Raw genomic sequence first — 57671 nt, forward strand, 5'->3', positions numbered from 1 at the left:
TGGGCACAGGGCGCCCTCGCCGTCGTCCTCGTCGTGCTGGCCCTGCCCGGCCGCCGCCGCGACATCGACGACGACCTCCCCGAGGAACCGGTCGTTCCGGAGCAGGCCATGGCCGGCGAGGGCCGCCGCGCCCGCCGGCTGCGCGCCCAGGCCGAGGCCGAGGCCGAGGCCGAGGAGACCGGCCGGACGGACGAGTTCCCGGCCGTCGCGCGGGAGGAGCCCCCGGAGTCCGTCCCGCAGCAGCAGCCCTACGCCGCACCGGCCCCGCCGGAGGAGCACCCGGCGGCCTGGGGGACCGACACCCCGGGCTACGCGGGCCCCGAGTACGGCGCGTACGGCGGCGAGCAGTACCAGGAAGCCGGCGGGCAGTACCCGGCGGGCGGTTACGACGGCCAGTACCCGGCGGACCAGTACCAGGCGGATCCGTACCAGGGCGGTCCGTACGACGCGTACGCGTACGGGGCCACCGCCCCCGACGGCTCGTACGACCCGGCGTACGGCCGGCCCTACGACCAGACGTACCAGCAGGGCTACGACCCCGCGTACGACCCGGCGCGACCGCACGGCCCGCACGGCCCGCACGACAACGGCAGTGAGCGCACCGACGGGAGCCAGCAGTGAACCGCACCACCCTTTCCCTGATCGGCGTCGCCACCGCGCTCGCCGCCGTCACCGGGTTCGCCGCGGTGTCCGCCCCGGAACCCACCGGCACGGGCACCGCCGAGGCCGCCGCCGAACTGCCCGTGGAGCGCACCAGCCTGCTGTGCCCGGCGCCCAGCACCTCCGACCTCGCCGAGACGGCGTACGCGTCCTTCACGCCCGTCGTCGAGGGCACCGCGGACAAGGGCAAGGCCGAACTGCGGTCCGTGGCACCGGAGTCCGGCGACGGCGACGACAAGTCCGGGGCGGACAAGCCGGTGCTGGAGCCGAAGGAACCGGGCACGCCCGCCGAGGGCGACAGCACGGGCGGCGAGTCGCCGGCGCTGATCGGCACCGCCGAGGGCGGCTTCGCGCCCGGCTGGACCGTCCAGGAGACCACGGAGGTCGCCGCCGGCAGCGGACGCGGCCTCCAGGGCGTCAACTGCTCCGCCCCGGACACCGAGTTCTGGTTCCCGGGCGCGAGCACCTCCGCCGGCCGCACCGACTACGTGCATCTGACGAATCCCGACGACTCCGCCGCCGTCGTCGACATCGAGCTGTACGGCAAGGACGGCGACCTGGAGTCCGCGGTCGGCGAGGGCATCACGGTCGCTCCGGGCGCCAGCGAGCCGATCCTGCTGTCGACGCTGACCGGTGCCAAGGAGACCGACCTCACGGTGCATGTGAACGTCCGCAGCGGGCGGGTCGGCGCGGCCGTCCAGGCGCTGGACGACGAGATCGGCGGCGACTGGCTGGCCGCGGCCACCGACCCGGCCGGCAGTCTGGTCCTGCCCGGCATTCCCAAGGACGCCACGGCGGTCCGGCTGATCGCCTTCACACCCGAGGACACGGACGCCGACCTGAAGGTGCAGCTCGCCTCGACGTCGGGGCTGATCACCCCCGCCGGACACGAGACGCTGCGCGTCAAGGCGGGTGTGACGACGGCGGTCGACCTCGCCGACCTCACCCGGGGCGAGCCCGGCTCGCTGGTCCTGACGCCGACGGACCGCGCGGTGCCGGTGGTCGCGGCGGTCCAGGTGGTGCGCGGCAAGTCCGGTTCCCAGGAGTCGGCGTTCATCTCGGCCGTGCGTCCGGTGGGCGCGCGGGCGACGGCCGTCGGCAACACCGGCAAGGGCGTCACGCTGTCCCTGGTCGCGCCGGGGGAGACGGCGCAGGTCAAGGTCACCGCGTCGGCCGGCGCGAAGGGCGGCGAGGCGGTGTCGAAGACGTACACGATCAAGTCCGGCACCACCCAGAGCGTCGACCTGCCGGTCCCCGGTGGCCTGAAGGGCACGTACGCGCTGACCGTCGAGCACGACTCGGGCGGTGAGGTCTACGCGTCCCGGACGCTCACTGCGGCCCAGGACGGGGTGCCCGCGTTCACGGTGCAGACCCTGCCGGACGACCGGGGCACGGTGAAGGTGCCGAAGGCGGAGCAGGACCTGTCGGTGCTCCAGAAGTAGCGCGGCGGGGTTCAGTCCTCGCCGTAGCGCGGATCCACGGTCTCCGGCGTCAGCCCGAGCAGCTCGGCGACCTGCTCGACGACGACCTCGTGCACCAGCGCGGCCCGCTCGTCGCGCCCCTTGGTGCGGATCTCCACCGGCCGCCGGTAGACGACCACCCGCGCGGGATGCCCCTCCCGCGCGGGGATCGTGCCGCCGAGCGGCACCGCCTCGTCGTTCCAGACCTGCCCGGGTCCGTCCAGCCTCGGGACCTCCAGGACCAGGAAGTCGATCTCGGCGAGCTGCGGCCAGCGCCGCTCCAGGCGCTCCACGGAGTCCTGCACCAGGTCCGCGAACGCCTCGGCGCGGCTCGCCGCGAGCGGCACCTGCGGCGGGGCGATCGGGCCGCGCATGCCCCGGCCGTGGCGATCACGGCGGCGGGGCCCGGGGCCGGCGGCGCTGGGCGGTACTCGGTTGTCCATCACTGGTGAAGGGTAGTCCTCGCGGGCTGCCCGCGCCCGGCCCCCACGCTGCGCGACGACCGCCCGCGGGCCCGCGGGCGGCATGTCGAGAGATGACCATTCCAGCCAAGGTTGGGCTCGATTCCGTATCTCTCCGAGACCGGCGATCACGAGGCAATTGATGTTGTTTGTGTGGAGTGTTGACCGGATTTGACGCGGTCGGACATCCCGAAAAGTGCGGTCCGTGCAGGTCAACGGGGTGTGTCTGCAGGGGTGTGTGGGGTGTTTCACAACCCGACACGGTGGAGTGACCTGGTGGAGAGTCGTCGCGGCCCGCTCAAGAGTGCGGTACCGTCCAACGTCGTGAGCCCTGTACGTCGCTGTTCGCGAACCGCTTGCGGCCGTCCGGCCGTAGCGACGCTGACGTACGTCTACGCCGACTCGACCGCGGTCCTCGGCCCGCTCGCCACCTACGCCGAACCCCACTGCTACGACCTGTGCGCGGAGCACTCCGAGCGCCTCACCGCCCCTCGCGGCTGGGAGGTCGTCCGGCTCCTCGACGGTTCGGCCCCCGCCCGGCCCAGCGGTGACGACCTGGAAGCGCTCGCCAACGCGGTGCGCGAGGCGGCCCGTCCCCAGGAGCGCGCGGCCCAGGCCGGCGGCGGGGGACGCGCGGCGGACCCGATGGAGGTCGCACGCCGCGGCCATCTGCGGGTGCTGCGTTCGCCCGACAACTGAGCGGGGCTTCCTGCGGGTTCGTCCGACCTCCCCAGATGTTTCACCGTGCGGAGCATGTCCGTCGGCGCACACCCATTGACTCGGACTTGTCGCGGACACGACCATTTCCGACGCCCGTGGGAAATCGCTTTCCGCACAGCGGAATCCGGGGAGGCGCTATGTACGTGCAGGAACTGGAACCCGTCGCCGGCTCGCTCGGCCTGTCCGCCCTGGTGGCGGCCCTTCCCCTCGTGATCGTCCTGATCCTGCTCGGCGGCGTCCGGATGAAGGCGCACCTGGCCGGCCTGACGGGCCTCCTCGCGGCCGTCCTGGTCGCCTGGCTCGCCTACGGCATGCCCCTGGGTCAGACGGTCTCCAGCGCGGCCCAGGGAGCCGCCTTCGGTCTCTTTCCCATCCTGTGGATCGTCGTCAACGCCCTGTGGGTGTACCGGATGACCGTCCGCACCCGGCACTTCGACATCCTGCGCCGGTCCTTCGGGCGCCTCTCCGACGACCCGCGCATCCAGGCGCTCGTCGTCGCCTTCTGCTTCGGCGCCCTGCTGGAAGCGCTTGCCGGTTTCGGGGCGCCCGTCGCGATCTGCTCGGTCATGCTCGTCGCGCTCGGCTTCGAACCGGTGCGCGCCGCGGTCGTCGCCCTGGTCGCCAACACCGCGCCCGTGGCCTTCGGCGCCATGGGAACGCCGGTGGTCACACTCGCCCAGGTCACCGGCCTCCCGCTGGAGGACGTGGCCTCCGTGGTGGGGCGCCAGACCCCGCTGCTGGCGCTCGTGGTGCCGCTCGTGCTGGTCGGGCTCGTGGACGGCCGGCGCGGACTGCGCGAGACCTGGGTGCCGGCCATGGCGTGCGGAGTCGCCTTCGCCGTCGCCCAGTTCGCCGCCTCGAACTACGTCTCCGCCCAACTCGCCGACATCGGCGCCGCCCTGGCGGGCGCGGCCGCGCTGGTGGCCGTACCGCAGGCGCGCAGGCCCGCCGCCGAACCCGTCCGTGCGTCCGTGCTGACCGGCACGCGCAGCGAGGAACTGGACGAGGACGACCCGCGCGCCGAGGTCGTACGGGCCTACGCGCCCTACGCCCTGATCGTGGCCGTGTTCTCCATCGCGCAGATCCCCGCCGTCAAGGACTGGCTGGCACAGGCGACGCAGATGTACGACTGGCCCTTCCTGAACGTCGTGAACGCCGACGGCGAGGCGGTCGGCGGCAACGTCTTCAGCTGGCCGATCGTCTCCACCGGCGGCACGCTCGTACTGATCGCGGGCGTGTTCACGGCCGCCGTCATCGGGGTCCACGCGCGCGTGGCGGTCAGGGAATGGGCCGCCACGGTCCACGAGTTGAGGTTCGCGATCCTGACGGTGACGTCCGTGCTCGCCCTCGCCTACGTCATGAACCTCTCCGGACAGGCGGCCACGATCGGCCACTTCGTGGCGGCGGCCGGTGCGGGACTGGCGTTCCTCTCGCCCGTACTGGGGTGGTTCGGCGTCGCCGTGTCCGGCTCGGACACCTCGGCCAACGCCCTCTTCGGCGCCCTGCAGGTGACGGCCGCCCGCGAGTCCGGGCTCTCCCCCGAACTGCTGGCCGCCGCCAACAGTTCGGGCGGTGTCCTCGGCAAGATGATCTCGCCGCAGAACCTCACCATCGCCTGTGCCGCGGTGGGACTCGCGGGCCGCGAGGGGGACCTGCTGCGCAAGGTGCTGCCGTGGAGCCTCGGGCTGCTGCTCGTGATGTGCCTGATCGTCGTCGGCCAGAGTTCGCCGGTGCTCGGCTGGATGCTCCCCTGACCAGGCGCTCCGCCACGCGGCCGCGGCCTTCGCCGACCTGAGGTCACGGCTGGGAGTCCACTTTCCGTCCCCCCGTCGCGATGTCGGTGGGGACGGGTAGTTTGTGGTGACCGATAGGACTCCAGGAGGGTTGGCCGTGACTGCTGATCTGTCGCAGATCGTGAAGGCGTACGACGTGCGCGGTGTGGTCCCGAGCCAGTGGGACGAGTCCCTGGCCGAACTCTTCGGGGCCGCCTTCGCGCGGGTGACGCGCGCCGAAGCGATAGTCGTCGGCCACGACATGAGGCCGTCGTCCCCGGGTCTGTCCCGCGCCTTCGCGCGCGGCGCGGTGGCCCAGGGCGTCGACGTCACCGAGATCGGCCTCTGCTCGACCGACCAGCTGTACTACGCGTCGGGCGCGCTCGACCTGCCCGGCGCGATGTTCACCGCCTCGCACAACCCGGCGCAGTACAACGGCATCAAGCTGTGCCGCGCGGGCGCCGCCCCGGTCGGCCAGGACACCGGTCTGACCGAGATCCGGGAGCTGGTGGAGGGCTGGAGCGACACGGGCGCCCCCGAGCCGGCCCCGGCGCACGGAAAGATCACACAGCGCGAGACGCTGGAGGACTACGCGGCCCATCTGCGGTCCCTGGTCGACCTGACGTCGATCCGCCCCCTGAAGGTCGTCGTCGACGCGGGCAACGGCATGGGCGGCCACACCGTCCCCACGGTCTTCACCGGCCTGCCCCTGGACCTCGTCCCGATGTACTTCGAACTGGACGGCACCTTCCCCAACCACGAGGCCAACCCCCTGGACCCGGCGAACCTCGTCGACCTCCAGCTGCGCGTCCGCGAGGAGGGCGCCGACCTGGGCATCGCCTTCGACGGCGACGCCGACCGCTGCTTCGTCGTCGACGCGAACGGCGACCCGGTCTCCCCGTCGGCGATCACCGCGCTGGTCGCCGCCCGCGAGCTGGCGAGGAACGGCGGCACGGGCACGATCATCCACAACCTGATCACGTCCTGGTCGGTCCCCGAGGTCGTCGCGGAGCACGGCGGCACCCCGGCCCGCACCCGCGTGGGCCACTCCTTCATCAAGGCCGAGATGGCCAGGACGGGCGCGATCTTCGGCGGCGAGCACTCCGCGCACTACTACTTCCGTGACTTCTGGAACGCCGACACGGGCATGCTGGCCGCGCTGCACGTCCTGGCGGCGCTCGGCGGTCAGGACGGCCCGCTGTCCACCCTGGTCGCCCAGTACGACCGCTACGTCGGCTCCGGCGAGATCAACTCCACCGTCGAGGACCAGAACGCCCGCCTCGCGGCGATCAGGACGGCGTACGAGGACCGTGAGGACGTCACCCTGGACGAACTCGACGGCCTCACCGTCACCGCCGCCGACTGGTGGTTCAACGTCCGCCCGTCCAACACGGAACCACTGCTCCGACTGAACGCCGAGGCCCGCGACGAGCCGACGATGACGAAGGTGCGGGACGAGGCACTGGCGATCATCAGAGGGTGACGGGGCCGGACCGGTCACGCGTCGCTCCGTCGTTCGGCGGGGGCGGGGGCGGGAGGGGTGTGGGTCGGTCGGTGCCGGTGGGTGCCGGTGGGTGGGCCGGTTCCCGCCGGGTCGGGTCGGCCCGCCCCGTCACACCGGATCGCCCCGCCGGGGCCGTTCCCTCCGGCGGTCCCGTACGAGGCACCCCGAGGTGGAGACGAGGCGCCGACCACAGCCCGGGCACGGCACGGGAGTGGCCGAAACCGGACACCCGTGCCCCGACCACCGGTCACCGGCCGACTCCGACCCGTCCAACCCCCGGCACCCCACCCCGACCGGCGGTACGCTGACCAGGCACGTCCTCACAACAACACCCACCCGCACCGCCCCCGAAGGGACGCCCACATGCCGCTCGAAGCCGGCCTCCTGGAGATCCTCGCCTGCCCGGCCTGCCACGCCTCCCTCGCGGAGCAGGACACCGAGCTGATCTGCACCGGCCACGACTGCGGTCTGGCCTATCCCGTGCGCGACGGGATCCCCGTCCTCCTCGTCGACGAGGCCCGCCGCCCCGCGTGAACGACGCCGGCGGCCCGTCCCGGACCACGGCCGCCCGCGCAACCGAAAACCCGGCGTTCGGAGGCTGCCGCCCATGCTCGACGAATCGCTGCTCGACTCCCCGGAGGGGCTTGCCGCGGCCGACCAGCGCGGCCTGCTCCGCGGCGCCGCGGAGGCAGGTGCCCGCGTCCGCACGGCCGCCCGGCACGCCGCCGAGGCCGGCGTCGACGACCTCAAACCCGACGGCCGTCCCCGTGCCGTCCTCATCGCGGGCCCCGGCGCCGCCGCGACCCACGCCGCCGACCTGATCGGCTCGCTCGCCGGCCCCGGCAGCCCGGTCACCAGGCTGGCGCCCACCGGCGTCGCCCCCGCGGCCGGCGCCCTGCGCTGGGAGCTGCCCGGCTGGACGGGCTCGGTCGACCTGCTCCTGATCGCGACCCCCGACGGCACCGAACCGGGCCTGTCACTGCTCGCCGACCAGGCCTACCGCCGCGGCTGCACCGTCGCCGCCGTGGCCCCCGCGGGCACCCCGCTGGTCGAGGCCGTCGAGGGAGCCCACGGCCTGTTCGTCCCGCTGGCGACCGCGCCGTACGAGCACGACGAACCCCTCGCCGCGTCCGCGCCCGGCGTCCTGTGGGCGCTGCTCACCCCGCTCCTGGCGCTGCTGGACCGCATCGGCCTGCTCACCGCCCCGCCCGACGCCCTGGAGAAGGTCGCCAACCGCCTCGACCTCGTCGCCGAGCGCTGCGGGCCCGCGATCGCGGCGTACAGCAACGCCGCCAAGACCCTCGCCGCCGAACTCGCCGACGCCCTCCCGATCGTCTGGACGGAAGGACCGTCGGCCGGTCCCGCGGGCCGCAGGTTCGCCGCCGCCCTTGCCGAACTCTCCGGCCACCCCGCCGTCGTGGCCGAACTCCCGGAGGCGCTCGCCACGCACAGCGCCCTGCTCGCCGGCCGGCTGGCCGCCAACGCCGACCCGGACGACTTCTTCCGCGACCGCGTGGAGGAACGACCCGCCCTGCACGCACGCGTGGTGCTCCTGCGGGACCGTCCGATCGGCGGCCTCACCGCCGCCCCCGCCGCCCGCGACCTGGCCCTCAGCCACGACACGCCGATCAGCGAGCTGGAACCCGAGCCCGGCGGCGAACTGGAGACCCTCGCCGAACTGATCGCCATCACGGATTTCGCCGCCGTTTACCTGGCGCTCGCTTCGGAAGCCTGATCTGGCACAGGACACCCCGACCGTCGTACGCGGAGGAGAACCCGCGTCGTACGCAGAGAGAAGCGAGCAGAGAGAAGCGAATGGACCGCCTCGACAACACCATCCGCCCCTACGCCTGGGGTTCCACCACCGCCATCGCGGGACTCCTCGGCGTGGAGCCGTCCGGCGAACCGCAGGCCGAGATGTGGATGGGCGCCCACCCCGGCGCACCGTCGCGCACCGACCGCGGCACTCTGTTCGAGCTCGTCGAGGCCGACCCGGAGCGCGAACTCGGCCCCGAGTCCGTGGGCAGGTTCGGCCCCACACTGCCCTTCCTCCTCAAGGTCCTCGCCGCGGGCGCCCCCCTCTCCCTCCAGGTCCACCCCGACCTGGCGCAGGCGAAGGAGGGTTACGAGGACGAGGAGCGCCGCGGCGTCCCCGTCGACGCCCCGCACCGCAACTACAAGGACGCCAACCACAAGCCGGAACTCATCTGCGCGCTCACCGAGTTCGACGGCCTGTGCGGCTTCCGCGACCCGCTGCGGACCGCCGAACTGCTCGACGGCCTCGGCGTCGACTCCCTCAAGCCGTACGTCGACCTGCTGCACGCCCACCCCGAGGACGCGGCCCTGCGCGAGGTCCTCACCGCCGTCCTCACCGCGGACCCCGACGAGATGGCCCGCACCGTCGCCGAGACCGCCGCCGCCTGCGCCCGCCTCGGCGGTGAGTACGCCCCGTACGCCGGCCTCGCCCACCACTACCCCGGCGACCCCGGCGTCATCGCCGCACTGCTCCTCAACCACGTCCGCCTGCAGCCCGGCGAGGCCCTGTACCTCGGGGCCGGCGTCCCGCACGCCTACCTCGACGGCCTCGGCGTCGAGATCATGGCCAACTCCGACAACGTCCTGCGCGCCGGCCTGACCCCGAAGCACATCGACGTCCCCGAACTCCTGCGCATCGTCCGCTTCGAGGCCGGCGACCCCGGCGTCCTGCGCCCGGAGGCGGCACCGGACGGCGAGGAGGTCTACGAGACCCCCATCGACGAGTTCCGCCTCTCCCGCCACGTCCTCGCGGCCGGCGGCGCCGCCCGCGACCTCACCCGCGCCACCCCGCAGATACTGCTCTGCACGGCCGGCACCGTGCAGGCCGGCGAGCACGAACTGACACCCGGTCGATCCGTCTTCGTACCGGCGGGCGAAAAGGCCGAAGTGTCCGGCGCCGGCACGCTTTTCCGGGCCACGGTCGTCGCCTGACGGACCGGCGCGGGCCCCTTCCGCGGCGACGACGGCGACCTCGCGCGCCGTCGTCGCGGCGGACTGCAACAATGGCCCACCGCAAGGCCAGGGCAAAGCCCGGGACGGCGTACGAAGCCCGTGCGCACCGGCCCCGGATCGGCGTACGAAGGGACAACGCGAACAACATGAGCGCGTCAGGCGGAACCAAGGCGATCGTGGCGGCACTTCTCGCCAACCTCTCGATCGCGGTAGCTAAGTTCGTGGCGTTCCTCTTCAGCGGCTCGTCCTCGATGCTCGCCGAGTCCGTGCACTCCGTCGCCGACTCCGGCAACCAGGGCCTGCTCCTCCTCGGCGGCAAGAAGGCCCAGCGCGAGGCCACCCCGCAACACCCCTTCGGCTACGGCCGCGAGCGCTACATCTACGCCTTCCTCGTCTCGATCGTCCTCTTCTCCGTCGGCGGCATGTTCGCCATCTACGAGGGCTACGAGAAGATCAAGCACCCGCATGAGATCGAGCACTGGTACTGGCCGGTGGGCGTCCTGGTCTTCGCGATCATCGCCGAGACCTTCTCCTTCCGGACGGCCATCAAGGAATCCAACGTCCTGCGCGGCAAGAAGTCCTGGAAGGAGTTCGTCCGCCACGCCAAGGCGCCCGAGCTGCCGGTCGTGCTGCTGGAGGACCTCGGCGCGCTCGTCGGTCTGATCCTCGCCCTCGGCGGCGTCGGCCTGGCGCTGCTCACCGGCGACGGCGTCTGGGACGGCATCGGCACCCTCTGCATCGGTGTCCTGCTCATCCTGATCGCCCTCGTCCTGGCCGCCGAGACGAAGTCGCTGCTGCTCGGCGAGGCGGCCGGCGTCGAGGACGTCAAGAAGATCGAGGCCGCCACCGTCGACGGCACCACCGTCACCCGCATCATCCACATGCGCACACTCCACCTCGGCCCCGAGGAACTGCTGGTCGCCGCCAAGATCGCCGTACGCCACGACGACACGGCCACCGAGGTCGCCGCCGCCATCGACGCCGCCGAGTCCCGCATCCGCGAGGCGGTCCCGATCGCCCGCGTCATCTACCTGGAGCCCGACGTCTACAGCGAGACCGAGGCGGCCAAGGGCCCCGACCCCGAGGCGACCCCGGGCGGCCCGACCCCGCCGACCACCGAGCACTGATCACCGCCACCGTCCCGACGGGGCCCGCCGCACGCCCGGCGGGCCCCGTCGTGCGTCATTGGGCCGGCAGCTTCCGGGGGGTCCGCCAGGCCGGCGCCGCCCTGCACTGCCGTACAACCGCGCTAGCGCGGTTGTGCCCCAGCCCCGCGAGGAACGGTCACCCTCGCCCGACGAGGCGGCTGCCGCGCGAGCGCGCCCATCAGCCCGACTCAGCAGCTCGGCATCGTGTGCGTCTCCAGCACCCGGCCCCGCACCGCGAACGCGCACCGTTCCGCCGGGAACGGCCTGAAATCTTCGGAGCGGGCTGGGGAAGGCCGGGCGCCCCGGTGTAGCTTGGGACGGAGTCAGACGTCGCTGCTGATGGCGGTCGGGCGGTCCCCCAGCGGACCGTCCGAGGGAGAGAGGGCCTCCGACGGACTGCGCTGCGCGCACACGGGCATGCCCGTGTGCTGTTCGGGCACGCGTGTGTCCGCCGCCGCGCAGATCAGCCGTACCCACCTCGACCCAACCCGAGGAGCAGCCCCCAATGACGACTGTCGACAGCCGACAGGACTTCAAGGTCGCCGACCTCTCCCTGGCCGAGTTCGGCCGCAAGGAGATCACCCTCGCCGAGCACGAGATGCCGGGCCTGATGGCGATCCGCAAGGAGTACGCCGCGACCCAGCCCCTCAAGGGCGCCCGTGTCACCGGCTCCCTGCACATGACCGTGCAGACCGCCGTCCTCATCGAGACCCTCGTCGCCCTGGGCGCACAGGTCCGCTGGGCGTCCTGCAACATCTTCTCCACCCAGGACCACGCGGCCGCCGCCATCGCCGTCGGCCCGAACGGCACGCCCGACAACCCGCAGGGCGTTCCGGTCTTCGCCTGGAAGGGCGAGACCCTGGAGGAGTACTGGTGGTGCACGGAGCAGGCGCTGACCTGGCCGGGCACCCCCACCGGCGGCCCGAACATGATCCTGGACGACGGCGGTGACGCCACCCTCCTCGTCCACAAGGGCGTCGAGTACGAGAAGGACGGCAAGGTCCCCTCGCCCGACACCGCCGAGTCCGACGAGCACCGCGTCATCCTCGAACTGCTCACCCGCACCGTGAGCGAGACCCCGCAGAAGTGGACCCAGCTGGCGTCCGAGATCCGCGGCGTGACCGAGGAGACCACGACCGGCGTCCACCGCCTGTACGAGATGCACCGCGAGGGCACCCTCCTGTTCCCGGCGATCAACGTCAACGACGCCGTCACCAAGTCGAAGTTCGACAACAAATACGGCTGCCGCCACTCGCTGGTCGACGGCATCAACCGCGCCACCGACACCCTGATCGGCGGCAAGACCGTGGTCATCTGCGGTTACGGCGACGTGGGCAAGGGCTGCGCGGAGTCCCTGCGCGGTCAGGGCGCCCGCGTCATCGTCACCGAGATCGACCCGATCTGCGCCCTCCAGGCGGCGATGGACGGCTACCAGGTCACGACCCTCGACGAGGTCATCGACAAGGCCGACATCTTCGTCACCACGACCGGTAACAAGGACATCATCATGGCCGCGGACATGGCCAAGATGAAGCACCAGGCGATCGTCGGCAACATCGGCCACTTCGACAACGAGATCGACATGGCCGGCCTCGCCAAGGTCCCCGGCATCGTCAAGGACGAGGTCAAGCCCCAGGTGCACACCTGGACCTTCCCCGACGGGAAGAAGATCATCGTCCTGTCCGAGGGCCGCCTGCTGAACCTGGGCAACGCCACCGGTCACCCGTCGTTCGTGATGTCCAACTCCTTCGCGGACCAGACCCTGGCCCAGATCGAGCTGTTCACCAAGCCCGACGAGTACCCGACCGACGTCTACGTGCTGCCCAAGCACCTCGACGAGAAGGTCGCCCGCCTCCACCTCGACGCGCTCGGCGTGAAGCTGACGACGCTCCGCCCCGAGCAGGCCGACTACATCGGCGTCAAGGTCGATGGCCCCTTCAAGCCGGACCACTACCGCTACTGAGTCCGCAGCCGACCCGCTGAGCAGCGCGTCCGTGCACTGACGCCCACCTCAGCGGCAGGTCCTCCGAGGCAGGCCCCCGCACCCCCGTGCCGGGGGCCTGCCCCTTTGGCCGGACCGACCCGTCACACCTCAGGACCCCCATGCCCCGCGGCCGCTATTCGCTCCACGATCCACACGATCACACCCCCTTCGCAGCAGAGCACTTCCACTGCGCCCCCGGCCCCTCCGGCTGGCGCTACGTCTCCCAACTGACCTCCCCCTCGGGCGATCACCGAGGCTCCGTCGACCTCGCCCTCGACGATCTCGGCCGCCCCATCCGCCTCGAACTCCACGCGGCGAGCTGGCAGGTGCGAGGCGCCGCCCTCGACGGCGTCACCTGGGTCCGCACGGACCCCACCGGCGCCCACGCCACCGAAGGAAACGTCCGCGCTCACGCCTTCACCGGCACATCCCCCGCGTTCCTCATCGCCGTCACCCGTCTGCTCCGGCTCACCCCCTCCGACTCCGCCACCCGCCTGCGCCTCGTCGCCTTCACGGAACCGGTCCTCGCTCCGCGCACCGTGGACCAGTCCTGGGCGCTGCTGAAAAGAGAAACACACAGCACTGACAACGGCCCCCTGACCGTGGACGAATACCAGGTCACAGCCTTGGACACGGGCGAACAGCACCTCGTGCACATCGCCGGCGACGTGGTGCTCTCGGCGCCTGGGATCGAGCTGGAGGACCTCGAGTCGCCGCCGTCCGTCACATGAGGAGTCCAAGGGCGGAGCCCCGGCACAGCCGACCGCTCACGATTGCCGGGACTCACGGATCAACAACCCACCAGCCAGGCACTAAAGCCTCAAAAATCCAGTTATCCGGCACAGACGCGTCAGGTAGTCACGCGGGCGGCACGAACCCGGTGGCGGGCCGTTCCGGATCAGCCGGCGGCCCGCCCTTCCGCGTCGCGGGCGGCGTCTGCCGCGCCTGATCCTCACCGGGAGCGGTTGACGGACGCGCTTCTTGGAAAGCGGCGCGTGGCCGATGATCCTGATCGGGAGCTGCCGGCGGGCGCACGTCCCCCCAGCCGTGACCGCCAGGCATCGCACCCGCCGTCGGCTGTACCCCGTACGCGCCCCCGGCCACGCCCACCTCCGAAGCCGCTGGGCTGCCGAATGCGCGCCGGGCTTCCCGTGCCTGCCGCTCCTGCACCACCGCGGCCAGGTACGCGTCCGGCGGAACTCCGTCCGGCACGGGAACCCCGGTCCGACCGGCGAGATCGGCGGACAACCGTTCCGCCATGGCCCAGCCGACCTGCGGGTCGAGCTGACGCATCCGCGTCAGGTACTGGCGCACGGCCAGCCACAGACCGTCCGGAACCGCGGACAGATCAAGCCCCGAGAAGTGCCCGGCCAGCCAGGGCGGCGGCGCGGGCACGGATCCGGACCTGGCGGAGGGCACCCGCTCCCGCACGACAAGCGTGCCCGCGAAGACATCCCCGATCCGGCGCCCCCGCTCCGACACGAGTGAGGCGATGCAGGCCACCACCCCGAACGTGAACAGGATCTCGACCGCGCCGATGGCCCCACGGACCAGCGCATGCCGGAAACGGATCGGCCCGCCGTCGTCACGCACCACACGCAGCCCGAACGCCAGCTTTCCCAAGGACCGCCCATGACTGAGCGTCTCCACGGCGATCGGCCCACCCACCAGAACCAACAGGAACGTGGCTATGGACACCGCGATCTGCGCGGCCTCGTCCAACGACGCGGTCGCCATGACCAGCACGAGCGTCACGACGACGTAGACGGTGACCGCCACCACCAGATCGAGAAGGATGGCCAGCGCCCTGCTGGGCAGCCTCGCGGGGCTCAGCTCCAGCGCCACCGCCTCACCCGTCACCAGCTCACTCACACCCGTCGTCCTTCCCCTGACCTGCCCCGAGAACGGCCAGTCTGCCAAGCTGAAGGCGCATCGCGCCGCAGTACTACAAGCTGACACCCAACGACGAGCCCGCGACGAACAGCCGAGGAGCAGGCAGAACGATGGACCTCGACGTCTTCGTCTCCGCGCACCGCGCGGAATGGGACCGCCTCGAAGCCCTGCTCAGACGCCGGCGCCGACTCAAAGGCGCCGAAACGGACGAACTCGTCGCCCTCTACCAGCGCACCGCCACGCACCTCTCCCTGATCCAGTCCAGCGCCCCCGACCCGCAGCTGACAGGACGGCTGAGCCAACTGGTGGCACGCGCGCGTAGCGCGGTGACCGGCACCCGCCGCGCCTCCTGGCGCGACGCCACCCACTTCCTGGCATACGGCTTCCCCGCCGCCGTCTACCGATCACGCCACTGGTGGGTCCCCACCGCGCTCCTGTCCACGCTCATCGCGGCTCTCCTGGGCTGGTGGATCGGCACGCACCCGGAAGTCCAGGCCACCATCGCCGCCCCCGCAGAACTACGCGAGCTCACCCGCCCCGGCGGCGAGTACGAGTCCTACTACTCCAGTCACCCGGCCGCCTCCTTCGCCGCTCGCGTCTGGACGAACAACGCCCAGGCTGCCGCGATGTGCCTGGTTCTCGGGGTCTTCCTGGGTCTCCCGGTGCTCTGGATCCTCTTCCAGAACATGCTCAACCTCGGCATCGGGTTCGGCCTGATGTCCTCGGCCGGTCGGCTGGACACCTTCCTCGGCCTTGTCCTCCCGCACGGGCTCCTGGAACTGACGGCGGTGTTCGTCGCCGCTGGCACGGGATTGAGACTCGGGTGGACGGTGATCGACCCCGGCCCGCGCACCCGGCGCCAGGCCTTGGCCGAGGAAGGCAGATCCGCCGTCGGAATGGCGATCGGCATCGCGCTGGTTCTCTTCGTCGCCGGCGCCATCGAAGGCTTCGTCACTCCGTCGGGCCTACCGACATGGGCCCGCATCGCCATCGGCATCGCCGCGGAGTTGGCCTTCCTCGCATACGTCTACGTGCTCGGACGCCGGGCCACCCGCGCCGGGCACACCGGTGACCTGGACGCAGCCGAGCGCAGCCACAGCGTGCCGACCGCCGCCTGATGTGCGCAGACACCAGATGAACTGCTAGTGTCCTCTTCGCCCCACAGGAACCGTTGACACGGAGCGTGTGGGGAGGTAGATTCGAACAGTTGCCTGGACTGGAGTTCTCCGGTCGGCAGCCTTGAGAATCTATCTGCTTCACGAGACATCGCTTTCGAGGAAGCTCTCCCGATGAATCGGAATGGATGGCTGGCAAGACCGGCCGGAAACCTCTGATAAAGTCGGAACCGCCGGAAAGGAAAGCGCGAAAGCGAAGACCTGGAAAGCACCGAGGAAATCGGATCGAGAAAAGATCTGATAGAGTCGGAAACACCGAAGGGAAGCGCCCGGAGGAAAGCCCGAGAGGGTGAGTACGAAGGAAGCGTCCGTTCCTTGAGAACTCAACAGCGTGCCAAAAGTCAACGCCAGATATGTTGATACCCCGTCTCCAGCATCTGCTGGGGCGAGGTTCCTTTGAAATAACACAGCGAGGACGCTGTGAACGGTCGGATTATTCCTCCGATCGTTCCGCTCTCGTGGTGTTCGCCCCGATCACGGGGAAGCATTCACGGAGAGTTTGATCCTGGCTCAGGACGAACGCTGGCGGCGTGCTTAACACATGCAAGTCGAACGATGAAGCCCTTCGGGGTGGATTAGTGGCGAACGGGTGAGTAACACGTGGGCAATCTGCCCTGCACTCTGGGACAAGCCCTGGAAACGGGGTCTAATACCGGATATGAGCCTCTTCCGCATGGTTGAGGTTGTAAAGCTCCGGCGGTGCAGGATGAGCCCGCGGCCTATCAGCTTGTTGGTGAGGTAACGGCTCACCAAGGCGACGACGGGTAGCCGGCCTGAGAGGGCGACCGGCCACACTGGGACTGAGACACGGCCCAGACTCCTACGGGAGGCAGCAGTGGGGAATATTGCACAATGGGCGAAAGCCTGATGCAGCGACGCCGCGTGAGGGATGACGGCCTTCGGGTTGTAAACCTCTTTCAGCAGGGAAGAAGCGAAAGTGACGGTACCTGCAGAAGAAGCGCCGGCTAACTACGTGCCAGCAGCCGCGGTAATACGTAGGGCGCAAGCGTTGTCCGGAATTATTGGGCGTAAAGAGCTCGTAGGCGGCTTGTCACGTCGGTTGTGAAAGCCCGGGGCTTAACCCCGGGTCTGCAGTCGATACGGGCAGGCTAGAGTTCGGTAGGGGAGATCGGAATTCCTGGTGTAGCGGTGAAATGCGCAGATATCAGGAGGAACACCGGTGGCGAAGGCGGATCTCTGGGCCGATACTGACGCTGAGGAGCGAAAGCGTGGGGAGCGAACAGGATTAGATACCCTGGTAGTCCACGCCGTAAACGGTGGGCACTAGGTGTGGGCAACATTCCACGTTGTCCGTGCCGCAGCTAACGCATTAAGTGCCCCGCCTGGGGAGTACGGCCGCAAGGCTAAAACTCAAAGGAATTGACGGGGGCCCGCACAAGCGGCGGAGCATGTGGCTTAATTCGACGCAACGCGAAGAACCTTACCAAGGCTTGACATACACCGGAAACGTCTGGAGACAGGCGCCCCCTTGTGGTCGGTGTACAGGTGGTGCATGGCTGTCGTCAGCTCGTGTCGTGAGATGTTGGGTTAAGTCCCGCAACGAGCGCAACCCTTGTCCCGTGTTGCCAGCAGGCCCTTGTGGTGCTGGGGACTCACGGGAGACCGCCGGGGTCAACTCGGAGGAAGGTGGGGACGACGTCAAGTCATCATGCCCCTTATGTCTTGGGCTGCACACGTGCTACAATGGCCGGTACAATGAGCTGCGATACCGTGAGGTGGAGCGAATCTCAAAAAGCCGGTCTCAGTTCGGATTGGGGTCTGCAACTCGACCCCATGAAGTCGGAGTCGCTAGTAATCGCAGATCAGCATTGCTGCGGTGAATACGTTCCCGGGCCTTGTACACACCGCCCGTCACGTCACGAAAGTCGGTAACACCCGAAGCCGGTGGCCCAACCCTTGTGGAGGGAGCTGTCGAAGGTGGGACTGGCGATTGGGACGAAGTCGTAACAAGGTAGCCGTACCGGAAGGTGCGGCTGGATCACCTCCTTTCTAAGGAGCACTTCTTACCGGGCTTGCCCGGTCAGAGGCCAGGATGCGAGCGAACGTCTCGCACTGGTTGCTCATGGGTGGAACGTTGACTATTCGGCCAGATCTTGGGTCGGGGGCTGCTAGTACTGCTCGTCAGAGCGTGGAACGCATGATCTTCGGACGAGGGCTGGCCGGGCACGCTGTTGGGTGTCTGAGGGAATGAAGTTTCCTTCAGTCGCCGGCCCCAGTGAACTCCGGTTTGGTCCGGGGGTGATGGGTGGTTGGTCGTTGTTTGAGAACTGCACAGTGGACGCGAGCATCTGTGGCCAAGTTTTTAAGGGCGCACGGTGGATGCCTTGGCACCAGGAACCGATGAAGGACGTGGGAGGCCACGATAGTCCCCGGGGAGTCGTCAACCAGGCTTTGATCCGGGGGTTTCCGAATGGGGAAACCCGGCAGTCGTCATGGGCTGTCACCCGCTGCTGAACACATAGGCAGTGTGGAGGGAACGAGGGGAAGTGAAACATCTCAGTACCCTCAGGAAGAGAAAACAACCGTGATTCCGGGAGTAGTGGCGAGCGAAACTGGATGAGGCCAAACCGTGTACGTGTGAGACCCGGCAGGGGTTGCGTATACGGGGTTGTGGGATCTCTCTTTTGCGGTCTGCCGGCCGTGAGACGAGTCAGAAACCGTTGATGTAGACGAAGGACATGCGAAAGGTCCGGCGTAGAGGGTAAGACCCCCGTAGTCGAAATGTCAGCGGCTTGTTTGAGAGACACCCAAGTAGCACGGGGCCCGAGAAATCCCGTGTGAATCTGGCGGGACCACCCGCTAAGCCTAAATATTCCCTGGTGACCGATAGCGGATAGTACCGTGAGGGAATGGTGAAAAGTACCCCGGGAGGGGAGTGAAATAGTACCTGAAACCGTGTGCCTACAAGCCGTGGGAGCGTCGGAATGTGCTTGCACATTCTCGTGACTGCGTGCCTTTTGAAGAATGAGCCTGCGAGTTTGCGGTGTGTTGCGAGGTTAACCCGGGTGGGGTAGCCGTAGCGAAAGCGAGTCCGAACAGGGCGTTTTTAGTAGCACGCTCAAGACCCGAAGCGGAGTGATCTAGCCATGGGCAGGTTGAAGCGGAGGTAAGACTTCGTGGAGGACCGAACCCACCAGGGTTGAAAACCTGGGGGATGACCTGTGGTTAGGGGTGAAAGGCCAATCAAACTCCGTGATAGCTGGTTCTCCCCGAAATGCATTTAGGTGCAGCGTCGTGTGTTTCTTGCCGGAGGTAGAGCACTGGATAGGCGATGGGCCCTACCGGGTTACTGACCTTAGCCAAACTCCGAATGCCGGTAAGTGAGAGCGCGGCAGTGAGACTGTGGGGGATAAGCTCCATGGTCGAGAGGGAAACAGCCCAGAGCATCGACTAAGGCCCCTAAGCGTACGCTAAGTGGGAAAGGATGTGGAGTCGCACAGACAACCAGGAGGTTGGCTTAGAAGCAGCCACCCTTGAAAGAGTGCGTAATAGCTCACTGGTCTAGTGATTCCGCGCCGACAATGTAGCGGGGCTCAAGCGTACCGCCGAAGTCGTGTCATTGCAGCATGTAGGGCCAACGCCCGCTGTGATGGGTAGGGGAGCGTCGTCTGCCGGGTGAAGCAGCACCGGAAGGTAGTTGTGGACGGTTGACGAGTGAGAATGCAGGCATGAGTAGCGATACAAACGTGAGAAACGTTTGCGCCGATTGACTAAGGGTTCCTGGGTCAAGCTGATCTGCCCAGGGTAAGTCGGGACCTAAGGCGAGGCCGACAGGCGTAGTCGATGGATAACCGGTTGATATTCCGGTACCCGCTGTGAAGCGTCAAACATCGAGCATCGTGATGCTAAGGCCGTGAAGCCGCCCTGATCTCTTCGGAGTTGAGGGGAGTGGTGGAGCCGCCGGACCAAGCGGTTAGTAGGTGAGTGATGGGGTGACGCAGGAAGGTAGTCCATCCCGGGCGGTGGTTGTCCCGGGGTAAGGGTGTAGGCCGTGCGATAGGTAAATCCGTCGCGCATTGAGGCTGAGACCTGATGCCGAGCCGATTGTGGTGAAGTGGATGATCCTATGCTGTCGAGAAAAGCCTCTAGCGAGTTTCATGGCGGCCCGTACCCTAAACCGACTCAGGTGGTCAGGTAGAGAATACCGAGGCGTTCGGGTGAACTATGGTTAAGGAACTCGGCAAAATGCCCCCGTAACTTCGGGAGAAGGGGGGCCACGCCTGGTGAGAGCATTTACTGTTCGAGCTGGGGGTGGCCGCAGAGACCAGCGAGAAGCGACTGTTTACTAAAAACACAGGTCCGTGCGAAGCCGTAAGGCGATGTATACGGACTGACGCCTGCCCGGTGCTGGAACGTTAAGGGGACCGGTTAGCTCCATTTCGGTGGGGCGAAGCTGAGAACTTAAGCGCCAGTAAACGGCGGTGGTAACTATAACCATCCTAAGGTAGCGAAATTCCTTGTCGGGTAAGTTCCGACCTGCACGAATGGCGTAACGACTTCTCGACTGTCTCAACCATAGGCCCGGTGAAATTGCACTACGAGTAAAGATGCTCGTTTCGCGCAGCAGGACGGAAAGACCCCGGGACCTTTACTACAGTTTGATATTGGTGTTCGGTTCGGCTTGTGTAGGATAGCTGGGAGACTTTGAAGCTTGGACGCCAGTTCAGGTGGAGTCGTCGTTGAAATACCAGTCTGGTCGTGCTGGATGTCTAACCTGGGTCCGTGATCCGGATCAGGGACAGTGTCTGATGGGTAGTTTAACTGGGGCGGTTGCCTCCTAAAGAGTAACGGAGGCGCCCAAAGGTTCCCTCAGCCTGGTTGGTAATCAGGTGTTGAGTGTAAGTGCACAAGGGAGCTTGACTGTGAGACCGACGGGTCGAGCAGGGACGAAAGTCGGGACTAGTGATCCGGCGGTGGCTTGTGGAAGCGCCGTCGCTCAACGGATAAAAGGTACCCCGGGGATAACAGGCTGATCTTCCCCAAGAGTCCATATCGACGGGATGGTTTGGCACCTCGATGTCGGCTCGTCGCATCCTGGGGCTGGAGTCGGTCCCAAGGGTTGGGCTGTTCGCCCATTAAAGCGGTACGCGAGCTGGGTTTAGAACGTCGTGAGACAGTTCGGTCCCTATCCGCTGTGCGCGTAGGAGTCTTGAGAAGGGCTGTCCCTAGTACGAGAGGACCGGGACGGACGAACCTCTGGTGTGCCAGTTGTTCTGCCAAGGGCATGGCTGGTTGGCTACGTTCGGGAGGGATAACCGCTGAAAGCATCTAAGCGGGAAGCCTGCTTCGAGATGAGGGCTCCCACCCACTTGATGGGGTAAGGCTCCCAGTAGACGACTGGGTTGATAGGCCGGATATGGAAGCACGGTAACGTGTGGAGTTGACCGGTACTAATAGGCCGAGGGCTTGTCCTCAGTTGCTCGCGTCCACTGTGTTGGTTCTGAAACCACGAACAGCCCCGTATGGCCACATGCGGTCCGGTTGTCAGTTTCATAGTGTTTCGGTGGTTATAGCGTGAGGGAAACGCCCGGTTACATACCGAACCCGGAAGCTAAGCCTCACAGCGCCGATGGTACTGCAGGGGGGACCCTGTGGGAGAGTAGGACGCCGCCGAACAATTTTTGTGAAAGCCCCCGTGCCATTCGGCACGGGGGCTTTCTGCGTTTAGGCGTCGGACGGCGCCGGCCCTTTCAAGGGCTTTGAGGGCCTCCCCTTTTCCTATAGGCGACCTGCCGTTTTGAGGGCCAGGTAGGCGTCGGCAAGAGCCGGCGCCAGTTCGTCGGGGGTCGCGTCGACGACCGTGACGCCGTGTCGGCGGAGTTGTTCGGCGGTGCGATGGCGTTCGGACTGGGCCTGGGCTGCCGCGGCGGCCTCGTAGAGAGCCTGGGTGTTGCCGCGAGACGTTGCCATGCGGGCGATCTGGGGATCTGCCACTGAGGCGACCAGAACCGTGTGGCGTTGGGTGAGCTGCGGGAGTACCGGCAGCAGACCTTCTTCGACCGGGGCCGTGTCGAGAGTGGTCAGGAGCACGATGAGCGAGCGACGCGGTGCTGTGCGCAGTACCGTCGCAGTGAGGCCCCGTGCGTCCGTTTCGACCAGCTCGGGTTCCAGTGTGGCCATGGCGTTGACCAGGGAGGGAAGGACATCGCCCGCTGTTCTGCCCTGGACGAGGGCGCGGACCCTGCGGTCGTAGGCGAGCAGGTCGACGCGGTCGCCGGCGCGGGACGCGAGGACCGCCAGGAGCAGGGCCGCGTCCATGGCGGCGTCGAGGCGGGGGGCGTCGCCGACGCGGCCGGCTGAGGTCCGGCCGGTGTCGAGGACCAGCAGGATGTGCCTGTCACGCTCGGGGCGCCAGGTGCGTACGGCGACCGTGGTCTGTCGGGCGGTGGCGCGCCAGTCGATGGAGCGGGTGTCGTCGCCGGGGACGTATTCGCGGAGACTGTCGAATTCCGTGCCCTCGCCGCGCTGCAGAACGCTGGTCCGGCCGTCGAGTTCGCGGAGCCGGGCCAGTTTCGACGGCAGGTGCTTTCGGCTGGTGAAGGGGGGAAGCACGCGTACCGTCCAGGGGACTTTGTGGGTGCCCTGGCGGGAGGAGAGGCCGAGGGGGCCGTACGAGCGGATGGTCACGCGGTCGGCTTGACGGTCGCCGCGGCGGGTGGGGCGCAGTCGCGTGGTGGCGCGGCGGCGTTCGCCGGCGGGCACTGTCAGCCGGTGGCGGGAGGCCACGATCTCGGTGCCGGGCTGCCAGCTGCTGGGGGGCCAGGCGTCACGGAGCTGGGCGCGGAGAGGCCGGCGGGACGGGTTGGTGACGGTGAGGGTGACGTCCGCTGTGTCGCCCAGGCGCGCGGAGGTGTCGCCGGAGCGGGTCAGGCCCAGGCGTCGTACCGGCGCCGCCAGGGCGTAGTCGCAGGCACAGGCGACGGCCAGGGGAGCGTTCACGGCGAGAATGCCCGTCCAGCTGGGTTCCCAGAGTCCGACGGGGAGTGAGCCGAGGGCCGCGAGGAGGGCGGCGCGTCCGGTGAAGGCCATCAGCGGGGGACGGGGACGTGGGCGAGGATCGCGTTGATGACGGAGTCGGCTGTCACGCCTTCCATCTCGGCTTCCGGGCGGAGCTGGACGCGGTGCCGGAGCGTGGGGAGAGCAAGGGCTTTCACGTCGTCCGGGATGACGTAGTCACGGCCGGTCAGCCAGGCCCAGGCGCGGGACGTGGCGAGCAGGGCGGTGGCGCCTCGCGGTGACACGCCGAGTGTGAGGGACGGTGATTCGCGGGTCGCCCGGCAGATGTCGACGACGTAGGCCGTGATCTCCGGGGAGACGGTGGTCTTGGCCACGGCCGCTCGGGCGGCGTCCAGGACTGCGGGGCCCGCCACCGGACGTACGCCGGCCGCGCGGAGGTCGCGTGGGTTGAAGCCCTCCGCGTGGCGTGTGACGACGTCGATCTCGTCCTGGCGGGAGGGCAGCGGGATGGTGAGTTTGAGGAGGAAGCGGTCCAGCTGGGCCTCGGGGAGGGGGTACGTGCCCTCGTACTCGACCGGGTTCTGGGTCGCGGCGACCAGGAACGGCTCCGGGAGCGGGCGCGGTGTGCCGTCGACCGTGACCTGGCGTTCCTCCATCGCTTCCAGGAGCGATGACTGGGTTTTGGGCGGCGTGCGGTTGATCTCGTCAGCGAGGAGGAGGTTGGTGAAGACGGGGCCGGGCTGGAAGGAGAACTCGGCGGTGCGCGTGTCGTAGACGAGGGAGCCGGTCACGTCGCTCGGCATGAGGTCCGGGGTGAACTGGACGCGCTTGGTGTCGACGTCCAGCGCGGAGGCGAGCGTACGGACGAGCAGGGTCTTGGCGACTCCCGGTACCCCTTCGAGCAGTACGTGTCCGCGGCACAGGAGGGCGACGACGAGGCCGGTGACGGCGGGGTCCTGGCCGACCACGGCCTTGGCGATCTCGGCGCGCAGGGACTCCAGGGCGGCTCGGGCCTGGCCCGGGTCGCCGGTCTGCCCGGCGTTGTCAGTGGTCGGGTCCATCATGGACGGCGTACCTCTCTTTCGAGGGCGTCGAGTTGGTCGGCGAGGGTGATGAGGGCTGCGTCGTCGCCGGGCGGGGTGCCGAAGAGCAGGGAGTGCAGGGACCGGCCGTCGCCGTGGAGGTGGGCTGACAGGGCCGGGAGCAGGGCTTCGGGCGTGTGCGCCTGGGCGACGGGGACGCCTACGAGGGGGGCGAGGCGGGTGCGGGTGGTGGAGCGCAGAGCGGCGGCCGCGCGGTCGCGGGCGTTGGCCGTTCGGTAGAGGCGGGCGCGGCCTTCGACGGTTTCGGAGGCGCGGATCGCCACGGGGAGCTTTTCGGGCACCAGGGGGCCGAGTCGGCGTGCCCGCCACAGGGCGGCGAGGACCGCGGCGACGAACAGTTGGAGCGTGCCCCAGAGCCAGCCCGAGGGGAGCAGGTCGATCAGGGTGCGTTCTTCGCCCTGTTCGGCGGCTGAGGCGTCGGAGAGTGAGGGGAGGTACCAGACCAGATGGGGGCGGGAGCCGAGGAGTTGGAGGGCGAGCGAGGCGTTGCCCTGCTCGTCGAGGCGGTCGTTGTAGAGGATGTCGGGCGCGCCGAGTACGACGGTGTCCCCGCCGGATGTCTCCGGGACGCGGATCAGGGTGGCCAGGCGCTCGCTGGTGTAGCACTGGTCGGCGTCGAGGTGGGTGGTGGTGTAGCGGAGGCCGCCGGTGTCGGCGGTGCCCGCGCGTTGCGCGGCGGGGAAGGCGCAGTCGGGCGCCAGTGCCGATCTGAGGCTGATGGCCGGGTCGGCGGTGACGCCCGGGGCGAGTTGTTCGACGGAGGAACTGCCGGCGGCGACGAGGACGGTGCGGCCTCCGGAGGCTGCGGTCGTGTCGCGCAGGCCGGACTGTTGACGGTCGGTCAGCAGGTCGGGGACGGCGACCAGCAGGGTGGTGTCCGGGTCGGCCGCAGCGCGTGCCTCGTCCAGAGTTGTGACCACGCGCGTGGTGACGCCCCGCTCGGTGAGGAGCTCCGCGACGGCGCGGCTGCCCTGGGCCTCGGCGGAGCGCGGGTCGAGGCTGCCGCGCTGGGCGTCGGAGCGGATGAGGGCGACGGCGACGGCCCCGGCCAGGAGGAGTACGAGCGCCAGCGCGATCCCTCGTGTGCGGGTCCACACCTGGCGGGGGGTGGGCGAGACCGAGGTGGACGGGAGCATGGCCTCGGCGGTCATCCGGCGGCTCCGCGGCGGGTGTCGTGGTCGGCGCTGTGGGCGTTGCTGCTGGTGAGCTGGGGCTTCGTGCGTTCCAGGTCGCGGTCGAGGTCCGCGGTGCGCCGGTACGACTGCTCGGTTGCCGCGAGTCCACCGTATGTGACGTCGTCGAAGTCCCGGGAGGCGGCGCGGAGCCGGTCCGTGTGGGCGGGCAGGGCCCGGCCCGCCTCGGCGGCCGCCTCGTCCGCGGTGCGGCCCGGCCGGGGATCGAGGAGTGCGCGTTCCTCCAGGGACCGGACGATGGCCCGCATGCGTTCCTGGACGGCCTGGTTCCAGTGGTGCTGGGCGGCGTGGGCCTCGGCGGCGGCGCGGTGTTCGGCGGCGCTGCGGGGGCGGTCGTCGAACAGTGCGGGGGCGGAGACCGGCTCGCGGCGCGGGGTGCCCAGACGCCACCACAGCGCGGCCAGCACCGCGACGACGGCGAGGATGACGACGACGAGGCCGAGCAGGCCCCCGGGGGTGGCGGCGGAGGCGGCGCTGAAGAGGTCGTCGACCCAGCCCCAGAAGGCGTCGAGAGCGCGTTGGAAGAGGCCGGGGTCGTCCTCGTGGTACAGCCGTTTGGACAGCTCGCGGCGGGCCGCTTCCCGCGCGGGGTCGCGCGGGATCGTCAACGGCGGCTCGTCATTCGACGCGGCCCACACAGGCGCGGACGCACCGCCGCGCTGTGACGGACGTACGGCCAGGTCACCGGCGCGGAGCCAGGCGCGTACGGCCGCGTCGGTGGCGCGCGGCGCGGCTGTGAGGACGTCCCCCGCCAGGCTCACCGCATCAGCTCCCGGGCGTGGTGTCGGCCGCGCCGGAACCGTAGTCCTGGACGCCGGCGGCGCGGGCGAGGTCCAGGTCGAGGGCCTCGCGGCGGATGCGCTGGTCGATGTAGAGGAGCACGGTCACGCCCGCCGTGATCGGGAACGTGATCATGGAGCCGATCACCGAGCCGATCCCGCTGATGATGAGGAACGTCCAGCCGATGTGACCGGTGCCCTCCATGACGCTGCCGATGCCGTCGCCGCTGAGCGCGGCCGCGAGGAAGGTGAAGGGGATGACGACGATCGCCGCGACGATGTTCGCGATGATCACGGCGAGCAGTTGGATGCCGAAGACGCGCCACCAGGAACCGCGCACGAGCTTCGCCGAGCGGCTCATGGCCTTCACGATGCCCTGCTTCTCCAGCATGAGAGCGGGGGATGCCAGGGAGAAGCGGACCCCCAGCCACACGGCGACGATGCTGGTGCACAGGACGCCGAGGACGACGAGTCCCGCGCCGGCCGTGCTGTCCCCGGTCGCTGCCACGATGATGCCGGGGACGGCACCGGCGACGGCGACACCGACGGTGATGAGCAGCAGCAGGAGGATCAGGCCGAACAGCTTGATCACCCGCGGGCGGGCGTCGCTCCAGGCCTCCGCCGTGGTCACGGGCTTGCCGAGGACGGCTCGGCTGGTGACGGTGGTCAGCAGCGCGGTCGCCGCGACGGTGCCGATCAGGGAGATCAGGAAGACGACGCCGGAGCCGAGCAGGGCGTCGCCCAGGGCGCGGGTGAGTTCGTCGAGGGAGGCGCTCGGGTCGTTGAGGGCCGCGGTGCTGGTCCTGTCGTTCAGGACGAAGCCCTGGAGCAGGATGACGACGATCTCCGTGAGGACCGCGACGGTCAGGGAGATGCCGAGCACCGTGCGCCAGTAGGTGCGCATCGTGGAGACGGCGCCGTCGAGGATCTCGCCGACGCCGAGCGGGCGCAGTGGGATGACGCCGGGCTTGGCCGCGGGCGGGGGACCGCCCCACTGGCCGGCGCCCCAGCCGCCGTATCCGCCGGGGGGTCGTCCGCCGCCGTATCCGCCGGGGGGCCGGCCGCCCCAGCCGGGGCCGGGCGGAGACGGCGGAGGTGCCTGACCCGCGTCCTGCGTGCCGCCGGGAGCGGACCACTGCGCGGGTGGCGGCTGTTCCTTGGACCACTTCGTGCCGGGTTCCGGCGACTGCGGGCCGGGCCGGTCCGCGGGCTGCTCCGGGTTCGGTTGGTCGCGCTGCTCGGCAGGACCGGACGTGCCGGGTTCCTGCCCGTCGGACGGGGCGGATCCGGGCGAGGCCCAGCCCGGCGTGTCTTTCATCATCGCTCCTTCACGGTGCCCGTCCGCTGTCGCGGGGGCGGGTTGGCAGACATCGTGCCATGGGGTGCCGGCCCGGGGTCCGGGCACGGTATGGGCTGCACACCTTCAATTGTCCGCCGTACAACGGGCAGACTGACCGCATGGCTGATCAGTACGCGCAATCCGGCGAGGACAAGCCGTCGACGGGGATACCCGTCATCCGTTGGGAGGAGCCGCCCGAGGGTCCGGTGGTGGTTCTCCTCGACCAGACGAGACTGCCGGCCGAGGAGGTCGAGCTGGTCTGCACGGACGCACCCGCGCTGGTGGACGCGATCCGTACGCTCGCCGTGCGCGGTGCGCCGCTGCTCGGCATCGCGGGAGCGTACGGCGTCGCGCTCGCCGCCGCGCGCGGGTTCGACGTGGAGGAGGCCGCGGTGGCGCTGGCGGGTGCCCGCCCCACGGCGGTGAACCTGTCCGTCGGCGTGCGCCGAGCCGCCTCCGCTCACCGGGCCGCCCTTGCGGGAGGTGCCGGTGCCGAGTCCGCGGCGAAGGCGGCGCTGGCGGCGGCGCGGCAGTTGCACCGGGAGGACGCCGAGGCGAGCGGGCGGATGGCCGCGCACGGACTGGCGCTGCTGGACGAGCTGCTGCCCGGCGGCGGACACCGGATCCTCACGCACTGCAACACCGGTTCGCTGGTGTCGGGCGGCGCCGGGACGGCGTTCGCCGTGGCGCTCGCCGCGCACCGTCAGGGCCGGCTCCGGCGGCTGTGGGTGGACGAGACGCGTCCGCTGCTCCAGGGGGCCCGGCTCACGGCGTACGAGGCGGCGCGCAGTGGCATGGCGTACACGCTGCTCACGGACAACGCGGCGGGTTCGCTGTTCGCGGCCGGCGAGGTGGACGCGGTGCTGATCGGGGCGGATCGCATCGCGGCGGACGGTTCGGTGGCGAACAAGGTGGGGAGCTATCCGCTCGCGGTGCTCGCCCGGTACCACCACGTGCCCTTCATCGTGGTGGCGCCGGTGACGACGGTGGATCCGGACACGCCGGACGGGGCGTCCATCGAGGTCGAGCAGCGCCCCGGGTACGAGGTGACCGAGGTCGCCGCCCCCAATGTCCCGGTGACGGGAGCGGGTGGTGGGGTGCCGGTGGCGCCGTTGGGGACGCAGGCGTACAACCCGGCGTTCGACGTGACGCCGCCGGAGTTGGTGACGGCGATCGTGACCGAGGAGGGTGCCGTGTCGCCGGTGACGGCTGAGGCTCTGGCCGAGATGTGCGCCAGGTCGCCCCAAGCGACGATCGACTGACGGACGGTGGCTCCTCGGGGCCCGCCGGCGCGTCCCGGGCCGGTGTTCCGCGAGCGGAAAGAGGCCCGGGATGCGCCGCTGAAACCGGTGGCGGGGGGCGAGGGCAGACAGTAGTGACCTGGTACGACTATCGTCACGGGCCAGTGACCTCGCTCACCAGCGCCCCGGTCACTGTTACGAGAATGGGATGATGTCGTTTATGAAGGGACGAGTCCTTGTCGTCGACGACGACACCGCACTGGCCGAGATGCTCGGCATCGTGCTGCGTGGTGAAGGTTTTGAGCCGTCTTTCGTAGCCGACGGCGACAAGGCGCTGGCCGCTTTCCGGGAGGCCAAGCCCGACTTGGTGCTGCTCGATCTGATGCTGCCCGGTCGGGACGGAATCGAGGTGTGCCGTCTGATCAGGGCGGAGTCCGGAGTGCCGATCGTGATGCTCACGGCCAAGAGCGACACCGTCGATGTGGTCGTGGGCCTGGAGTCGGGCGCGGACGACTACATCGTGAAGCCGTTCAAGCCCAAGGAGCTCGTGGCCCGGATCCGGGCCCGGCTGCGCAGGTCGGAGGAGCCGGCACCGGAGCAGCTCGCCATCGGTGACCTGCTCATCGACGTGGCCGGGCACTCCGTGAAGCGCGACGGGCAGTCCATCGCGCTGACGCCGCTGGAGTTCGATCTGCTCGTCGCGCTGGCCCGCAAGCCGTGGCAGGTCTTCACCCGCGAGGTGCTCCTGGAGCAGGTGTGGGGCTACCGGCACGCGGCGGACACGCGGCTGGTCAACGTCCATGTGCAGCGGCTGCGCTCCAAGGTCGAGAAGGACCCGGAGCGGCCGGAGATCGTGGTGACCGTCCGTGGCGTCGGTTACAAGGCGGGGCCGAGCTGACATGTCGGGTGACAGTGCCGCTTCGGCGCCCGGTCGGTCAGGGGGCGGTGCGGGGCGGCCTGTCGGCCCGAAGGCGGCGGGCTCACGCTGGGGACGTTTCCTGGAGAGCGGGCTGCTCGAGGGCGGCGTCCAGGGCAGCCCGGTGCTCCGTCTGTTCATGCGGTGGGTGCGCCGTCCGCTGCTGCCCGTCATGCGGCTGTGGCGGCGCAACATCCAGCTCAAGGTCGTCGTCACGACCCTGCTGATGTCGCTGGGCGTCGTCCTGCTGCTCGGTTTCGTCGTCATCGGGCAGGTGCGCAACGGTCTGCTGGACGCCAAGGTGAAGGCGTCGCAGAGCCAGGCCACCGGCGGATTCGCCGTGGCCAAGCAGCGTGCCGACGAGGCGGCGACCGGCAACGGAGCGGCGACGGTCGACGGCCGGCCCTCCCAGAACGTCATCCAGTGGATGAGCGATCTCGTCTCCTCGCTCTCCAGCGGTGGCCAGGGCGCCTTCGACGTCGTCACGCTCCCGGCCGGCGACGACAGTGCCGGTGGGCGCGGACCGCGGGCCTCCGGCGGGGTCGACCCCAACGAGAGCGTGCCGCAGGAGCTGCGCGCGGAGGTGACCAGCAGTGCGGCGGCGGCGCAGAGCTACACCCGCATCATCTACAGCGGTGAGAAGAAGGACTCCCAGCCGGCGCTCGTGATCGGCAAGGAGATCGACGACCCGAACGGCGACCCGTACCAGCTCTACTACTTCTTCCCGCTGACCCAGGAGGAGAAGTCCCTGAGCCTGGTCAAGGGGACGCTCGCGACGGCCGGCCTGTTCGTCGTCGTACTCCTCGGGGCCATCGCCTGGCTGGTGGTGCGGCAGGTCGTCACGCCGGTGCGGATGGCGGCCGGTATCGCCGAGCGGCTGTCCGCCGGGCGGCTCCAGGAACGGATGAAGGTCACCGGCGAGGACGACATCGCGCGGCTCGGCGAGGCCTTCAACAAGATGGCGCAGAGCCTTCAGCTGAAGATCCAGCAGCTGGAGGACCTCTCGCGGATGCAGCGCCGGTTCGTCTCGGACGTGTCCCACGAGCTGCGTACGCCCCTGACGACCGTGCGGATGGCCGCCGACGTGATCCACGAGGCGCGGGTCGACTTCGACCCGGTGACCGCCCGTTCGGCGGAACTGCTCGCCGACCAGCTGGACCGGTTCGAGTCACTGCTGTCGGACCTGCTGGAGATCAGCCGTTTCGACGCGGGGGCGGCGGCGCTGGAGGCGGACGCCATAGACCTCAGGGAGGTCGTGCGGCGCGTGGTCAGCGGTGCCGAGCCGCTCGCCGAGCGCAAGGGCACGCAGATACGGATCATGGGTGACCAGCAGCCCGTCGTCGCCGAGGCCGATGCCCGGCGCGTGGAGCGGGTGCTGCGCAACCTCGTGGTGAACGCCGTGGAGCACGGCGAGGGCAAGGACGTCGTCGTCAAGCTCGCCTCGGCCGGCGGAGCGGTCGCGGTCGCGGTGCGCGACTACGGCGTGGGACTCAAGCCGGGCGAGGCGACCCGGGTCTTCAACCGCTTCTGGCGCGCCGACCCGGCACGCGCGCGTACGACCGGCGGTACGGGCCTCGGACTGTCGATCGCCTTGGAGGACGCCCGACTGCACGGCGGCTGGTTGCAGGCGTGGGGCGAGCCGGGCGGCGGATCGCAGTTCCGGCTGACGCTGCCGCGGACCGCGGACGAGCCGCTGCGCGGGTCGCCGATACCCCTGGAGCCCAAGGACTCGCGGCGCAACCGCGGGCTCAACGACGCCGGTCTGCCGCGCGGCGGCACGGAGAAGACCGCCACGGTGCCGGCCCAGCCGACGGGCAGCGGCCCGATGCCGCAGCGGGACCCGATCCCGCCCCGGGTGGCGGTCGTCGCCCCCACGGCGGATCCGACCGCGCTGCCGGGCAACGGCGCGCGCGTGGTGCCGCGCCCGGCGGGCGGCGGCATACGACGGCAGGACGACCGGCCCACCGCGGAGGCGGCGAGCGGCGCGGCCCTGAACCGCCCGGTGACGAATCGCCCGGTGACGGCCGGGCCCGACGAAGCGAATGAGCAAGGGGAGGCGTTTCGTGGTCGCTGACCGCGAGGGGGGCGCCCGGCGCAAGCCGGCGCGCGCGGTGGCGGTGTACGTCGCCGGAGGTGCCGTACTGCTGACGGGCTGCGCCTCGATGCCCGACAACGGGGACCTGCGCGGCGTGGAGTCGACCCCGCGTCAGGACACCCAGGTGCGGGTGTTCGCGATGCCGCCTCGGGAGGACGCTCAGCCCTCGGAGATCGTGCAGGGTTTTCTTGAGGCGCTGACCAGCGACGATCCGCAGTATGCGACGGCGAAGCAGTATCTGACCGGACAGGCCGCGAAGACGTGGCGACCTGAGCTGTCCACGATGGTGCTCGCGGACGGACCCGCCACCGAGGCCGACCCCGCGGGAGTCCGCGAGGACAGCGTCAACTTCTCGTTTACGCTCACCGGCGCGAAGGTGGCCGTGGTGGACGCGGAGCAGTCGTACGCGCCGGCGCAGGGCTCGTACAGCCGTCAGGTGCGTCTCGTGCGCGACCGCAAGAGCGGGCAGTGGCGCATCAACGGCCTGCCGCAGGGCGTCGTCATGGGGAAGTCGGACTTCCAGCGCAACTACACGTCCGTCAACAAGTACTACTTCGCCTCGAACTCCGCCGTGGGGACGGCCTCGCAGACGGCCGCCGTCGCCGATCCGGTGTACGTGCGACGGCGCGTGGACCCGATGACGCAGATGGTGCGCTCCCTTCTCAACGGGCCCACGAGCTGGCTGGGTCCCGTCGTCAGGTCGAGCTTCCCCAGCGGTACAGCGCTGCGGAAGGGGGCCGGTCCGCTGACGCCCGACGACCAGAACAAGCTGACGGTGCCGTTGAACGGGAAGGCGACCCAGGTCGGGCGGGCCAAGTGCAACGAGATGGCGGCGCAGTTGCTGTTCACCCTTCAGGGCCTGACACCCGCGGTGGACGAGGTCGAAGTACAGGCGGGCGGCGAGCAGTTGTGCGAGCTCGACGAGGACGGGGCGGCGGCCGTCGCCGCGCGCGGTTCGGCCAAGCACCCCGAGTTCCTGTACTTCATCGACGGTGAGCACCGGCTGGTGCGGATCCCGCCGGGCGGCAGCAGAAGCACGAACGCCGATGCGGTACCGGGAGAACTGGGCGGCGGCGAGCGGGCGTTGCGGTCGGCGGCGGTGTCGCGCGACGAGCACACCGGGGCCGGGGTCGCCCTCGACGGCAAGACGCTGTACGTGGGTTCGCTCGTGTCGGGCAGTTCACTCGGTGAACCGGTGGTCCGCAGTGCCGGCAAGACCGAGGACGAACGGCTGACCACGCCGAGCTGGGACGCGCGGGGCGACCTGTGGGTGGCCGACCGCGACCCCGAGCATCCTCGGCTGCTCGTGCTCCGGGAGGGCAAGGGCGAGCCGATGGAGGTACAGGTTCCGGGGCTCGACGGGCAGATCAGGTCCGTGCGGGTGGCGGCCGACGGCGTGCGGATCGCGCTGGTCGTGGAGAACGACGACAAGCAGTCCCTGCTGGTCGGGCGGATCGAGCGCACCACCAAGGACGTGCCGGGCGGGAAGCCCGGTCCGGGGTCGGGCGTCTCGGTCTTCGAACTGAGGCCCGCCGCACCGGCGTTGGAGGAGGTCACCACCATGTCGTGGGCCGGTGACGGACGGCTCGTGGTGGTCGGGCGGGAAGAGGGCGGCGTGCAGCAGATGAAGTACGTCCAGGTCGACGGCTCCACGCCGGAGGGGCCCGCGCCCGACGCGCTGACCGGTGTGAAGGAGATCGCCGCCGCCGAGGACGGACGGCTGCCGCTGGTCGCCTACTCGGAGGACGGCATCGTGCGCCTGCCCGACGGGGCGCAGTGGCAGACGGTGGTCAAGGACGGGTCCGCGCCGGTCTATCCGGGGTGAGTTCGGTTCGGGTGGGGTGTGGGCGGCGCGCCGTGGGATTTCGGCGGGGTGCCGGGTCGTTGTTCGTCTGAGGGTGTCCACAGCTTGTGTGGGGTCGACCGGCGGGCGGCGCGTGTCAGCCGGCTGCCGCGCCTTGCGGGTTTGTGGGGTGCCGCGTGGCGGGTGACAGGGTCCGCTCCGCCGTGCGCTCTGGCGCAGGTGTCCGCCGTGCGCCGCTGCGCGGGTGTCCGTTGTGCGGCGTGACGGTGGGGTTCGACCGCGTGCAGTGAACGCGGGGTTCTGCCACGAGCAGTGAGGCGGGATTCGACAGCGGGCCGCGACGCGGGTTTCGACCGCGCGCAGCGAGGCCGGTTCCCCAGCGCGCCCAGTCGAATGCCGAAACCGCCGTTTCCGCTGCTGGCGGTGTGCCTCCGAGTTGTCCACAGGAGTTTTCCACAGGGGTGGTGGGCCGGCGCGGGCGTTGGCACAGTGGTGGGCATGCGGGGGTGGTGGCAGGACCTCACCGACCTGGTGCTGCCGGGCGAGTGCGGAGGCTGCGGACGGACTCGCACGGTGCTCTGCCCGGAGTGCCGTGCGGCCCTGACCGGGGCCGTGCCGTGCCGGGTGCGACCGGTGCCGGAGCCGCCGGGTCTGCCGGTCGTGCACGCCGCGGCACGGTATGCGGACGAGGTACGGGCGGTGCTCCTCGCCCACAAGGAGCGGGGCGCGTTGGCGCTCGCGGGGCCGCTCGGCGTGGCTTTGGCGGAAGCCGTGCGCACGGGGCTGCGGGAGTGCCGCACGACGGTCGGCGGCGCGGTGCCGGGGCGGACGTCGGCCGTCGCACCGGCCGGGGTGCGGCCCGGGTGTCCGAGCGGCCCGGTGCTGCTCGTTCCCGTGCCGTCCGGGCGGGCCGCGGTGCGGGCGCGGGGGCACGATCCGGCGCGTCGGATCGCGCTCGCGGCGTCCGCGGAGTTGCGGCGGACGGGGACGCCGGCGCGGGTGCTCGCCGTGCTGCGGCAACGGCGGGCCGTCGCCGACCAGTCGGGGCTCACCTCCCGGCAGCGGCTGGAGAATCTAGCCGGTGCCCTGCACGTTCCGGGCGGCGGTGCGGGCCTGCTGGCCGGAGGTCCGGTGGTGCTGGTGGACGACCTGATGACGACAGGGGCGTCCCTGACCGAGGCGGCGCGAGCGGTGCGGGCAGCCGTGGACGGGGGCCCGGGCGCCGGGCTGAGCAGGCGGGAGGTGCGTGGCGGCGCGATACCTGCCGTGTCCCGAGGAGATTCGGGGACGGCCGTGTATGACAGGAGCTATCGGGAAAGGAGTGGGGAACGGACGACGGGATCAATCGAAGGGGACGTGTACAGGGTGCGGACCACGCCGGGAATGGTGACGGCGAACGATGTCGGTGACCCGATCTGCGCGGCTGTGGTCGCTGCAACGTTGGATTCTTTCGAAATCAACCGGAACTGACTGCGAACTTGCATCGTTGCAGGTAGTGAGTGGGCAAATTCACCGGAACGGAGGTACGTCGCAGTAGAGGGTGACGACATCCGTCCGGGCGAGATATGTTCGGTTGTGAGGGAAAGCCGCAGGCCACACCTCACTTATCCGAATGCCGTGCTGTGGATATTCCGTAATCGTCCAGGCCCGGCTGGGTGGAGATCTTGCCCACGGGGGAGGAGGAGGTGGACGTCACCGAGTCCGAGGTTCCGGGGCTTCCCGGGACCTGGTGCACAAGGGAGATGCTCCGCCACTGGAGCGGAGCGATCCGGGAACGGAGTTCTGCGTGGACATCGTCGTCAAGGGCCGCAAGACCGAGGTGCCCGAGCGGTTCCGCAAGCACGTGGCCGAGAAGCTGAAGCTGGACAAGATCCAGAAGCTCGATGGCAAGGTGATCAGCCTCGACGTCGAGGTGTCCAAGGAGCCGAACCCCCGACAGGCCGACCGCAGCGACCGAGTGGAGATCACGCTCCGCTCCCGCGGTCCGGTGATCCGGGCGGAGGCATCGGCCAGCGATCCGTACGTCGCACTCGACCTTGCGGCGGAGAAGCTGGATGCCCGGCTGCGCAGGCAGCACGACAAGCGTCACACGCGCCGGGGTGTACGCCGGCTCACGGCAGCCGAGGTCCCCGACCACGTTCCGGGGGCGGCAACGCTCAACGGCAACGGCAACACCTTCGAGGCGGACGAGCCGGGCGGTGTGCCCACCAAGAAGATCGGCTCGCTGGAAGTGCAGGGTGAAGGCCCTCTCGTCGTCCGCGAGAAGACCCACGTCGCCGCCCCCATGACCCTCGACCAGGCTCTCTACGAGATGGAGCTGGTGGGGCACGACTTCTATCTGTTCGTCGACTCCGAGACGAAGGACCCCAGTGTCGTCTACCGACGCCACGCATACGACTACGGCGTGATCCACCTCAGCACCGACACGATGATCACGCACGCGCCCTCCCCCGAGGCGGGCGGTCCGCTGGGCGGCTGACCACGCCGGACGACAGCTGAGCCGGTGCCCCTGGAGCGCGCGTGCGCCCCCAGGGGCACCCGTGTGCCACCACTTGGCCCACCGCTCGGTCACCCGAGTGCCGGTCGGGCATGAAATCATGGCGGCCACGGCCCAACCGGTGGGCCGTTGCCTTGGGTTGGCGATGGCACAGAACCACAGGCCACAGCCTTCAGGGGGAGGAACGATGGCGGACAGCTTCGGACCAATGCAGGACGGGGACGTCGACGGCGGCGTCGTCGGCATCGGCCCGGACGCGGGCACCCCACGCAAAGAACCGATCCGCGTTCTGGTCGTGGACGACCACGCCCTCTTCCGGCGCGGCCTGGAGATCGTCCTCGCGGCCGAGGAGGACATCCAGGTCATCGGCGAGGCGGGCGACGGCGCCGAGGCCGTGGAGAAGGCCGCGGACCTGCTGCCCGACATCGTTCTGATGGATGTGCGCATGCCCAAGCGGGGCGGGATCGAGGCGTGCACCTCCATCAAGGAAGTGGCACCCAGCGCCAAGATCATCATGCTGACCATCAGCGACGAGGAAGCCGATCTCTACGAAGCCATCAAGGCGGGCGCGACGGGCTATCTCCTCAAGGAGATCTCCACGGACGAGGTGGCCACGGCGATTCGCGCGGTGGCCGACGGGCAGTCACAGATCAGCCCCTCGATGGCGTCGAAACTGCTCACCGAGTTCAAATCGATGATCCAGCGGACGGACGAGCGCCGCCTGGTACCCGCGCCGCGGCTCACGGACCGCGAGCTGGAAGTGCTCAAACTCGTCGCCACGGGGATGAACAACCGGGACATCGCCAAGGAGTTGTTCATCTCCGAGAACACCGTGAAGAACCATGTGCGCAACATCCTGGAGAAGCTTCAGCTGCACTCCAGGATGGAAGCGGTGGTCTACGCGATGCGGGAGAAGATCCTCGAAATCCGGTGACGGACCCGTGTGACGGACCCGCGCCTCAGGTGAGGGCGCGGGCGAGTTCTCTCGTCAGCGGGGCGTGCAGCTCCGGGGGGTCCACCAGCTCCACGCGTGCGTTCGTGCAGTCCACCCAGCTCGCCGCCTCGATCAGGGCCTGGGCCACAGCGGGGACGACCTTCGGTCCCTCCAGGCCGACCTGCCTGGCCACGAGCGTGCGGCCTTCGCGGGCCGGATCGACCCGGCCGACGAGACGGCCGCCGGCCAGCACCGGCATCGCGAAGTAGCCGTGGACACGCTTCTGCTTCGGTACGTACGCCTCCAGGCGGTGGGTGAAGCCGAAGATGCGCTCCGTGCGCGCCCGCTCCCAGATCAGGGAGTCGAACGGGGACAGGAGCGTGGTGCGGTGGCGGCCGCGCGGGGGAGCCTCCAGGGCCGCGGGGTCCGCCCAGGCCGGCTTGCCCCAGCCCTCGACCGTGACCGGGACCAGACCCGAGTCGGCGATCACCGCGTCGACCTGCTCGCCCTTCAGCCGGTGGTAGTCGGCGATGTCCGCGCGGGTGCCGACGCCCAGCGACTGGCCGGCCAGACGGACCAGACGGCGCAGGCACTCGGCGTCGTCGAGCTCGTCGTGCAGCAGGTCGGCGGGGACGGCGCGCTCCGCGAGGTCGTAGAGGCGCTTCCAGCCGCGGCGCTCCACGCAGACCACCTCGCCGTACATCAGCGCGCGCTCGACCGCGACCTTCGCGCCCGACCAGTCCCACCACTCGCTGGTGCGCTTCGCCCCGCCCAGCTCCGTGGCAGTCAGGGGGCCCTCGGCGCGCAGCTGCTTGACCACCTGGTCGTAAACGCCGTCCGGGAGCTCGTGGTTCCAGTGCGGGCGGTCGCGGTAGGCGCGGCGGCGGAAGGCGAAGTGGGGCCACTCCTCGATGGGGAGGATGCAGGCGGCGTGGGACCAGTACTCGAAGGCGTGGGGCTGTGCGGGGGCCTCGCCGGGCGTCCCGGGCTTCCAGTAGGCCTCCTCGACCGTTCTTCGGCCGACGGCGCCGAGACGGGCGTACGGGATGAGCTCGTGGGAGCGGGCGAGGACGGAGATCGTGTCGAGCTGGACCGCGCCGAGGTGGCGCAGGACGCCGCGCACGCCTGCCCTGCGGTCGGGCGTGCCGAGGAGGCCCTGGGCCCGCAGCGCGATGCGGCGGGCGTCGTCTGCGGAGAGGTCCGTGGCGCGCGGGGTCGTCATGTCCTCGAACGATAGGGGGTGCCACTGACAACGCGGCGTGAACTGGGAAATCGTCCGCGACTACACCGGCTGCGGGCGGGCCGGAAGGTACGGAGCCGTCGACGGCAGGCCCAGGTCCGACGGGAGCAGCGAGCCGACCCAGCAGTCCCGGCGCACACCGTTGTTGTTGAGAGCGGCGCGCAGCGTGCCCTCGACGGTGTAGCCGACGCGTTCGGCGACCGCGCGGGAGGCGGCGTTGCCCACCTCGGCCCGCCATTCCAGCCGGTCGACCGCCTGGTGGACGAAGGCCCAGCGGGAGGCGGCCAGGGCGGCCTCGGTCATGTAGCCGTTGCCGCGGTGGTGTTCCGCCACCCAGAAGCCGATTTCGCCCACGCCGAGCGAGCGCATGGTGATGCCGAGCATGCCCGCCAGTTCGCCGTCGCCGAGGAAGACGCCGAAGGTGAACATCGACCCGGCCGCCCAGCCGTCGGGGACCAGCTGCTCGGTGAAGCTCTGAGCGTGCTCGTGCAGGTAGGGCGAGGGAATGGTGGTCCAGCGCTGGATGTCGGGGTCCTGGCACGCGGCGTACACGGCGTCCGTGTCGTCCGGGCCGACGGTGCGCAGCAGGAGGCGGGGTGTGGCGATCGTGGCGGGCTCCATCGGCCGATTCTGCTCGCCGGACCGTGCCCGACGCCACGTATTTCGCCGTGTGTGAGCAGGCGATCACGATTCGCACAATTCGTCGGCCGGACGCGGCACCATCCGGGACCCTCGGCCGTTGTCCCATGTGAAGGCAGATCCGAGCACGGATCCGAGCACCGACCGAAGAGCGAACAGGCGCCGATCAGCAGCGGTGGACCGTCGTCGCGCGGCAGGCCTCCCGGCACGGCCGGGTCCTCGCATACGATGGCCGTTGCTCAGCCCGTCAAAAGGAAACCGACCGTCCCAGGCCCGACCGGCAAGGAGACCAACCCCCGTGTCCGTCCTCTCGAAGATCATGCGTGCAGGCGAAGGCAAGATCCTGCGCAAGCTGCACCGCATCGCGGACCAGGTCAACTCCATCGAAGAGGACTTCGTCGACCTCTCCGACGCCGAGCTGCGGGCCCTCACCGATGAGTACAAGCAGCGGTACGCCGACGGTGAGAGTCTGGACGACCTGCTGCCCGAGGCCTTCGCCACCGTGCGCGAGGCCGCCAAGCGCGCCCTCGGCCAGCGCCACTACGACGTGCAGATCATGGGCGGTGCCGCCCTCCACCTCGGCTACGTCGCCGAGATGAAGACCGGTGAGGGCAAGACCCTGGTCGGCACGCTGCCCACCTACCTGAACGCGCTGTCGGGCGACGGCGTGCACCTCATCACGGTCAACGACTATCTGGCCGAGCGCGACTCCGAGATGATGGGTCGCGTCCACAAGTTCCTCGGTCTGACCGTCGGCTGCATCCTCGCCAACATGACTCCGGCCCAGCGCCGCGAGCAGTACGCGTGCGACATCACGTACGGCACGAACAACGAGTTCGGCTTCGACTACCTGCGCGACAACATGGCGTGGTCGCAGGACGAGCTCGTCCAGCGCGGCCACAACTTCGCCGTGGTCGACGAGGTCGACTCGATCCTCATCGACGAGGCCCGTACGCCGCTGATCATCTCCGGCCCGGCCGACCAGGCCACCAAGTGGTACGGCGACTTCGCCAAGCTGGTCACGCGCCTCAAGCGCGGTGAGGCCGGCCAGCCGCTCAAGGGCATCGAGGAGACCGGCGACTACGACGTCGACGAGAAGAAGCGCACGGTCGCCATCCACGAGGCCGGCGTCGGCAAGGTCGAGGACTGGCTGGGCATCGACAACCTCTACGAGTCGGTGAACACGCCGCTGGTCGGCTACCTGAACAACGCCATCAAGGCCAAGGAACTCTTCAAGAAGGACAAGGACTACGTCGTCATCGACGGCGAAGTCATGATCGTCGACGAGCACACCGGCCGTATCCTCGCCGGCCGTCGCTACAACGAGGGCATGCACCAGGCGATCGAGGCGAAGGAAGGGGTGCCGATCAAGGACGAGAACCAGACCCTCGCCACGATCACCCTCCAGAACTTCTTCCGCCTCTACAACAAGCTCTCCGGCATGACCGGTACGGCGATGACCGAGGCCGCCGAGTTCCACCAGATCTACAAGCTCGGCGTGGTCCCGATCCCGACCAACAAGCCGATGGTCCGCAAAGACCAGTCGGACCTCATCTACCGCACCGAGGTCGCGAAGTTCGACGCGGTCGTCGACGACATCGCCGAGAAGCACGAGAAGGGCCAGCCGATCCTGGTCGGCACCACCTCGGTCGAGAAGTCCGAGTACCTCTCGCAGCAGCTCAGCAAGCGCGGCATCCAGCACGAGGTGCTGAACGCCAAGCAGCACGACCGTGAGGCGCAGATCGTCGCCCAGGCCGGCCGCAAGGGCTCGGTCACCGTGGCGACGAACATGGCCGGCCGTGGCACGGACATCAAGCTCGGTGGCAACCCCGACGACCTCGCCGAGGCCGAGCTGCGCCAGCGCGGTCTCGACCCCGAGGAGCACATCGAGGAGTGGGCCGCCGCGCTGCCCGCCGCCCTGGAGCGGGCCGAGAAGGCGGTGCGCACCGAGTTCGAAGAGGTCAAGGACCTCGGCGGCCTCTACGTGCTGGGCACCGAGCGGCACGAGTCGCGTCGTATCGACAACCAGCTGCGCGGTCGTTCCGGCCGTCAGGGCGACCCCGGCGAGTCCCGCTTCTACCTCTCGCTCGGCGACGACCTGATGCGGCTGTTCAAGGCGCAGATGGTCGAGCGCGTGATGTCGATGGCGAACGTCCCCGACGACGTGCCGATCGAGAACAAGATGGTCACGCGCGCGATCGCGTCCGCCCAGTCGCAGGTCGAGCAGCAGAACTTCGAGACCCGCAAGAACGTCCTGAAGTACGACGAGGTCCTCAACCGGCAGCGCGAGGTCATCTACGGCGAGCGGCGCCGCGTCCTGGAGGGCGAGGACCTGCACGAGCAGGTGCAGCACTTCATGGACGACACGATCGACGCCTACATCTCCGCGGAGACCGCCGAGGGCTTCGCCGAGGAGTGGGACCTGGACCGGCTGTGGGGCGCCTTCAAGCAGCTCTACCCGGTGAAGGTGACCATCGACGAGCTGGAGGAAGCGGCCGGCGATCGTGCCGGGCTCACCGCGGACTTCATCTCCGAGTCCATCAAGGACGACATCCGCGAGCAGTACGCGTCGCGTGAGTCGCAGCTCGGTTCCGAGATCATGCGGGAGCTGGAGCGCCGGGTCGTGCTGTCGGTCCTGGACCGCAAGTGGCGCGAGCACCTCTACGAGATGGACTACCTCCAGGAGGGCATCGGCCTGCGCGCGATGGCGCAGAAGGACCCGCTGGTCGAGTACCAGCGCGAGGGCTTCGACATGTTCACCGCCATGATGGAGGGCATCAAGGAGGAGTCCGTCGGCTACCTGTTCAACCTGGAGGTCCAGGTCGAGCAGCAGGTCGAGGAGGTCCCCGTCGAGGACACCAAGCCGACGCTGGAGAAGCAGGACGCGGTGCCCGCGCAGGCCGGGCCGCGCCCGGAGATCCGCGCCAAGGGCCTGGAGGCCCCGCAGCGGCGGAACCTGCACTTCACCGCGCCGACCGTGGACGGCGAGGGCGGCACCATCGAGGGCGACTTCGCCGAGGACGAGCCGGTGCGTTCCGCGGCCGACGGCCTCACGCGCGCCGAGCGCCGCAAGCAGGCCAAGGGCGGCCGGCGCCGCAAGAAGTAACCAAGAAGTGACGGCGTCCAGCGCGTCGTAGCGGTCCGAAGGGCCGGGTCACCCGAGGGTGCCCGGCCCTTCGGCATGGGCGGGACGATGGGCCCGTCCAGGACGCCTGCCGTGAACCGCCGGGCGAGCCTCGCGCCAGTGCCATGGCAGGCAACGTTTGCCCGTCAAGGAGCGGCGTCCGGTGCGGCGAGAGTGCGTGCCGGGCGTCGCGCCGGGGCGAACGTTGCCTGCTACGGCACTAGCCGCCGGTGGACCGGTCGCCGGGGCCGCCCAGTTCCACGGCCGTGCAGCGCCAGCGGTGGTCCGAGCCCAGTTCCAGGCGGAAGGCCATGGCGCGCAGCCGGTCGCCGGCGCCGATGCGGGCGAAGGCCTCGATGGCGCCGGGGCGGGGGACGTAGTAGCCGACGTCGCGGACGACGGGGCGGGTGCCACGGGTGCGCAGCGGGCCCCGTTCGGCGAGGCGGGCCAGCTCGTCGTAGGCGGGTCCCGCGGTGTGCCGGAGCATGGCATGGACGGGCCGCTGTCCGCTCAGCACGAGCAGCAGGCGGTCGGCGAAGAGGTCGGTCGGGCGAGGCTGCGGGACGACCGGCCTCGGGCGGGCCTCACCATGGCGCGGCACCCCCACGACCGGCCTCGCCGTACCCGCCGCACCCGCCGTACCCGCCGCGCCTGCCGCGCCTGCCGCGCCTGCCGCGCCTGCCGCGCCCGCCGAGCCCGTTGCGCGCGCCGAACCCACCGCCCCCGCCGAACGGACGGAACCGACCGAACCCGCGGAACCCACCGCGCCTGCCGCATCGAGTGCCCCCGTCGGCGCTCCCGTCGGTGTACCTGCCACACCCACCGGCGCACCCGGCCCGGCCGATGTGGGATACGGCTGCCGGGACGAGGTCGTGGTGGACGTCGGTGTCGTGGACGGCGAGGTGAGGGGCCGCGTGGCGGTGGAGGGCGTACGGGACGGGCCGGTGCCCGGTGCGGCGGGTGGGCCCCCGCCGGGGTGGCGCGTGTCGCGGCGGGCCGGAGGGCGGGTGCCGGGGTGACGTCGTGCCGTCCTGGTCATGACCTTGTTCATGGGGATCCCCGTTCTGCGGGCTCGGGCCGCCGTTCGTACCAGTCGGTAACTTTCTGATGGGGATCTTGTACGGGGCCCGCTCGTCGCCGGGCAAACAGGTGGGGCCGGGCTTTGAGCGGCCGATAAATTCACCTATCCGGGTGAGAGGCAGGGTGTCGCGGCCCGTGGCGTCGGTGGTGTGCCGGGTGACTTCGTGGCGCCGGGTGGACGGTCCGCCGGATGCCGGCGAGGACTCGAAAGGGGACCCCGCACGTATCCTGAAGGCCCTCAACGGGGCGGTGCGGAGCCCTCCGAACGAACGGGGCCCTGCGGGAGCCCCGCGACCCGGAACGGGCCCTGTGAAGCCCTCCGACCACGAAAGCGGCCAACCATGCGCGTCTACGTCCCCCTGACCCTCCCCGGTCTCGCCGAGGCGTACAAGACGGGCGAAGTGGGCGCCGGGTCGCTGGTCGCCTACGCCGTCACGCCCGCGTTGCGCGAGTGGTACCTCTCCGACGACATCGAGGAACTGGAGTACGCGGCGCTGAGCCGGGCCGCGCTGGCGTCGCTGCGGCTGCTCGCCGCGGACGCCTCGGCGCCCCGTCGGCGTGTCGTGGTCGCCGTCGACGTCGCCGACGGTCAGGCCGCGGCCGACCCCGGGCGCGGGCTGGATCCGGCCGCGCCCGGCGAGGTGCGCCTCGCCGGCGCCGTACGACTGGCGAAGGCCGCCGCGGTGCACGTCGACTCGGACGACGCCGAGACGGACGTCGCCGCTGCGGCGGGGGCGGTCGGGGCGGCGGACGAAGGGGACGACGACGCGCAGTTCGTCGTGGACGGGGCCGAGGACCACGAACTGCTGTGGTACGCGACCCAGGAGATCCCCAACCTGGTGGGATCGCGGGACTGACGACCGCCCGGCGCACGCCCGCGCGGCGCCTTCATGCCCCACGACCTGGCGGTCTCTTGATTGTCAGTGCTGCCGGGTAACGTTTTTGGCATGGGGAAGCCGGGAGCTGCGCACATCGTCTGGGACTGGAACGGCACGCTGTTCCACGACAACGACGCGATCATCGGGGCGACGAACGCCGCGTTCGCCGAGCTGGGTCTGGAGCCGATAACGCTGGAGCGCTATCGGGAGCTGTACTGCGTACCGGTGCCGAAGTTCTACGAGCGGCTGATGGGGCGGCTGCCCACCGAGGCCGAGTGGGAGGTCATGGACGCGATCTTCCACCGCTACTACGCCGAGCACCGGGTCCGCTGCGGGCTGACCGAGGGGGCGGCCGACCTCCTGCTGGACTGGCAGTCGGCGGGCCGCAGCCAGTCGATTCTCAGCATGTACGTCCACGAGGAACTCGTCCCGCTGGTCAGAGGCTTCGGGATCGAGACCCACTTCGTGCGGGTCGACGGGCGGACCGGACCGTCCGGCGGCAGCAAGGCCGAGCACATGGTGCGGCATCTCGGAGCGCTCGCCGGGGTGGACCCTGGCCGCACGGTGGTGATCGGCGACGCCGCGGACGACGCGGTGGCCGCGCTGCACGTCGGGGCGCGGGCCGTGCTCTACACCGGAGGGTCGCACGGCCGCGCCAGCCTGGAGCAGGCGGGCGTGCCGGTGGTGGACTCACTGGTGGAGGCGGTCGCTCTCGCCGAGGAGATGGCCGCCTGAGGGTCGAGGAGATGGCCGCCTGAGGGTCGAGGAGATGGCCGGCTGAGGGTCGAGGAGATGGCCGCCTGAGGGTCGAGGGGCTCGCTGCCTGAGCGTCGACGCGCTCGCCGCCTGAAGGGCCCGGGAGTCACCGCCCCACGGGTCGACAAGCTCACCGCCCCACAGGTCGACAAGCTCACCGCCCCACCGCCTCAGGGCCCTGGAGCGCCGCCTCGGAGGCGAGGAGAGGGGCGACCGGAGGGACCGGGGGGACGGCCCTCCGAGGTCGGATAGGCGGCGGCGAGGTCCGGTCGGACACGGGGCGGCGAAGTCCGCCCGGCGGGGTGGGCAGGCCCGGCGCCCGTCGGCGCCGTCCTGCCCCGCCCTGCTGACGCCGCCCCGCCGGTCTGCGGGTGCCGGTGCCGGTGCCGCTGCTCAGGTCACCGGGGCCTTGGCGCGCAGCACCGTGAGGAACTCACGCATCCACGCGGGGTGGTCGGGCCAGGCGCGTGAGGACACCAGCGTGCCGTCGACCACGGCTTCCGAGTCCTGGAACGTGGCGCCGGCGGCCTGCATGTCCAGTTCCAGCGCGGGATAGGAGGTGACGCGGCGGCCGCGCAGGCTGTCGACGGCCGCGGTGAGCAGGGGGCCGTGGCAGATCTGGGCGACCGGTTTGTCGGAGTCGAAGAAGGACTTGAGGATCTTGCGGAGTTCCGGGTCGTTGCGCAGATACTCCGGGGCGCGACCGCCGGGGACGACGACCGCCGCGTACTGACCGGGGTCGACCTCGGAGAAGGCCAGGTCGGCGGGCCAGGTGTAGCCGGGTTTCTCGGTGTAGGTGTCGAAGCCGGGTTCGAAGTCGTGGACGACGAATTGCAGCTTCTTGCGGGTCGGGGCCGCGATGTGGACCTCGTAGCCCTCTTCGCGGAGGCGTTGGTAGGGGTAGAGGACTTCGAGGGACTCTGCTGCGTCGCCGGTGAGGATGAGGATCTTCGCGGTCATGGCGGGGGGCTCCCCTTCGAGATGGCTTTCCGGCTGCGTCGGGCGTTCAGGGGCAACGTGCCTCGGGGGCGGGGGGTTGCCAAGAGGACGCGCCGGTTTCCGGGCGGACCGCTGCCGTAGCCGGGGCACGCTCCGGCCCCGGTCGCCCGTGGCCGTCGCCGCCCCCCGGCGGACGGCTGCCCGGGGCGGGGCATATGACGGTGGCCGTCCCTGTGCGCAGACGGGTACCCCTTCCTGTGCAGACTGTCAAAGTTCCACCCCCTGTTTTGTACACATACGGCTCATGACGTACCCCAGGTAAGGAGCGATAGCCTTGTGGCGTGATCAGCGCGATAGTTCGCGGGGGCCATGGTGCCCCTGCCCTGCGCCCGGAGACCACGGACGACATCCGTGTCCGGGCGGCGGTCGCTGGTCCTCGCGGGCGGGTCGGGGCTTCCACAAGCCTCACGGCGCCGCGCACCCCCCTGGATCGGACGCCGTGGAGAGCAGCGTCACATCCGTCGGGCGTGTTGGAAATGGCTGATATCCCCCCGCTCATCTCGCCTTGCGGCATAGCGTCGGAACGGACCGGACACCCCGCGTCGCGGCGTCACGTCACAAAGGCAGAGACCGTACTTCCTTCTACGTCACGCAACGGCGCGCGACAGGAGCCAGAGGACAATGCAGACCAAGCTGGACGAAGCCAAGGCCGAGCTGCTCGAACGGGCCGCCCGGGTAGCTGAGAACAGCCCGGTCGGGGGGCACCTACCGACTGGGACGACGGAACACGGCACCCCCGACCGGGCAGCCGTGCTCGCGTTCCTCCAGCGCTACTACCTGCACACCGCCCCGGAGGACCTCGGAGACCGCGACCCGGTCGACATCTTCGGAGCCGCCCACTCCCACTACCGACTGGCCGAGAACCGCCCGCAGGGCACGGCAAACGTGCGCGTGCACACCCCGACCGTCGAGGAGAACGGCTGGACGTGCAGCCACTCCGTCGTCGAGGTCGTCACCGACGACATGCCGTTCCTGGTCGACTCGGTCACCAACGAGCTGACCCGCCAGGGACGCGGCATCCACGTCGTCATCCACCCGCAGATCGTGGTCCGCCGCGATGTCACCGGCAAGCTCATCGAGGTGCTCACCGCCCCGCCCGCCGGTGACCTTCCGCACGACACGCACATCGAGTCGTGGATCCACGTCGAGACCGACCGCGAGACCGACCGCTCCGACCTGAAGCAGATCACCGCCGATCTGCTGCGCGTCCTGTCCGACGTCCGCGAGGCCGTCGAGGACTGGAGCAAGATGCGGGACGCCTCGCTGCGGATCGCCGAGGAGCTGCCCGGCGAGCCCATCGCCGCCGATCTGCCCGAGCAGGAGATCGAGGAGGCCCGCGAGCTGCTGCGCTGGCTGTCCGCCGATCACTTCACCTTCCTCGGCTACCGCGAGTACGAGCTGCGCGACGACGACTCCCTGGCCGCCGTGGCCGGAACCGGTCTCGGTATCCTGCGCTCCGACCCGCACCACGAGAACGGCGAGGCCCACCCGGTCAGCCCGTCCTTCGAGCGGCTCCCGGCCGACGCGCGCGCCAAGGCCCGTGAGCACAAGCTCCTGGTGCTGACCAAGGCGAACAGCCGGGCCACCGTGCACCGGCCGTCCTACCTGGACTACATCGGCGTCAAGCGGTTCGACGAGCAGGGCAATGTCGTCGGTGAGCGCCGCTTCCTCGGCCTGTTCTCCTCCGCCGCCTACACCGAGTCCGTGCGCCGGGTCCCGGTCATCCGGCGCAAGGTCGACGAGGTGCTCAAGCGCGCCGGGTTCTCGCCCAACAGCCACGACGGCCGCGATCTGCTCCAGATCCTGGAGACGTACCCGCGCGACGAGCTGTTCCAGACCCCGGTGGACGAGCTCCAGTCCATCGTCACCTCGGTGCTGTACCTCCAGGAGCGCCGCCGTCTGCGGCTCTACCTGCGCCAGGACGAGTACGGCCGCTACTACTCGGCCCTCGTCTACCTGCCCCGCGACCGGTACACCACCGGCGTCCGGCTCAGGATCATCGACATCCTGAAGGAGGAGCTCGACGGGACCAGCGTCGACTTCACCGCCTGGAACACCGAGTCGATCCTGTCCCGGCTGCACTTCGTGGTCCGCGTCCCGCAGGGCACCGAGCTGCCGCAGCTGTCCGACGCCGACAAGGAGCGCATCGAGGCCCGTCTCGTCGAGGCCGCCCGCTCCTGGGCGGACGGCTTCGCGGAGGCGCTCAACGCCGAGTTCGGCGAGGAGCGCGCCGCAGAGCTGCTGCGCCGCTACAACGCCTTCCAGGAGGGCTACAAGGCCGACCACAGCCCGCGCGCGGCCGTCGCCGACCTCGCCCAGATCGAGCGGCTCACCGAGGACAAGAACTTCGCGCTCAGCCTGTACGAGCCGGTCGGCGCGGCCCCCGACGAGCGCCGGTTCAAGATCTACCGCCGGGGTGACGCGGTCTCCCTGTCCGCGGTGCTGCCGGTCCTCAACCGGCTCGGCGTCGAGGTGATGGACGAGCGGCCGTACGAGCTGCGCTGCTCCGATCGCAGCGTCTCCTGGATCTACGACTTCGGCCTGCGCATGCCGAAGGCGCAGAACAACAGCGTGGACTACCTCGGCGACGACGCCCGTGAGCGGTTCCAGGAGGCCTTCGCGGCCAGCTGGACCGGCAAGGCGGAGAACGACGGCTTCAACGCCCTCGTGCTGAGCGCCGGTCTGACCTGGCGGCAGGCGATGGTGCTGCGCGCGTACGCCAAGTACCTGCGGCAGGCGGGCTCGACGTTCAGCCAGGACTACATGGAGGACACCCTCCGAAACAACGTCCACACCACGCGCCTGCTCGTCTCCCTGTTCGAGGCGCGGATGTCGCCGGACCGGCAGTCCGCCGGGCTGGAGATCGTCGACGCCCTGCTGGAGGAGCTGGACGCCGCCCTCGACCAGGTGGCCTCGCTCGACGAGGACCGGATCCTGCGGTCCTTCCTCACCGTCATCAAGGCGACCCTGCGGACGAACTTCTTCCAGGACGCGCGGGCCGGGCAGCCGCACGAGTACGTCTCCATGAAGTTCGACCCGCAGGTCATCCCGGACCTCCCGGCGCCGCGCCCGGCGTTCGAGATCTGGGTGTACTCGCCGCGCGTCGAGGGTGTCCACCTCAGGTTCGGCAAGGTCGCGCGCGGTGGTCTGCGCTGGTCGGACCGCCGGGAGGACTTCCGCACCGAGATCCTCGGCCTGGTCAAGGCGCAGATGGTGAAGAACACCGTCATCGTGCCGGTCGGCGCGAAGGGCGGCTTCGTCGCCAAGCAGCTGCCGGACCCGAGCGTGGACCGGGACGCCTGGCTGGCGGAGGGCATCGCCAGCTACCAGACCTTCATCTCGGCGCTGCTCGACATCACCGACAACATGGTGGCCGGCGAGGTCGTCCCGCCCGCCGACGTCGTACGGCACGACGAGGACGACACCTACCTGGTGGTCGCGGCCGACAAGGGCACCGCCACCTTCTCCGACATCGCCAACGAGGTCGCCCAGAAGTACAACTTCTGGCTCGGCGACGCCTTCGCCTCCGGCGGCTCCGCGGGCTACGACCACAAGGCCATGGGCATCACCGCCCGCGGTGCCTGGGAGTCCGTCAAGCGGCACTTCCGGGAGCTGGGCGTGGACACCCAGGTCGAGGACTTCACGGTGGTCGGCATCGGCGACATGTCCGGTGACGTGTTCGGCAACGGCATGCTGCTCAGCGAGCACATCCGCCTGGTCGCCGCCTTCGACCACCGGCACATCTTCATCGACCCGAACCCGGACGCCGCCACCTCCTACGCGGAGCGCCGCCGGCTGTTCGAACTGCCGCGCTCGTCCTGGGCCGACTACAACACCGACCTGCTGTCCGCGGGCGGCGGCGTCTTTCCCCGCACGGCCAAGGCCATCCCGGTCAACTCGCACATCCGCGCGGCCCTCGGCATCGACTCCGGCGTCGCCAAGCTGACCCCGGCCGATCTGATGCAGGTGATCCTCAAGGCGCCGGTGGACCTGCTGTGGAACGGCGGCATCGGCACGTACGTGAAGGCGTCCACCGAGTCCAACGCCGACGTCGGTGACAAGGCGAACGACGCCATCCGCGTCGACGGCCAGGACCTGCGGGTCAAGGTCGTCGGCGAGGGCGGCAACCTGGGCCTGACCCAGCTCGGCCGGATCGAGTTCGCGCGGCACGGCGGCCGGATCAACAACGACGCCATCGACAACAGCGCGGGCGTGGACACCTCCGACCACGAGGTGAACATCAAGATCCTGCTCAACAGCCTGGTCACGGACGGCGACATGACCGTCAAGCAGCGCAACCGGCTGCTCGCCGAGATGACCGACGAGGTCGGCCGTCTCGTCCTGCGCAACAACTACGCGCAGAACGTGGCCATCGCCAACGCCCTGGCCCAGTCCAAGGACATGCTCCACGCCCAGCAGCGGTACCTGCGCCACCTCGTGCGCGAGGGTCACCTCGACCGGGCCCTGGAGTTCCTGCCGACCGACCGCCAGATCCGCGAGCGGCTGGGCCAGGCGCAGGGTCTGACCGGCCCGGAGACGGCCGTCCTGCTGGCCTACACGAAGATCACCGTGGCCGAGGAACTGCTCCACACCTCGCTGCCCGACGACCCGTACCTGCGCGGTCTGCTGTACGCGTACTTCCCGTCGGCGCTGCGCGAGCAGTTCGCCGAGCATGTCGACAACCACCCGCTGCGCCGTGAGATCACCACGACCGTGCTGGTCAACGACACGGTCAACACGGGCGGTACGACCTACCTGCACCGTCTGCGCGAGGAGACGGGAGCCTCCCTGGAGGAGATCGTGCGCGCGCAGACCGCGGCCCGCGCGATCTTCCGCTCGGCCCAGGTCTGGGACGGCGTCGAGACGCTGGACAACGAGGTGGAGGCCACCCTTCAGACCCGTATCCGGCTGCACTCGCGCCGACTGGTGGAGCGCGGCACCCGCTGGCTGCTCAACAACCGGCCGCAGCCGCTCCAGCTCGCCGAGACGGTGGAGTTCTTCGCCGAGCGGGTCGAGCAGGTGTGGGCGCAGCTGCCCAAGCTGATGCGCGGCGCGGATCTGGAGTGGTGGCAGAAGATCCACGACGAGCTGACCGGGGCCGGCGTGACGGACGAGCTCGCCACCCGCGTGGCCGGTTTCTCCTCCGCCTTCCCGGCGCTGGACATCGTCTCGGTGGCCGACCGCATGGGCAAGGAGCCGCTGGAGGTCGCGGAGGTGTACTACGACCTCGCCGACCGCCTGAGGATCACCCAGCTCATGGACCGCATCATCGAGCTGCCCCGCGCCGACCGCTGGCAGTCCATGGCCCGCGCCGCGATCCGCGAGGACCTGTACGCCGCCCACGCGGCCGTCACGGCCGAGGTCCTGGCGGTGGGCAACGGCTCCTCGACGCCCGAGCAGCGCTTCAAGGGCTGGGAGGAGAAGAACGCGCCGATCCTCAGCCGGGCGCGCGCCACGCTGGAGGAGATCCAGGGCTCGGAGGCCTTCGATCTGGCGAACCTGTCGGTGGCGATGCGGACGATGCGGACGCTGCTGCGGTCGCACTCGTAGGCGGTCAGCCCGTACGACAGCGGGGCGCCCCGAGCCGATCAGGCCCGGGGCGCCCCGTCGTTCGTCAGCCGGCGGTCGGCGGACGGCGGACGGTTCCTGTCGCCGCCGTCCGCCGTACCGCCGTCAGGAAGGCTGCGCCACCTTCGGCTCCGCCGCCTGGGGCCCGGGTTCCGCCGCCTGAGGTTTCGGCTCCGCCGCCTCAGTGGTGGGCTTCGCGTCGGCCGCCGCCTCGGTGGTGGGCTTCGGGTCGGTTGCCGGCTCCGTCGTGGCCTTCGGCTTCGGCTTGGGCTTGGCCTTGGGCTTCGGCTTGACGGCGCGGTCCCCGGTGAACGTCTCGTACGCCTTCATGACGTCGTCCGTGGGGCCGTCCATGCGGAGTTCGCCACGCTCCAGCCACAGCACGCGGTCACAGGTGTCGCGGATGGACTTGTTGCTGTGGCTGACCAGGAAGACCGTGCCGGCCTGCTTGCGCAGTTCCCGGATGCGGGCCTCGGAGCGCTTCTGGAAGGAGCGGTCGCCGGTGGCGAGGGCCTCGTCGATGAGGAGGACGTCGTGGTCCTTGGCGGCGGCGATGGAGAAGCGCAGCCGGGCGGCCATACCGGAGGAGTACGTGCGCATCGGGAGGGTGATGAAGTCGCCCTTCTCGTTGATGCCGGAGAAGTCGACGATCTCCTGGTAGCGCTCCCTGACCTGCTCGCGGGACATCCCCATGGCCAGGCCGCCGAGGTGGACGTTGCGCTCGCCGGTCAGGTCGTTCATCAGGGCCGCGTTGACGCCGAGGAGGGAGGGCTGGCCGTCGGTGTAGATACGGCCGTTCTCCACCGGCAGCAGGCCGGCGACGGCCTTGAGCAGGGTCGACTTGCCGGACCCGTTGGTGCCGATCAGGCCGATCGCCTCACCGCGGTACGCGACGAAGGAGACGTCCCGTACGGCGTGCACCGTGCGGACGCCGGAGGCCTTCTCGGACTGCTTGCGGCGCATGATGCGGTTGAGCGCGGCGGTGGCGGAGCCGCGGCCGCCGCCGGTGCCGTTGACGCGGTAGACGATGTCGACGTGGTCGGCGACGACGGTGGGGATCTGCTCGTTGGCGGGTCGGGTGTTGTCAGCCACGGCCGTACGTCTCCTCAGCCTTCCAGAAGTAGATGAAGCCTCCGACGCCGGCGAGCAGGGCCCAGCCCGTCGCGATCAGCCAGACGTGCGGCGGCAGTTGGCCGGCCTGGAAGCTGTCGATCAGCGCGAAGCGCATCAGGTCGATGTAGATGGCGGCCGGGTTGAGCTGGAGCACCGGCCCGACCCAGGACGGCAGCCCGTCGTGCCGGCTGAGCAGGTGGTCGATGCTCCACATCACGCCGGACACGTACATCCAGGTGCGCAGGACGAACGGCATCAGCTGCGCGATGTCCGGTGTCTTCGCCCCGACTCGGGCCATGATCATCGAGACGCCCGCGTTGAAGGTGAACTGGAGCACCAGGGCCGGGATCGCCAGCAGCCAGGACGCGGCGACCGGTACGCCGAAGACGAGCAGGATGACGGCCAGGGCCGCCATCGAGAACATCAGCTGCTGGAGCTGCTGGAGACAGAAGGAGATCGGCAGCGAGGCCCGCGGGAAGTGCAGGGCCCGCACCAGGCCGAGGTTGCCGGAGATGGCGCGGGTGCCGGCCAGGATCGAACTCTGGGTGAAGGTCCAGATGAACACGCCCGTGACCAGGAACGGGACGTAGTCCGGCACGCCCTTCTTGGTCTGGAGCAGTACACCGAAGATCAGGTAGTAGACGGCCGCGTTCAGCAGCGGGGTCATCACCTGCCAGACCTGACCCAGCTTCGCCTGGCTGTACTGGGCGGTGAGCTTGGCCGTGGAGAACGCCGCGATGAAGTGGCGGCGGGCCCACAGCTCACGGACGTACTGCGGCAGGGTGGGGCGTGCTCCGCTCACCGCGAGACCGTGCCGGGCGGCGAGCGCCACCCGGTCGTCGTCGGCCGGGACCGCCGCCGTGGGGGCCGTCGTCGGAGGCGGTGTGTCGAGGACCTGGCTCACATCCGCTGCTTTCGGTCGGGGGTCGGGGATGCGTGCGTGCGGTCGTGGTGTGTGTCGCCCGGCGTTCGCCTGCGTGTCTCTCCGCGTTTTCTTACGTCGGGACGGGACCGTATCGTCGCAACGGGAGCGTATGACGAGCATGCGTCAGAACGCAACCGTTTCGTCGTCACGCCCTATGCTGTCGAGCATGACGACGAACGCCGAGGAGCCCAAGCCGCGACCGCGCCGCCGGGCCCCCGCAGGGGCCGCCGTCCTCCGCGAGGACGTGACGGAGGCGATCCGCGCGGCCGTCTTCGAGGAACTCGCCGCCGTCGGCTACGCGCGGATGTCGATCGAGGGGATCGCCCGTCGCGCCGGTGTGGGGAAGACCGCGGTGTACCGGCGGTGGCGTTCCAAGCTGCATCTGGTGCTGGACGTCGTCTCCGCGATCGCGGTGCAAGGACTGCCCGTGCCGGACACGGGTTCGCTGGAGGGCGATCTGCGCCTGCTGTACGAGGTGACGTCCCGGGCGCTGCGGCACCCGGTGGCCTCGCAGATCATCCCCGACCTCCAGGCGGAGGCGGCCCGCAACCCGGAGATCGCCGAGGCGCTCCAGAAGGCGCTGCGGGAGGGGCAGGCGGGGGTCGCCAGCAAGATCGTGGCGGCGGCGCAGGAGCGCGGCGAGGTCCGTGGCGGCGTCGACGAGGAACTGGCGCTCGACATGATCTCGGGGCCGCTGTACTGGCGTTCCGTGGTGATCCGCAGCCCGAAACTGCCGAAGGGCTACCTGGCGTCCCTGGCGAGGGCGACGGCGGCGGCGGTCACGGCGCTCTGACGGCCCCCGCCTCCGCCCCCGTCTCTGCCTCCGCCTCGGTCAGTCCCCCTCGGTCAGTCCTTCAGTCCTCCCCGGCCAGTCCCCCCTCGGCCAGTGCCCGGACCGCGCGTCGGCGTGGCGTGCCGCTCGACTCCCGCACGCCCCTGAACCCCGTACCGCCGCCCGCGCCGCACATCGCCCGGGCGGGGACCGGCCTACCCCCGTGCCGCCTCGGGATGCCGGTGCACCCAGCCCTGCCAGGCCGAGGTGATCATGTCCTGGACGTCGTGCCTGGCCTTCCAGCCCAGTTCGGTGGTGACGCGCTCGGCGGAGGCCACGACGCGGGCCGGGTCACCCGGGCGGCGCGGGGTGACGACCGGCGGATCCTGGTGGCCGGTGACGGCGTGGATGCGGTCGATCATCTCCCGTACGGAGACGCCTTCACCGCGGCCGATGTTGAGCGTGAGGTCGCGGCCGGGGGTGGCCCGCAGCGCGCGGGCGACGGCCACATGGGCCTCGGCGAGGTCGACGACGTGGATGTAGTCCCGGATGCAGGTCCCGTCCGGGGTCGGGTAGTCGTCGCCGAAGACACGCGGGGGCACCCCGTCCGTGAGCCGCTCGAAGACCATCGGGATCAGGTTGAAGACGCCGGTGTCCGCGAGGTCCGGTGCTGCCGCGCCGGCCACATTGAAGTAGCGCAGGCACGCCGTGGACAGGCCGGCGGCCCTGCCCGCGGCCCGGACCAGCCACTCACCGGCCAGCTTGGTCTCGCCGTACGGGCTCATCGGCACGCACGGGGTCTGTTCCGTCACGAGGTCCACGTCCGGCATGCCGTACACGGCCGCCGAGGAGGAGAACACGAAGGAGGCCACGCCCGCCGCCGTCACCGCCTCCAGCAGGACGCGCAGGCCCTCGACGTTCTCCCGGTAGTAGTGCAGCGGCCGGTCCACCGACTCGCCGACCTGCTTCTTCGCCGCGAGGTGGACGACCCCCGTGACGGAGTGCTCGGCGAGCACACGGCCGAGCAGCTTCTCGTCCAGCGTCGAGCCGACCACGAGCGGCACCCCGGCCGGTACGCGCCCGGCGATGCCGGTCGACAGGTCGTCGTACACGACCGCCCGTTCGCCGGCCTCGGTCATCGCCCGTACGACGTGCGCCCCGATGTAACCGGCGCCTCCGGTGATCAGCCAGGTCATGTACGGCCGTCCCCTCGTCAGTTGGCCCTCGTGGTGTCCGCCCCACAGTCAAGCAGGTGACGGCCACGCGCCCGCCCGAATGTCACTGCTCGCACGATTGCCGTCACGTGACGTCACAAGCGGTGCGGAAGCCGATCAGGGGCCTGTCGGGGATGCCGGGGCGGCGGGGAGCGTGGCGAGTGAGCTCACGCCGGCGGTGCGTCCGGCGCCTCCGTCAGTGCCGCCGCGTCGAGCGCCGAGGTGAGCTGGTCGAGGCGGGAGCGCAGCTCGCGGATCTCGTCGATGTCGAAACCGGTCGCCGTGGCGATCCGGAGCGGCACGTTGAGCGCACGCCCCCGCAGGGCGGCGCCGTCCTCGGTGAGCCGGACCTCGACCGAGCGTTCGTCCTCGGTGCTGCGCTCCCGGCGCACCAGTCCGCTCGCCTCCAGCCGTTTGAGGAGCGGTGAGAGGGTGCCGGAGTCGAGCCGCAGGTGCTCGCCCAGCTTCTTCACCGGCAGGTCGCCGTGCTCCCACAGCAGGAGCATCACCAGGTACTGCGGGTAGGTCAGGCCGAGGTCCTTGAGGATCACGCGGTAGACCCCGCCGAAGGCGCGCGACGCCGCGTTCAGGGAGAAGCAGATCTGCTGGTCGAGGCGGAGCCAGTCTGCTGCGGGCGGTGTGGTCATGCACACAGGGTAGCTCGCATCCGCGCTACTCAGTTGTGCGCAACTGAGTTGTGTGCAATAGTTCTGGAGTCGACCGGTCGAACAGGACCGGAACCGCCCGGAATTCGACGTGAGAGGGATGGATCCCCATGGAAGCGCTCTACACCGCTGTCGCCACCTCGACCCACGGCCGCGAGGGCCGCTCCGTCACCTCCGACGGCAAGCTCGACCTCCAGATGGCCGTTCCGGAGGAGATGGGCGGCACGGGTCAGGGCACCAACCCCGAGCAGCTGTTCGCCGCCGGCTACTCCGCCTGCTTCGCCGGCGCCCTCGGCCTGGTCGGCCGGCAGGCCAAGATCGATGTGAGCGACGCCGCCGTCACCGCCGAGGTCGGCATCGGCAGGCAGGGCGAGGGCTTCGGACTCGCCGTCACCCTCCGCGTCGAGCTGCCGGCGCACGTGGACGAGGCGACCGGCCGCAAGCTCGTCGAGACGGCCCACCAGGTCTGCCCGTACTCCAACGCCACCCGCGGCAACATCCCGGTCGAGCTCGTCGTCGAGTAACCGGTCTCTCCGGCGGCACACCGCTCGCCACCGGCCCGCCCCGGACCCGTCCCGACCGCCCCGGCCCGCCCCCGGCTCCGGTCAGCGGGCGACCCCGCGGAAGCCGGCCCGCGGCCAGGCCGGGCCGCCGCCGGAGCGAGGGCCGGCCGGGCGGACGCCGGCGGCCCGGACCGCCCAGCGGTGGGCGTGGCGCATCGCGCGGAACGCGCTGTACGCCCCGATGGTCAGCAGCCGGTGCTGTACGCCGACGCTCCCGCCCGGCACACGGTGGCCGGCCGGGAGATGGCAGCGGTAGAGCGCGCCCGCCCGGCGGAAGAAGTCCCGCCGGGCGGGCGCCGGCATGCGGTCGGGATCGGCCGCCGTCCGCAGGACCACGGCGAACAGCTGGTCGAACAGGGCGTGGCACCGCTCGTCCGACAGCCGGTGCTCCGCGGCCTGGTGCAGGACCACTTCGACCTGGTCGAGGAGGTCGGCCTGGTGCTCGCCCGGCAGGTCGAGCCGGCTGCCCTGCCGGCGCAGCAGATGCCGTACGACCACCGAACGCAGCACCGCGACGCGCTCGGTCATCACGGTGACCACGCCGCCCCAGCCGAGGTCCGTGAAGTGCCCGTAGGGGAAGACGAGTTGGTGGGCGGTGAGGAATCCGCGCCGGTACGCCGCGCTCCAGGCGGGGCGGTCCACCGACGTCAGCAGCGGCGCCGCTTCGGGCGCGAAGACGCCCGAGGGGGAGTCGGGGAGCGGGGGAGTGCGGGTGGGCGCGCCGCGCCAGTGGACCCGCTGGTGCTCGAAGTGCAGGACGTCCACCGGGCCCGTCTCCCGCAGCCGGGCGTCCAGCGCGGCCAGTGCGCCCGGTACGAGCGTGTCGTCGCCGTCGAGGAACAGCAGATAGGTGCCCGTCGCCTCGCGCAGACCCGTGGTGCGTGCCGCGCTCAGACCGGCGCGGGGCGGGGAGTACGCGGGTGCCACCCGCCCGTCCCGCTCGGCGTACGCCTCGGTGATCTCCGCGCCGGGGGTCTCCGGCTCGTCGCACACCGTGATCAGTTCGAAGTCGTCGAATGACTGCGCGAGCACCGATTCCACGGTCCGGGGCAGCGTGTCCTCCACCCCGTGCGAGGGGACGATGATGCTGAAACGGGGCATCTGGCTCTTTCCGCTTACGTCGTCCTTTGCTCGGCGGGAGGCGCGCGCCTCGGGCCGTGGAGCCGTGGCCGGGCCGCCCGCCGCCGGCCGTGCGGACCACGGCCGGGCCGTCCGGGCGGTCGCCAGGTGGGCGGCCGCGTCGGGGTGGGCCGCGACGAGCTGCGGGGCATGAGGGCTCCTGATGGGTGAACGGCGACCGGTGGCATTCGGTGACGGTGAAATGACCAGAAGGTTGCGGAATGGTGGCCGGTAGGAGGTATGCGTGAGGTGGGGGCGCGGAGGGCGCCGGACACCCCGGCCTGTCCGGCGCGAGGACTCAGGCCCTGGTCAGAGGGCATTCCCGGCTCGGCTGGTCCGCGCGGGCGTTCTGCCCGGCAACGCCCGATGGAG

40 protein-coding genes, 3 rRNA genes and 1 pseudogene (1 of these 44 cut by a window edge) are annotated in these 57671 nt (G+C 70.1%); 28 read left to right on the forward strand and 16 right to left on the reverse strand.

The features are described from left to right. Both DN051_RS23485 and DN051_RS23490 read left to right on the forward strand, forming a co-directional pair. Positions 1–621, forward strand: the 3' end of a protein-coding gene (locus DN051_RS23485; RefSeq protein WP_112439443.1) for a glycosyltransferase. It extends 3147 nt beyond the left edge of the window; the window shows 621 of its 3768 coding nt (coding positions 3148–3768); its start codon lies off the left edge, out of view; it ends in the stop codon at positions 619–621. Beyond that, positions 618–2102: a DUF5719 family protein gene (locus DN051_RS23490; protein ID WP_112439444.1), complete on the forward strand. Its 1485-nt coding sequence runs from the start codon at positions 618–620 to the stop codon at positions 2100–2102. Before DN051_RS23485 ends, DN051_RS23490 begins: the two co-directional genes overlap by 4 nt. 11 nt (positions 2103–2113) lie before the next feature. Here the strand turns inward: DN051_RS23490 and DN051_RS23495 are convergent, their stop codons facing one another. Next, on the reverse strand, positions 2114–2563 hold the full coding sequence (locus tag DN051_RS23495) for a metallopeptidase family protein (RefSeq protein WP_199315001.1): 450 nt from the start codon (positions 2561–2563) through the stop codon (positions 2114–2116). Between the two features lie 294 nt (positions 2564–2857). Between DN051_RS23495 and DN051_RS23500 the strand changes: the two genes are divergently transcribed. The 9 genes from DN051_RS23500 (at position 2858) to DN051_RS23540 (ending at position 13428) form a co-directional block, all read left to right on the forward strand. Next, positions 2858–3280 carry a DUF3499 domain-containing protein gene (locus tag DN051_RS23500; protein WP_053760356.1) on the forward strand — a complete coding sequence of 141 codons (423 nt, stop codon included), beginning with the start codon at positions 2858–2860 and terminating at the stop codon, positions 3278–3280. Positions 3281–3438: 158 nt separating this feature from the next. Next, on the forward strand, positions 3439–5055 hold the full coding sequence (locus DN051_RS23505; protein ID WP_053760357.1) for an L-lactate permease: 1617 nt from the start codon (positions 3439–3441) through the stop codon (positions 5053–5055). A 136-nt stretch (positions 5056–5191) separates the two neighbouring features. After that, on the forward strand, positions 5192–6556 hold the full coding sequence (locus DN051_RS23510; protein WP_053760358.1) for a phosphomannomutase/phosphoglucomutase: 1365 nt from the start codon (positions 5192–5194) through the stop codon (positions 6554–6556). 384 nt (positions 6557–6940) lie between these two features. Beyond that, positions 6941–7111, forward strand: coding sequence for a Trm112 family protein (locus DN051_RS23515; protein ID WP_079001171.1), 171 nt, complete (start codon positions 6941–6943; stop codon positions 7109–7111). Between the two features lie 73 nt (positions 7112–7184). Next, entirely contained in the window at positions 7185–8312 is a 1128-nt protein-coding gene (locus DN051_RS23520; RefSeq protein WP_053760359.1) for an SIS domain-containing protein, read from the forward strand. An 80-nt stretch (positions 8313–8392) separates the two neighbouring features. Further along, positions 8393–9544 (forward strand): mannose-6-phosphate isomerase, class I, encoded by a 1152-nt coding sequence (gene manA, locus DN051_RS23525; protein ID WP_053760360.1) that lies wholly within the window; start codon positions 8393–8395, stop codon positions 9542–9544. A gap of 167 nt (positions 9545–9711) precedes the next feature. Further along, entirely contained in the window at positions 9712–10692 is a 981-nt protein-coding gene (locus DN051_RS23530; RefSeq protein WP_112442396.1) for a cation diffusion facilitator family transporter, read from the forward strand. Between the two features lie 526 nt (positions 10693–11218). After that, positions 11219–12676 (forward strand): adenosylhomocysteinase, encoded by a 1458-nt coding sequence (gene ahcY / locus DN051_RS23535; protein ID WP_053760361.1) that lies wholly within the window; start codon positions 11219–11221, stop codon positions 12674–12676. Between the two features lie 140 nt (positions 12677–12816). Then, positions 12817–13428 (forward strand): hypothetical protein, encoded by a 612-nt coding sequence (locus DN051_RS23540; protein WP_053760362.1) that lies wholly within the window; start codon positions 12817–12819, stop codon positions 13426–13428. A gap of 127 nt (positions 13429–13555) precedes the next feature. Here DN051_RS23540 and DN051_RS23545 read toward each other — a convergent pair whose 3' ends face one another. Further along, the gene (locus DN051_RS23545; RefSeq protein WP_112439445.1) at positions 13556–14569 is read right to left on the reverse strand and encodes an RDD family protein; all 1014 of its coding nucleotides are present in this window, start codon (positions 14567–14569) and stop codon (positions 13556–13558) included. Between the two features lie 131 nt (positions 14570–14700). Between DN051_RS23545 and DN051_RS23550 the strand changes: the two genes are divergently transcribed. The 4 genes from DN051_RS23550 (at position 14701) to rrf (ending at position 21402) form a co-directional block, all read left to right on the forward strand. Then, on the forward strand, positions 14701–15708 hold the full coding sequence (locus tag DN051_RS23550; RefSeq protein WP_112439446.1) for a stage II sporulation protein M: 1008 nt from the start codon (positions 14701–14703) through the stop codon (positions 15706–15708). Positions 15709–16252: 544 nt separating this feature from the next. After that, positions 16253–17775 (forward strand): 16S ribosomal RNA (locus DN051_RS23560). Positions 17776–18078: 303 nt separating this feature from the next. After that, positions 18079–21200, forward strand: a 23S ribosomal RNA gene (locus DN051_RS23565). 85 nt (positions 21201–21285) lie between these two features. After that, a 5S ribosomal RNA gene (gene rrf, locus DN051_RS23570) occupies positions 21286–21402 on the forward strand. Together the 16S, 23S and 5S rRNA genes form the textbook arrangement of a ribosomal RNA operon. Before the next feature lie 102 nt (positions 21403–21504). On the opposite strand, the gene DN051_RS23575 is transcribed toward rrf, so the two are convergent. The 5 genes from DN051_RS23575 to DN051_RS23595 are packed head-to-tail and all read right to left on the reverse strand — an operon-like array spanning position 21505 to position 27136. After that, positions 21505–22815, reverse strand: a complete 1311-nt coding sequence (locus DN051_RS23575; protein ID WP_112439448.1) for a DUF58 domain-containing protein — start codon at positions 22813–22815, stop codon at positions 21505–21507. Beyond that, positions 22815–23804, reverse strand: a complete 990-nt coding sequence (locus tag DN051_RS23580; RefSeq protein WP_107094047.1) for an AAA family ATPase — start codon at positions 23802–23804, stop codon at positions 22815–22817. Before DN051_RS23580 ends, DN051_RS23575 begins: the two co-directional genes overlap by 1 nt. After that, positions 23804–24997, reverse strand: a complete 1194-nt coding sequence (locus DN051_RS23585) for a DUF4350 domain-containing protein (protein ID WP_112439449.1) — start codon at positions 24995–24997, stop codon at positions 23804–23806. The genes DN051_RS23580 and DN051_RS23585 overlap by 1 nt, the downstream gene beginning before the upstream one ends. Beyond that, the gene (locus tag DN051_RS23590; RefSeq protein WP_112439450.1) at positions 24994–25800 is read right to left on the reverse strand and encodes a DUF4129 domain-containing protein; all 807 of its coding nucleotides are present in this window, start codon (positions 25798–25800) and stop codon (positions 24994–24996) included. Before DN051_RS23590 ends, DN051_RS23585 begins: the two co-directional genes overlap by 4 nt. Positions 25801–25804: 4 nt before the next feature. Then, a complete protein-coding gene (locus DN051_RS23595; protein ID WP_112439451.1) occupies positions 25805–27136 on the reverse strand; it encodes a DUF7847 domain-containing protein in 1332 nt (443 codons plus the stop codon). Between the two features lie 140 nt (positions 27137–27276). Here DN051_RS23595 and mtnA point away from each other — a divergent pair, with 140 nt between their 5' ends. The 7 genes from mtnA to DN051_RS23630 all read left to right on the forward strand — a co-directional run bounded on the left by mtnA (position 27277) and on the right by DN051_RS23630 (position 36644). Then, positions 27277–28419 (forward strand): S-methyl-5-thioribose-1-phosphate isomerase, encoded by a 1143-nt coding sequence (gene mtnA, locus DN051_RS23600; RefSeq protein WP_053761619.1) that lies wholly within the window; start codon positions 27277–27279, stop codon positions 28417–28419. A 187-nt stretch (positions 28420–28606) separates the two neighbouring features. Continuing rightward, positions 28607–29296, forward strand: coding sequence for a two-component system response regulator MtrA (gene mtrA, locus DN051_RS23605; protein WP_199314651.1), 690 nt, complete (start codon positions 28607–28609; stop codon positions 29294–29296). A gap of 1 nt (position 29297) precedes the next feature. Continuing rightward, positions 29298–31388 (forward strand): MtrAB system histidine kinase MtrB, encoded by a 2091-nt coding sequence (mtrB, locus tag DN051_RS23610; protein WP_053761621.1) that lies wholly within the window; start codon positions 29298–29300, stop codon positions 31386–31388. After that, positions 31378–33234: an LpqB family beta-propeller domain-containing protein gene (locus tag DN051_RS23615; protein ID WP_053761622.1), complete on the forward strand. Its 1857-nt coding sequence runs from the start codon at positions 31378–31380 to the stop codon at positions 33232–33234. The genes mtrB and DN051_RS23615 overlap by 11 nt, the downstream gene beginning before the upstream one ends. Positions 33235–33711: 477 nt before the next feature. Next, the gene (locus DN051_RS23620; RefSeq protein ID WP_112439452.1) at positions 33712–34683 is read left to right on the forward strand and encodes a ComF family protein; all 972 of its coding nucleotides are present in this window, start codon (positions 33712–33714) and stop codon (positions 34681–34683) included. Positions 34684–34999: 316 nt separating this feature from the next. After that, positions 35000–35692, forward strand: a complete 693-nt coding sequence (hpf, locus tag DN051_RS23625) for a ribosome hibernation-promoting factor, HPF/YfiA family (protein ID WP_053761624.1) — start codon at positions 35000–35002, stop codon at positions 35690–35692. 205 nt (positions 35693–35897) lie between these two features. Then, positions 35898–36644 carry a response regulator gene (locus DN051_RS23630; protein ID WP_053761625.1) on the forward strand — a complete coding sequence of 249 codons (747 nt, stop codon included), beginning with the start codon at positions 35898–35900 and terminating at the stop codon, positions 36642–36644. Between the two features lie 25 nt (positions 36645–36669). Here DN051_RS23630 and DN051_RS23635 read toward each other — a convergent pair whose 3' ends face one another. Beyond that, positions 36670–37866 carry a winged helix-turn-helix domain-containing protein gene (locus tag DN051_RS23635; RefSeq protein ID WP_053761626.1) on the reverse strand — a complete coding sequence of 399 codons (1197 nt, stop codon included), beginning with the start codon at positions 37864–37866 and terminating at the stop codon, positions 36670–36672. 60 nt (positions 37867–37926) lie between these two features. Continuing rightward, positions 37927–38505, reverse strand: coding sequence for a GNAT family N-acetyltransferase (locus DN051_RS23640; RefSeq protein WP_053761627.1), 579 nt, complete (start codon positions 38503–38505; stop codon positions 37927–37929). Positions 38506–38821: 316 nt separating this feature from the next. Between DN051_RS23640 and secA the strand changes: the two genes are divergently transcribed. Beyond that, entirely contained in the window at positions 38822–41629 is a 2808-nt protein-coding gene (gene secA / locus DN051_RS23645) for a preprotein translocase subunit SecA (protein ID WP_053761628.1), read from the forward strand. 238 nt (positions 41630–41867) lie between these two features. On the opposite strand, the gene DN051_RS47820 is transcribed toward secA, so the two are convergent. After that, positions 41868–42698 carry an Rv3235 family protein gene (locus DN051_RS47820; RefSeq protein ID WP_112439453.1) on the reverse strand — a complete coding sequence of 277 codons (831 nt, stop codon included), beginning with the start codon at positions 42696–42698 and terminating at the stop codon, positions 41868–41870. Between the two features lie 370 nt (positions 42699–43068). Between DN051_RS47820 and DN051_RS23655 the strand changes: the two genes are divergently transcribed. Both DN051_RS23655 and DN051_RS23660 read left to right on the forward strand, forming a co-directional pair. Next, positions 43069–43584 carry a DUF6912 family protein gene (locus tag DN051_RS23655; protein WP_112439454.1) on the forward strand — a complete coding sequence of 172 codons (516 nt, stop codon included), beginning with the start codon at positions 43069–43071 and terminating at the stop codon, positions 43582–43584. Positions 43585–43674: 90 nt separating this feature from the next. Continuing rightward, on the forward strand, positions 43675–44340 hold the full coding sequence (locus DN051_RS23660; RefSeq protein ID WP_053761631.1) for an HAD family hydrolase: 666 nt from the start codon (positions 43675–43677) through the stop codon (positions 44338–44340). A 414-nt stretch (positions 44341–44754) separates the two neighbouring features. Here the strand turns inward: DN051_RS23660 and DN051_RS23665 are convergent, their stop codons facing one another. Continuing rightward, the gene (locus tag DN051_RS23665; protein WP_053761632.1) at positions 44755–45321 is read right to left on the reverse strand and encodes a DJ-1/PfpI family protein; all 567 of its coding nucleotides are present in this window, start codon (positions 45319–45321) and stop codon (positions 44755–44757) included. Between the two features lie 660 nt (positions 45322–45981). Between DN051_RS23665 and DN051_RS23670 the strand changes: the two genes are divergently transcribed. Further along, positions 45982–50910, forward strand: a complete 4929-nt coding sequence (locus DN051_RS23670; protein WP_053761633.1) for an NAD-glutamate dehydrogenase — start codon at positions 45982–45984, stop codon at positions 50908–50910. A 123-nt stretch (positions 50911–51033) separates the two neighbouring features. Here the strand turns inward: DN051_RS23670 and DN051_RS23675 are convergent, their stop codons facing one another. Further along, positions 51034–52020 (reverse strand): ABC transporter ATP-binding protein, encoded by a 987-nt coding sequence (locus tag DN051_RS23675; RefSeq protein WP_112439455.1) that lies wholly within the window; start codon positions 52018–52020, stop codon positions 51034–51036. Beyond that, complete coding sequence (locus tag DN051_RS23680) at positions 52013–52945, reverse strand: ABC transporter permease (protein WP_053761635.1); 933 nt, start codon at positions 52943–52945, stop codon at positions 52013–52015. Before DN051_RS23680 ends, DN051_RS23675 begins: the two co-directional genes overlap by 8 nt. Positions 52946–53132: 187 nt before the next feature. Between DN051_RS23680 and DN051_RS23685 the strand changes: the two genes are divergently transcribed. Continuing rightward, positions 53133–53759 (forward strand): TetR/AcrR family transcriptional regulator, encoded by a 627-nt coding sequence (locus DN051_RS23685; RefSeq protein WP_053761664.1) that lies wholly within the window; start codon positions 53133–53135, stop codon positions 53757–53759. Positions 53760–53953: 194 nt separating this feature from the next. On the opposite strand, the gene galE is transcribed toward DN051_RS23685, so the two are convergent. Further along, positions 53954–54934: a UDP-glucose 4-epimerase GalE gene (gene galE / locus DN051_RS23690; protein ID WP_112439456.1), complete on the reverse strand. Its 981-nt coding sequence runs from the start codon at positions 54932–54934 to the stop codon at positions 53954–53956. Between the two features lie 185 nt (positions 54935–55119). Next, on the reverse strand, positions 55120–55599 hold the full coding sequence (locus DN051_RS23695) for a MarR family winged helix-turn-helix transcriptional regulator (protein WP_053761637.1): 480 nt from the start codon (positions 55597–55599) through the stop codon (positions 55120–55122). Positions 55600–55727: 128 nt separating this feature from the next. On the opposite strand from DN051_RS23695, the gene DN051_RS23700 reads away from it, so the two are divergent. Then, the gene (locus tag DN051_RS23700) at positions 55728–56141 is read left to right on the forward strand and encodes an organic hydroperoxide resistance protein (protein ID WP_053761638.1); all 414 of its coding nucleotides are present in this window, start codon (positions 55728–55730) and stop codon (positions 56139–56141) included. Between the two features lie 132 nt (positions 56142–56273). Here DN051_RS23700 and DN051_RS23705 read toward each other — a convergent pair. After that, positions 56274–57281, reverse strand: a pseudogene (locus DN051_RS23705) (glycosyltransferase family 2 protein); the annotation flags it as partial. Positions 57282–57671: the final 390 nt, after the last annotated feature.

This window comes from Streptomyces cadmiisoli, assembly GCF_003261055.1.
Taxonomy (GTDB): domain Bacteria; phylum Actinomycetota; class Actinomycetes; order Streptomycetales; family Streptomycetaceae; genus Streptomyces; species Streptomyces cadmiisoli.

Coding starts and splice junctions, on each gene's coding strand:
- DN051_RS23495 (WP_199315001.1), bottom strand. CDS start 2,563: ATGGACAACCGAGTACCGCCCAGCGCCGCCGGCCCCGGGCCCCGCCGC.
- DN051_RS23505 (WP_053760357.1), top strand. CDS start 3,439: ATGTACGTGCAGGAACTGGAACCCGTCGCCGGCTCGCTCGGCCTGTCC.
- DN051_RS23515 (WP_079001171.1), top strand. CDS start 6,941: ATGCCGCTCGAAGCCGGCCTCCTGGAGATCCTCGCCTGCCCGGCCTGC.
- DN051_RS23520 (WP_053760359.1), top strand. CDS start 7,185: ATGCTCGACGAATCGCTGCTCGACTCCCCGGAGGGGCTTGCCGCGGCC.
- manA (WP_053760360.1), top strand. CDS start 8,393: ATGGACCGCCTCGACAACACCATCCGCCCCTACGCCTGGGGTTCCACC.
- DN051_RS23530 (WP_112442396.1), top strand. CDS start 9,712: ATGAGCGCGTCAGGCGGAACCAAGGCGATCGTGGCGGCACTTCTCGCC.
- ahcY (WP_053760361.1), top strand. CDS start 11,219: ATGACGACTGTCGACAGCCGACAGGACTTCAAGGTCGCCGACCTCTCC.
- DN051_RS23540 (WP_053760362.1), top strand. CDS start 12,817: ATGCCCCGCGGCCGCTATTCGCTCCACGATCCACACGATCACACCCCC.
- DN051_RS23550 (WP_112439446.1), top strand. CDS start 14,701: ATGGACCTCGACGTCTTCGTCTCCGCGCACCGCGCGGAATGGGACCGC.
- DN051_RS23575 (WP_112439448.1), bottom strand. CDS start 22,815: ATGGCCTTCACCGGACGCGCCGCCCTCCTCGCGGCCCTCGGCTCACTC.
- DN051_RS23580 (WP_107094047.1), bottom strand. CDS start 23,804: ATGGACCCGACCACTGACAACGCCGGGCAGACCGGCGACCCGGGCCAG.
- DN051_RS23585 (WP_112439449.1), bottom strand. CDS start 24,997: ATGACCGCCGAGGCCATGCTCCCGTCCACCTCGGTCTCGCCCACCCCC.
- DN051_RS23595 (WP_112439451.1), bottom strand. CDS start 27,136: ATGAAAGACACGCCGGGCTGGGCCTCGCCCGGATCCGCCCCGTCCGAC.
- mtnA (WP_053761619.1), top strand. CDS start 27,277: ATGGCTGATCAGTACGCGCAATCCGGCGAGGACAAGCCGTCGACGGGG.
- mtrA (WP_199314651.1), top strand. CDS start 28,607: ATGATGTCGTTTATGAAGGGACGAGTCCTTGTCGTCGACGACGACACC.
- mtrB (WP_053761621.1), top strand. CDS start 29,298: ATGTCGGGTGACAGTGCCGCTTCGGCGCCCGGTCGGTCAGGGGGCGGT.
- DN051_RS23620 (WP_112439452.1), top strand. CDS start 33,712: ATGCGGGGGTGGTGGCAGGACCTCACCGACCTGGTGCTGCCGGGCGAG.
- DN051_RS23630 (WP_053761625.1), top strand. CDS start 35,898: ATGGCGGACAGCTTCGGACCAATGCAGGACGGGGACGTCGACGGCGGC.
- DN051_RS23635 (WP_053761626.1), bottom strand. CDS start 37,866: ATGACGACCCCGCGCGCCACGGACCTCTCCGCAGACGACGCCCGCCGC.
- DN051_RS23640 (WP_053761627.1), bottom strand. CDS start 38,505: ATGGAGCCCGCCACGATCGCCACACCCCGCCTCCTGCTGCGCACCGTC.
- DN051_RS47820 (WP_112439453.1), bottom strand. CDS start 42,698: ATGAACAAGGTCATGACCAGGACGGCACGACGTCACCCCGGCACCCGC.
- DN051_RS23655 (WP_112439454.1), top strand. CDS start 43,069: ATGCGCGTCTACGTCCCCCTGACCCTCCCCGGTCTCGCCGAGGCGTAC.
- DN051_RS23660 (WP_053761631.1), top strand. CDS start 43,675: ATGGGGAAGCCGGGAGCTGCGCACATCGTCTGGGACTGGAACGGCACG.
- DN051_RS23665 (WP_053761632.1), bottom strand. CDS start 45,321: ATGACCGCGAAGATCCTCATCCTCACCGGCGACGCAGCAGAGTCCCTC.
- DN051_RS23670 (WP_053761633.1), top strand. CDS start 45,982: ATGCAGACCAAGCTGGACGAAGCCAAGGCCGAGCTGCTCGAACGGGCC.
- DN051_RS23685 (WP_053761664.1), top strand. CDS start 53,133: ATGACGACGAACGCCGAGGAGCCCAAGCCGCGACCGCGCCGCCGGGCC.
- galE (WP_112439456.1), bottom strand. CDS start 54,934: ATGACCTGGCTGATCACCGGAGGCGCCGGTTACATCGGGGCGCACGTC.
- DN051_RS23695 (WP_053761637.1), bottom strand. CDS start 55,599: ATGACCACACCGCCCGCAGCAGACTGGCTCCGCCTCGACCAGCAGATC.
- DN051_RS23700 (WP_053761638.1), top strand. CDS start 55,728: ATGGAAGCGCTCTACACCGCTGTCGCCACCTCGACCCACGGCCGCGAG.